The sequence below is a fragment of the Streptomyces sp. NPDC049837 genome (assembly GCF_040674455.1).
Taxonomy (GTDB): Bacteria; Actinomycetota; Actinomycetes; order Streptomycetales; family Streptomycetaceae; genus Streptomyces.
On the sequence record NZ_JBFAMP010000012.1, the window covers coordinates 167,197 to 224,867 of the forward strand.

General features: G+C 72.1%; 44 protein-coding genes and 1 other RNA gene (2 of these 45 only partly in view). 17 read left to right on the top strand and 28 right to left on the bottom strand.

All coding sequences use genetic code 11. The features are described from left to right. The 4 genes from AB0J57_RS28690 to AB0J57_RS28705 all read right to left on the bottom strand — a co-directional run. A protein-coding gene (locus AB0J57_RS28690; RefSeq protein WP_366131284.1) for an acyltransferase crosses the window boundary here: on the bottom strand, nucleotides 1-197 show its start. It extends 997 nt beyond the left edge of the window; 197 of the gene's 1,194 nt are visible here — the first part of the coding sequence; the start codon lies at nucleotides 195-197; its stop codon lies off the left edge, out of view. Between the two features lie 311 nt (nucleotides 198-508). Beyond that, entirely contained in the window at nucleotides 509-2,695 is a 2,187-nt protein-coding gene (locus tag AB0J57_RS28695) for a bifunctional polysaccharide deacetylase/glycosyltransferase family 2 protein (protein ID WP_366131227.1), read from the bottom strand. Then, a complete protein-coding gene (locus AB0J57_RS28700; RefSeq protein WP_366131228.1) occupies nucleotides 2,696-3,781 on the bottom strand; it encodes a hypothetical protein in 1,086 nt (361 codons plus the stop codon). 158 nt (nucleotides 3,782-3,939) lie between these two features. After that, entirely contained in the window at nucleotides 3,940-4,905 is a 966-nt protein-coding gene (locus AB0J57_RS28705; RefSeq protein WP_366131229.1) for a LysR family transcriptional regulator, read from the bottom strand. 84 nt (nucleotides 4,906-4,989) lie between these two features. Between AB0J57_RS28705 and AB0J57_RS28710 the strand changes: the two genes are divergently transcribed. Next, the gene (locus AB0J57_RS28710; protein ID WP_366131230.1) at nucleotides 4,990-6,318 is read left to right on the top strand and encodes an MFS transporter; all 1,329 of its coding nucleotides are present in this window, start codon (nucleotides 4,990-4,992) and stop codon (nucleotides 6,316-6,318) included. A 60-nt stretch (nucleotides 6,319-6,378) separates the two neighbouring features. On the opposite strand, the gene ssrA is transcribed toward AB0J57_RS28710, so the two are convergent. From ssrA to ftsE, 5 genes are all read right to left on the bottom strand, one after another. Continuing rightward, nucleotides 6,379-6,748: a transfer-messenger RNA gene (gene ssrA, locus AB0J57_RS28715) on the bottom strand. A gap of 190 nt (nucleotides 6,749-6,938) precedes the next feature. Next, nucleotides 6,939-7,418 (bottom strand): SsrA-binding protein SmpB, encoded by a 480-nt coding sequence (gene smpB, locus AB0J57_RS28720; RefSeq protein WP_366131231.1) that lies wholly within the window; start codon nucleotides 7,416-7,418, stop codon nucleotides 6,939-6,941. An 18-nt stretch (nucleotides 7,419-7,436) separates the two neighbouring features. Further along, complete coding sequence (locus AB0J57_RS28725; RefSeq protein WP_366131232.1) at nucleotides 7,437-8,624, bottom strand: S41 family peptidase; 1,188 nt, start codon at nucleotides 8,622-8,624, stop codon at nucleotides 7,437-7,439. A gap of 67 nt (nucleotides 8,625-8,691) precedes the next feature. Next, nucleotides 8,692-9,612, bottom strand: coding sequence for a permease-like cell division protein FtsX (gene ftsX / locus AB0J57_RS28730; RefSeq protein ID WP_366131233.1), 921 nt, complete (start codon nucleotides 9,610-9,612; stop codon nucleotides 8,692-8,694). A gap of 39 nt (nucleotides 9,613-9,651) precedes the next feature. Next, entirely contained in the window at nucleotides 9,652-10,341 is a 690-nt protein-coding gene (ftsE, locus tag AB0J57_RS28735) for a cell division ATP-binding protein FtsE (RefSeq protein WP_064072157.1), read from the bottom strand. Nucleotides 10,342-10,619: 278 nt separating this feature from the next. Here ftsE and AB0J57_RS28740 point away from each other — a divergent pair, with 278 nt between their 5' ends. Further along, on the top strand, nucleotides 10,620-10,811 hold the full coding sequence (locus AB0J57_RS28740; RefSeq protein WP_366131234.1) for a hypothetical protein: 192 nt from the start codon (nucleotides 10,620-10,622) through the stop codon (nucleotides 10,809-10,811). Nucleotides 10,812-10,898: 87 nt separating this feature from the next. On the opposite strand, the gene AB0J57_RS28745 is transcribed toward AB0J57_RS28740, so the two are convergent. The 4 genes from AB0J57_RS28745 to AB0J57_RS28760 all read right to left on the bottom strand — a co-directional run bounded on the left by AB0J57_RS28745 (nucleotide 10,899) and on the right by AB0J57_RS28760 (nucleotide 16,435). Further along, nucleotides 10,899-11,891 carry a hypothetical protein gene (locus tag AB0J57_RS28745; protein ID WP_366131235.1) on the bottom strand — a complete coding sequence of 331 codons (993 nt, stop codon included), beginning with the start codon at nucleotides 11,889-11,891 and terminating at the stop codon, nucleotides 10,899-10,901. Between the two features lie 370 nt (nucleotides 11,892-12,261). Next, on the bottom strand, nucleotides 12,262-13,368 hold the full coding sequence (gene prfB, locus AB0J57_RS28750) for a peptide chain release factor 2 (protein WP_366131236.1): 1,107 nt from the start codon (nucleotides 13,366-13,368) through the stop codon (nucleotides 12,262-12,264). Between the two features lie 49 nt (nucleotides 13,369-13,417). Further along, entirely contained in the window at nucleotides 13,418-14,653 is a 1,236-nt protein-coding gene (locus AB0J57_RS28755) for a serine/threonine-protein kinase (protein WP_366131237.1), read from the bottom strand. Nucleotides 14,654-14,779: 126 nt separating this feature from the next. Continuing rightward, nucleotides 14,780-16,435, bottom strand: coding sequence for a serine/threonine-protein kinase (locus AB0J57_RS28760; RefSeq protein ID WP_366131238.1), 1,656 nt, complete (start codon nucleotides 16,433-16,435; stop codon nucleotides 14,780-14,782). 442 nt (nucleotides 16,436-16,877) lie between these two features. On the opposite strand from AB0J57_RS28760, the gene AB0J57_RS28765 reads away from it, so the two are divergent. The 5 genes from AB0J57_RS28765 (at nucleotide 16,878) to AB0J57_RS28785 (ending at nucleotide 26,153) form a co-directional block, all read left to right on the top strand. Beyond that, nucleotides 16,878-20,072 carry an FtsK/SpoIIIE domain-containing protein gene (locus AB0J57_RS28765; RefSeq protein ID WP_366131239.1) on the top strand — a complete coding sequence of 1,065 codons (3,195 nt, stop codon included), beginning with the start codon at nucleotides 16,878-16,880 and terminating at the stop codon, nucleotides 20,070-20,072. 133 nt (nucleotides 20,073-20,205) lie between these two features. Then, nucleotides 20,206-21,609, top strand: a complete 1,404-nt coding sequence (locus AB0J57_RS28770; protein WP_366131240.1) for an ABC transporter substrate-binding protein — start codon at nucleotides 20,206-20,208, stop codon at nucleotides 21,607-21,609. Nucleotides 21,610-21,613: 4 nt separating this feature from the next. After that, entirely contained in the window at nucleotides 21,614-22,963 is a 1,350-nt protein-coding gene (locus tag AB0J57_RS28775; protein ID WP_366131241.1) for a sugar ABC transporter permease, read from the top strand. Further along, nucleotides 22,960-23,853, top strand: coding sequence for a carbohydrate ABC transporter permease (locus AB0J57_RS28780; RefSeq protein ID WP_366131242.1), 894 nt, complete (start codon nucleotides 22,960-22,962; stop codon nucleotides 23,851-23,853). Before AB0J57_RS28775 ends, AB0J57_RS28780 begins: the two co-directional genes overlap by 4 nt. Nucleotides 23,854-23,921: 68 nt before the next feature. After that, nucleotides 23,922-26,153 carry a bifunctional glycosyltransferase family 2 protein/CDP-glycerol:glycerophosphate glycerophosphotransferase gene (locus tag AB0J57_RS28785; protein WP_366131243.1) on the top strand — a complete coding sequence of 744 codons (2,232 nt, stop codon included), beginning with the start codon at nucleotides 23,922-23,924 and terminating at the stop codon, nucleotides 26,151-26,153. Here AB0J57_RS28785 and AB0J57_RS28790 read toward each other — a convergent pair. The 5 genes from AB0J57_RS28790 to AB0J57_RS28810 all read right to left on the bottom strand — a co-directional run bounded on the left by AB0J57_RS28790 (nucleotide 26,150) and on the right by AB0J57_RS28810 (nucleotide 33,270). Further along, nucleotides 26,150-27,793, bottom strand: coding sequence for a glycosyltransferase family 2 protein (locus AB0J57_RS28790; RefSeq protein ID WP_366131244.1), 1,644 nt, complete (start codon nucleotides 27,791-27,793; stop codon nucleotides 26,150-26,152). The two genes, AB0J57_RS28785 and AB0J57_RS28790, sit on opposite strands and share 4 nt — an antisense overlap. Beyond that, the gene (locus AB0J57_RS28795; protein WP_366131245.1) at nucleotides 27,790-30,015 is read right to left on the bottom strand and encodes a CDP-glycerol glycerophosphotransferase family protein; all 2,226 of its coding nucleotides are present in this window, start codon (nucleotides 30,013-30,015) and stop codon (nucleotides 27,790-27,792) included. The genes AB0J57_RS28790 and AB0J57_RS28795 overlap by 4 nt, the downstream gene beginning before the upstream one ends. A 65-nt stretch (nucleotides 30,016-30,080) precedes the next feature. Further along, nucleotides 30,081-30,455, bottom strand: coding sequence for a hypothetical protein (locus tag AB0J57_RS28800; protein ID WP_366131246.1), 375 nt, complete (start codon nucleotides 30,453-30,455; stop codon nucleotides 30,081-30,083). Nucleotides 30,456-30,465: 10 nt separating this feature from the next. Beyond that, the gene (locus AB0J57_RS28805) at nucleotides 30,466-32,010 is read right to left on the bottom strand and encodes a bifunctional glycosyltransferase/class I SAM-dependent methyltransferase (protein ID WP_366131247.1); all 1,545 of its coding nucleotides are present in this window, start codon (nucleotides 32,008-32,010) and stop codon (nucleotides 30,466-30,468) included. Nucleotides 32,011-32,043: 33 nt separating this feature from the next. Then, nucleotides 32,044-33,270 carry a glycosyltransferase 87 family protein gene (locus tag AB0J57_RS28810; RefSeq protein WP_366131248.1) on the bottom strand — a complete coding sequence of 409 codons (1,227 nt, stop codon included), beginning with the start codon at nucleotides 33,268-33,270 and terminating at the stop codon, nucleotides 32,044-32,046. Between the two features lie 226 nt (nucleotides 33,271-33,496). Between AB0J57_RS28810 and AB0J57_RS28815 the strand changes: the two genes are divergently transcribed. From AB0J57_RS28815 to rfbD, 3 genes are read left to right on the top strand one after another with little or no spacing between them, the layout of a single operon-like run. Further along, a complete protein-coding gene (locus AB0J57_RS28815) occupies nucleotides 33,497-34,567 on the top strand; it encodes a glucose-1-phosphate thymidylyltransferase (protein WP_366131249.1) in 1,071 nt (356 codons plus the stop codon). After that, nucleotides 34,564-35,553, top strand: coding sequence for a dTDP-glucose 4,6-dehydratase (rfbB, locus tag AB0J57_RS28820; RefSeq protein WP_366131250.1), 990 nt, complete (start codon nucleotides 34,564-34,566; stop codon nucleotides 35,551-35,553). The genes AB0J57_RS28815 and rfbB overlap by 4 nt, the downstream gene beginning before the upstream one ends. Beyond that, on the top strand, nucleotides 35,550-36,398 hold the full coding sequence (gene rfbD, locus AB0J57_RS28825) for a dTDP-4-dehydrorhamnose reductase (protein WP_366131251.1): 849 nt from the start codon (nucleotides 35,550-35,552) through the stop codon (nucleotides 36,396-36,398). The genes rfbB and rfbD overlap by 4 nt, the downstream gene beginning before the upstream one ends. 4 nt (nucleotides 36,399-36,402) lie before the next feature. On the opposite strand, the gene rfbC is transcribed toward rfbD, so the two are convergent. Both rfbC and AB0J57_RS28835 read right to left on the bottom strand, forming a co-directional pair. Further along, on the bottom strand, nucleotides 36,403-37,041 hold the full coding sequence (gene rfbC, locus AB0J57_RS28830; protein WP_366131252.1) for a dTDP-4-dehydrorhamnose 3,5-epimerase: 639 nt from the start codon (nucleotides 37,039-37,041) through the stop codon (nucleotides 36,403-36,405). Nucleotides 37,042-37,140: 99 nt separating this feature from the next. Continuing rightward, nucleotides 37,141-37,740, bottom strand: coding sequence for a TetR/AcrR family transcriptional regulator (locus AB0J57_RS28835; RefSeq protein WP_366131253.1), 600 nt, complete (start codon nucleotides 37,738-37,740; stop codon nucleotides 37,141-37,143). A gap of 136 nt (nucleotides 37,741-37,876) precedes the next feature. Between AB0J57_RS28835 and AB0J57_RS28840 the strand changes: the two genes are divergently transcribed. The 3 genes from AB0J57_RS28840 to AB0J57_RS28850 are packed head-to-tail and all read left to right on the top strand — an operon-like array spanning nucleotide 37,877 to nucleotide 40,819. Next, nucleotides 37,877-38,785 carry an ABC transporter permease gene (locus AB0J57_RS28840; protein WP_366131254.1) on the top strand — a complete coding sequence of 303 codons (909 nt, stop codon included), beginning with the start codon at nucleotides 37,877-37,879 and terminating at the stop codon, nucleotides 38,783-38,785. Next, a complete protein-coding gene (locus AB0J57_RS28845) occupies nucleotides 38,778-39,569 on the top strand; it encodes an ABC transporter ATP-binding protein (protein ID WP_366131255.1) in 792 nt (263 codons plus the stop codon). Before AB0J57_RS28840 ends, AB0J57_RS28845 begins: the two co-directional genes overlap by 8 nt. 26 nt (nucleotides 39,570-39,595) lie before the next feature. Further along, nucleotides 39,596-40,819 carry a glycosyltransferase family 87 protein gene (locus tag AB0J57_RS28850; protein ID WP_366131256.1) on the top strand — a complete coding sequence of 408 codons (1,224 nt, stop codon included), beginning with the start codon at nucleotides 39,596-39,598 and terminating at the stop codon, nucleotides 40,817-40,819. A 93-nt stretch (nucleotides 40,820-40,912) separates the two neighbouring features. Here AB0J57_RS28850 and AB0J57_RS28855 read toward each other — a convergent pair whose 3' ends face one another. Continuing rightward, nucleotides 40,913-45,862 carry an NAD-glutamate dehydrogenase gene (locus tag AB0J57_RS28855; RefSeq protein WP_366131257.1) on the bottom strand — a complete coding sequence of 1,650 codons (4,950 nt, stop codon included), beginning with the start codon at nucleotides 45,860-45,862 and terminating at the stop codon, nucleotides 40,913-40,915. 371 nt (nucleotides 45,863-46,233) lie between these two features. Here AB0J57_RS28855 and AB0J57_RS28860 point away from each other — a divergent pair, with 371 nt between their 5' ends. Continuing rightward, nucleotides 46,234-46,797, top strand: a complete 564-nt coding sequence (locus tag AB0J57_RS28860; protein ID WP_366131258.1) for a DJ-1/PfpI family protein — start codon at nucleotides 46,234-46,236, stop codon at nucleotides 46,795-46,797. 387 nt (nucleotides 46,798-47,184) lie between these two features. Here the strand turns inward: AB0J57_RS28860 and AB0J57_RS28865 are convergent, their stop codons facing one another. Further along, nucleotides 47,185-47,847, bottom strand: coding sequence for an HAD family hydrolase (locus AB0J57_RS28865; protein ID WP_366131259.1), 663 nt, complete (start codon nucleotides 47,845-47,847; stop codon nucleotides 47,185-47,187). A 58-nt stretch (nucleotides 47,848-47,905) separates the two neighbouring features. Beyond that, on the bottom strand, nucleotides 47,906-48,412 hold the full coding sequence (locus tag AB0J57_RS28870; protein ID WP_366131260.1) for a hypothetical protein: 507 nt from the start codon (nucleotides 48,410-48,412) through the stop codon (nucleotides 47,906-47,908). A gap of 276 nt (nucleotides 48,413-48,688) precedes the next feature. Between AB0J57_RS28870 and AB0J57_RS28875 the strand changes: the two genes are divergently transcribed. Then, on the top strand, nucleotides 48,689-49,150 hold the full coding sequence (locus tag AB0J57_RS28875) for an Rv3235 family protein (RefSeq protein ID WP_366131261.1): 462 nt from the start codon (nucleotides 48,689-48,691) through the stop codon (nucleotides 49,148-49,150). Between the two features lie 98 nt (nucleotides 49,151-49,248). On the opposite strand, the gene secA is transcribed toward AB0J57_RS28875, so the two are convergent. Next, the gene (gene secA / locus AB0J57_RS28880; protein ID WP_366131262.1) at nucleotides 49,249-52,071 is read right to left on the bottom strand and encodes a preprotein translocase subunit SecA; all 2,823 of its coding nucleotides are present in this window, start codon (nucleotides 52,069-52,071) and stop codon (nucleotides 49,249-49,251) included. 253 nt (nucleotides 52,072-52,324) lie between these two features. On the opposite strand from secA, the gene AB0J57_RS28885 reads away from it, so the two are divergent. Together AB0J57_RS28885 and AB0J57_RS28890 are read left to right on the top strand one after the other, a co-directional pair. Next, nucleotides 52,325-52,903 carry a GNAT family N-acetyltransferase gene (locus AB0J57_RS28885; protein ID WP_366131263.1) on the top strand — a complete coding sequence of 193 codons (579 nt, stop codon included), beginning with the start codon at nucleotides 52,325-52,327 and terminating at the stop codon, nucleotides 52,901-52,903. Nucleotides 52,904-52,933: 30 nt separating this feature from the next. Continuing rightward, nucleotides 52,934-54,106 carry a crosslink repair DNA glycosylase YcaQ family protein gene (locus AB0J57_RS28890; RefSeq protein ID WP_366131264.1) on the top strand — a complete coding sequence of 391 codons (1,173 nt, stop codon included), beginning with the start codon at nucleotides 52,934-52,936 and terminating at the stop codon, nucleotides 54,104-54,106. Here the strand turns inward: AB0J57_RS28890 and AB0J57_RS28895 are convergent. The 4 genes from AB0J57_RS28895 to AB0J57_RS28910 all read right to left on the bottom strand — a co-directional run. After that, nucleotides 54,099-54,872: a response regulator transcription factor gene (locus AB0J57_RS28895; protein ID WP_366131265.1), complete on the bottom strand. Its 774-nt coding sequence runs from the start codon at nucleotides 54,870-54,872 to the stop codon at nucleotides 54,099-54,101. The genes AB0J57_RS28890 and AB0J57_RS28895 overlap by 8 nt on opposite strands. A 190-nt stretch (nucleotides 54,873-55,062) precedes the next feature. Further along, complete coding sequence (raiA, locus tag AB0J57_RS28900) at nucleotides 55,063-55,800, bottom strand: ribosome-associated translation inhibitor RaiA (RefSeq protein ID WP_185923695.1); 738 nt, start codon at nucleotides 55,798-55,800, stop codon at nucleotides 55,063-55,065. Nucleotides 55,801-56,082: 282 nt separating this feature from the next. Continuing rightward, on the bottom strand, nucleotides 56,083-56,811 hold the full coding sequence (locus AB0J57_RS28905) for a ComF family protein (protein WP_366131266.1): 729 nt from the start codon (nucleotides 56,809-56,811) through the stop codon (nucleotides 56,083-56,085). Between the two features lie 96 nt (nucleotides 56,812-56,907). Further along, nucleotides 56,908-57,671, bottom strand: the 3' end of a protein-coding gene (locus AB0J57_RS28910; protein ID WP_366131267.1) for an LpqB family beta-propeller domain-containing protein. It continues 1,093 nt past the right edge of the window; 764 of the gene's 1,857 nt are visible here — the last part of the coding sequence; the start codon falls outside the window, past its right edge — the gene reads right to left on this strand; the stop codon is at nucleotides 56,908-56,910.

The window sequence follows — 57,671 nt, forward strand, 5'->3', positions numbered from 1 at the left end:
AGGTTGCCCGCGAGGGCGAACATGACGCCCATCGACGGGAAGACCAGCGGGAGCCACATCCAGCCGGTCAAGTGGTACAGGACGACCCGGAAGAGGGCGAGCGCCCGCAGCAGGTCGAAGTACCGGTCACGGCCGGGCGCCTTCGGCGCGGCTTCGGGGACGGGGACGGGCCCGGCGGCCGGCTCGGCCTCCGGCACGGGAGGAGCGGTCCCGGGCGCGGTGAGGGTCGCGGAGGCCGCCGGGTGAGCAGCCTCGTACGTCTCGTACGTCTGGTACGCCTCGTACGCCGGCTGCTGGGGCGCCGGGTAGGCCTGGCCGTGGGGGTGCGCGTACGGCTGGGCGAAGGGGTCCGGCTCCGTGCCGAAGGGCGCGAAGTAGTCCGGTTCCGGGGCGGTCGGCGGGTACGGCTGCGGGGCGTCGTCCGCCGTGGACCGCTCGTACGGCCAGGCGTCGTAACGGTCGTCATGGCCGCCACGGTCGTCGTAGGACCCGCCCGTGTAGTTGTCCGTCATCCGACCGGTCTCCGATCGTCACTGTGGGCGGCGCGCTGCGTGGGTATGGAGCCCGGCGCCTCCACGACTCCGGTGCGGCGCAGCTTCTGCCAGCGCAGGCGGCCGCCGGTGAGAGCGGTGATCCAGGACTGGAGCAGCACGACGTACATGAGCTGCCGGTAGAGGATCTGCTGGAGCGGCAGGGAGATGAGGTGGGTCATCTTCTCCTTGTCGAGCCGGAAGGCGTACGCCGCGCACACCGCCTGCACCAGCAGGACGCCCAGCCACGCCAGGATCGTCTTCTGCGTGGGGCCGAAGATCAGGCCGTACAGCAGGAAGACGTCGATCAGCGGCGCGAGCAGCGGTGTGATCACCATGAAGAGCGAGACCAGCGGCAGCCCGACGCGGCCGAAACGGCCGGAGGGGCCCCGGTCGAAGACGGCACCGCGGTGCTTCCAGATGGCCTGCATGGTGCCGTAGCTCCAGCGGTAGCGCTGGGACCACAGTTGCTGGACGGACTCGGGGGCCTCGGTCCAGGCGCGGGCGTTCTCCGCGTACACGACGTGCCAGCCGTCGCGGTGGATGGCCATGGTGATGTCGGTGTCCTCGGCGAGGGTGTCCTCGCTCATGCCGCCGACCCGGTCCAGCGCGGTACGGCGGAACGCGCCGACGGCTCCGGGGATGGTCGGCATGCAGCGCAGTACGTCGTACATGCGGCGGTCGAGGTTGAAGCCCATCACGTACTCGATGTGCTGCCAGGCGCCGATGAGGGTGTCGCGGTTGCCGACCTTGGCGTTGCCGGCCACCGCGCCGACGCGCGGGTCGCCGAAGGGCTGCACCAGATGACGGACCGTGGACGGCTCGAAGACCGTGTCGCCGTCCATCATCACGATGATGTCGTGGCTGGCGTGCGCGATGCCGTTGTTGAGGGCGGCGGGCTTGCCGGAGTTGACCTGCCGGACGACACGGACGTTGGGCAGCCACATCCGCTCGACGATGTCGGCGGTGCCGTCGGACGAGCCGTCGTCGATGACGATGACCTCGATCGGGTGGTCGCTCGCCATCAGCGACCGGACCGTGTTCTCGATGCACTCCTTCTCGTTGTACGCCGGGACCAGCACCGTGACGGGTTCGGTGACGGGCGCGCCCCAGCGGAAGCCGCGCCGGCGCACCTTGCGGGCGTGCGCGAAGGCCAGGACGAGCATCAGGCCGAAGCGCCCGATGACGAGGACACCGACGATGGCGAGGCCGCCCACCAGGACGACGGTGATGTTCTCGGAGATGCCCACGGCGTAGACGAACGCCTTGCCCTTCCACAGCTCCATGCCGCTCACCTCGGTGTGGGCACTGGGCGCCCCGAGGGCCTCGGTGAGCGTGGTGAAGTCGTACCCCTTGGCCTTCTGCTGCGGCAGGAAACGGCCGAGGGCTGCGACCGTCTGCTCCCGGTTGCCGCCGGAGTCGTGCATCAGCACGATCGCGCCCTTGCCGGGCTTCGGCGTGGCGTTCTTGATGATCTTGTCGACGCCCTGGCGCCGCCAGTCGTGGCTGTCGGTGTCGTTGAACGCCGCGATGTAGCCGCGGCTGCCGGCGTACTTGATCAGGTCCCAGTTCTTGTTGTCCAGGTGCCAGACGAAGTTCGAGTACGGCGCGCGGAAGAGGGAGGAGCGGACACCGGTGGCCCCCGCGAGCGCCATCTGGTTCTGGGAGAGCTCCCAGTCGATGCGCTCCTTGGACTGGAGGGAGAGATCGGGGTGGTTGAAGGTGTGCAGGCCCACCTCGTGGCCTTCCTCGACCATCCGCTCGACCAGGTCGGGATGGCGCGCGGTCATGGCGCCGGTGACGAAGAAGACCGCGCGGGCGTCATGCTTCTTCAACTGGTCGAGGACCTTGGGCGTCCACACCGGGTCCGGGCCGTCGTCGAAGGTCAGAACGATCTTGTCGTTCGGGACGTTCAGGCTGACCGGCTTGTCCGGGTCCCTCGCGTCGATGACCGGTCCGCCCTTGTGCATGGCGGAGGGCACCTGGTCGCGGGCCTCGAGGAGCCGGATCCGGTGATCGGGCCGGATCTCGTTGTGTACGTAGCCGCGCAGCATCAGCATCGCGAACAGCGCGACCAGGAAGAGCGACGGCAGCAGATAGCGCATGGGCAGCCTGCGCCGGACGGCACGCGCCTTCTTCGCGCGCCGTCTGCCTGACGTTGTCATTTACGGTGTGCCTTCCGCGGCCATCTGCTGGCCGCCGCTCTCTTCGACCGGCGGATCGGTCGGGTCTTCCGTCGGGGTCGTCGGGTCGTCCGTGGGACCGCCCTGCTCCGGCGTGGGGACCGGCGGCTGTGGGGTGGGGTCGCCCTTGGCGGGCCCGGGGGGCGGAGTCCTGTTCGCGCCCTTGTCCTCGGCCTCGTCCACGGAGCGGTCCGGACCGGTGCTGGGCGGGGTGGCGGGGTCGGCCGGGGTGCGCGGGTCCGCCGGGTCGGCCGGGGTGTCGTCCGCGGAGGCGGCGCCACTGGGCTGCGGGACGACCTCGCCGGTGGAGTGGGTGGGCGCCGGGGCGCTCGGAGCGCCGGGGGCGTCGGTGGCGCCGGGGCTGGTGGAGCTGGCGGGGACGACCGTGGTGGTGTCGGTCTTCTTCTCGCCGGCGGGCCCCGGTATGAGGAGCCAGGGAGCGCTGGAATTGCCGCCCGCTATGGCGACGACGAGCGTGATCGCGTACACCGCGCACGCGGTCGCGAGCACCCAGCCGATGCGGCGGAACTTCTTGCTGCGGCGGCCGCTCTCGTCGACGAACACCGGCCCGTCGGAGGGCTCCTGGCCCATCGGGACGGGCGCGGAGGCCTGTGCCTGCGCGGCAGCCGGTGCGGAGACCGTCACGGCCGGGAGCTCGGCGGTCTGGAACTCCAGGCCAAGACTGTCGGCGCGGTACGCGATGGTCTCGTCCTCGTGGGCGAGGCCGCCGGGCTGGTGGGCGTGGGCCCCGGCCGGGTATGCCTGGCCGTCCGCCGCGTACCCGGCGCCATCGGCGAGGTATCCGTGGCCGTCGGCCGCGTAGCCGGAGCCGGCGGGCTGGTAGGGCTGGCCGTCGGCCGCGTACCCGGGGTTGTCGGAATGGTGGGCGTGACCGTCGTCCGGGTAGCCGTGAGCGCCGGCCTGGTGGCCGTGACGCTCGGCCGGGATTCCGGCACCGTCGGCTCGATGCCCGAACGCGTTGAACTCGCCGAGGCTGTCGAGCTGGACGGTGCTGTCGAGTGGCTCATTCTGGTGCCCGTTCCAGGCACCTTCTCGCCAATTGTCCACTTTTGTACGCACATCCCCCACTGAATGGACCAAGGGTGCGCACACGGACTACCTGGGTACTCGCCACCGGACCGGGCCCCCACCCTGCCGGGGCGCCCCCACCACACTGCACCCGGACCATGAATGTAGCGCACGCTTATGACAAGAGTGCTTATGGTTCATTCATTTGGACACATGTGCAACAAATCACCCTCTGGCAGCCATGCTCCGGGCGGCATCTCCAGCCATCCTTCCGACTCGGCCATCTCGGCCGCCGCCGCGCGCAGCGCGTCGAGCCCCGGATGCTTCAGCCCCTTGCGCCACACCAGTGACACGGGCGACAGCGGTACGGGCCCGACGAGCGGCCGCATGACGCACCCGGGCATGGCCGGAAAGTCCACGGCGGCCAGAACTGGTGTACGCGTTTTGGCCATGACCCGGCGGAACTCCTCGAAGCCGATCGCCACCGGCGCCGGCGGCGCGACCTTGATGCCGCGCCCGGCGAAGAGCCGCTCGGCCAGGTCGGTCCACTCCCTGGTCGCGGGGTTGCCGGCGCCCGCGTACACGGACTCCCCGGCGAGCGCGTCCAGTTCCACCTCGGCCCGGCCGGCGAGGGGGTGCCCCTCCGGCAGCAGCACGGCCATCGGCTCGTACCGTACGGGCTGCGCCGACAGCCGGGCACGGACGGCGGGCGGCAACCCGGCGAACCGCCCGAAGGACACGTCGAGCCGCCCGGCGGCGATCTCGGTGGCCGCGCTCGTCAGTCCGCTCTGGTAGCGGGCCATCAGCTCGCACTGGGGCGCCAGTTCGCGGGCCCGCGCCAGCACCCGGCCGCTCGTCAGGCCATCGGTGTTGAGGTCCACCAGGAGCGGCCGCACCTCGTCGGCGAAGGCGGCGCCCAGCTCGTCGTACGCCGCCAGCACGGCGTGCGCGTACGGCAGCAGCCGCTCGCCCTCCATCGTGAGCGCCACCTGCCGGGTGGTGCGGGTGAACAGCTCGGCGCCCATCTCCCGCTCCAGGCGCCGGATGTCCCGGCTGAGCGCCTGCTGGGCGACGTACAGCCGGGCGGCGGCCCGGGTGAAGTGCAGTTCGTCGGCGACGGCCACGAAGGCGCGGAGGAGCCGTGGTTCGATGTCATGGGCCACCCGCCGGAATTTACAACACGGGCGCGTCAATGGGCTCCCACCAGGTGTTGGACCGGCGGTGGGCCGCGAGGCGAGGCTGAGCGCATGCCGCAAACGAAGAACGCTCCCCTGCTCGCCCTCACCCCCGAGTCCCCCATCCTCGCCCCGCGCTACGAAGCCCCGCGCCACGACGACCCGCGCTACGAAGCCCCGCGGCGGACGCCACTCCGGACGCCACGCCGGAAACCAAGACCCCTGGAGCGCTACGCCCGGCTCTTCGCGCTGCCCGGCACGCGCGCGTTCACCCTGGGCAACCTCATCGCCCGCCTGCCGATGGGGATGTTCAGCGTGAGCGCGGTCATCATGATCGCCGGGGCATACGGTTCCTACGCCCTCGCCGGTGCGGTCACCGCCACCGGGCTCGCCGCCACCGCCCTGGTGGCACCGTTCACGGCCCGGCTGGTCGACCGGTACGGGCAGGCCCGGGTCGCCGTGCCCGCCACCGTCGTCGCCGTACTCGGATCGCTCGCCCTGCTGTTGTGCGTGCACCACCACGCGCCCGCGTGGACGCTCTTCGCCGCCTACGCGGCCACCGCGACCACACCCAACACCGGCGGCATGTCCCGCGCCCGCTGGGCGCACCTGTACCGGGACGACCCCGCCGCCGTCCACACCGCGAACGCCTTCGAGCAGGCCGCCGACGAGCTGTGCTTCATGCTGGGCCCGGTGCTCGCCGCGTTCCTGTGCGCGGCCCTTTTCCCGGAGGCCGGCACGCTGACCGGCGCGGTGCTGCTGCTCACCGGGGTGCTGCTCTTCGCCGCGCAGCGCGCCACCGAGCCGCCCGTCACGCCCCGCGCCGGCGGGGCGCGCACCCCGCTCCGTACGCCCGGCATGCCCGCACTGCTGGCGGTGTTCCTGGCGACGGGCGCGGTGTTCGGGTCGATGGAGGTCGTCACGCTCGCCTTCGTGGACGGCCCGGCGGCCGGTGCCGTACTGGCGCTCCAGGCGGCGGGGTCGTGCGCGGCGGGCCTGGTGTACGGCTCGGTGCGGCCCGCGCGCCACGTGGGGCGCCGTCTGCTGGGGTGCCTCGCCGCGATGACCGCGCTGATGTCGCTGCCGCTGCTCGCGGCGGCCGGCACCGGCTCGCTGCTCGCGCTGGCGGGCGCGCTGCTGGCGGCGGGGATGGCGACCGCGCCGACCATGGTGACGGGTATGACGCTGGTCCAGCGTCTGACGCCCGCGGCGCAGCTCAACGAGGGCATGACCCTCGCCGTCACCGCCCTGCTCGGCGGTATAGCGGCCGGCTCGGCGACCGGCGGCTGGACGGTCGAGCACGCCGGGGCCTGGGCCGGGTACGCGGTGCCGGTCGCGGCGGCGGCCCTCGCCCTGGTCCTGGCAGTGGCGGGTACGACGAAGGCCCGGCCGTCGCGGTGACGGCCGGGCCTTCGCCCACATGGGATGACGGGTCCGGGGGGCAACCCCCGGAGGTACCGCTCGTGGAGATGGCGGGAATCGAACCCGCGTCCAACGGTGCAGAACCAGGGCTTCTCCGTGTGCAGTCCGCTGCGCTTTTCTCGGCCCCGGAGATCACGCGGACAAGTCTCCGACGGGCTCAGTCACTGTTTGATTTCCCTCTGCACCCCGTGACCGGGTTCAGAGGTTTAGTTCCCTAGCTGATGCCAGGATCCGGGTCGGGAACAGCCCCGGGCTGACACTTCGCAAGTCGCTACTTAGGCAGCGAGGGCGAAGGAATCGCGCTTGGAGTTGGCGATTATTGGTTGCGACATATGGTTTACGAGATCATTGCCGCTTCCTCGACACGCTTCCCCTGCTTCGACATCCGCTGTCGAAACCGATCATCCCCATGTTGATTTATCAATGCCCCCGGAGGGGCCGCGCCTCTGCCGTGAGAGGCAGGTGCCATCGTACGTGACCAACGTACGACGGTGCCAGCGTATTCCCGAGGCGTCCCCCGGGTGTCCCCTGAGGCGTCCCAGAACCGGGCACGCAGGTGTCGACGCCCGGCCGGGCCGGTGTGTTCCCGGCCCCGGACGTCACGCCCGCTGGCGGCGGCGGACCGCCGAGATGGCACGCTCGGCCTCGCGCCGGTCCTGCTTCTCGCGGAGCGTCTGACGCTTGTCGTACTCCTTCTTGCCCCTCGCGAGCGCGATCTCGACCTTGGCCCGGCCGTCCTTGAAGTACAGGGACAGGGGCACGATCGTGTGACCCGTCTCCTGGGACTTGGACTCCAGCTTGTCGATCTCGACCCGGTGCAGCAGCAGCTTCCGCTTCCGCCGTGCGCTGTGGTTGGTCCAGGTGCCCTGGCTGTACTCCGGTACGTGCACGTTGTGCAGCCATGCCTCATTGCCGTCGATCTGGACGAAACCGTCCACGAGAGAGGCCCGCCCCTGGCGCAGCGACTTCACCTCGGTGCCGGTCAGCACCAGACCGCACTCGTAGGTGTCCAGAATGTGGTAGTCGTGCCGCGCCTTCTTGTTCTGCGCGATCAGCTTGCGCCCTTTTTCCTTAGCCATAGTGCCGCCATTTTCGCACTACGAGCCGCCCCCGAGGCCACTCAATACTGTGCGGGCCCGTTCCTCGGCGCGATCGGGGGCCACCAGGTCCGGGGTGATGCCCCGGCCGTCGACGCTGTGCCCGGCGGGGGTGCGGTAGTGGCCGACGGTGAGCTCGGCGACCGACCCGTCGGGCAGGGGGCTCGGCATCTGGACCGACCCCTTGCCGAAGGTCCGGCTACCGACCGTGACCGCCCGGCCACGGTCCTTCAGGGCCCCGGCCAGGAGCTCGGCCGCGCTCATGGTGCCGCCGTCCACCAGCGCCACCAGGGGCCTGACGGTGTCGCCGCCCGGCTCGGCGTACAGCGCCTGTTCCCTGCCGTGGACGTCGTACGTGGCGACGAGGCCGCCGTCCAGGAACGCGGAGGCCACAGTGACCGCCTCGGTGACCAGGCCGCCGCTGTTGCCCCGCAGGTCCAGCAGGACGCCCGCGTCCGCCGGGGCGCCGCGGACCGCGTCCCGCACCCGCTGTCCGGCGCCCTTGGTGAACGCCGCGACCCTGATCCGCAAGGAGCCGTCGGCCAGCCGCTGCACGGTCACGTCCTCGGTGGCGAGCCTGGCCCGCCGCAGCGACTCGGTCCACGCGCGCGTGCCGCGCTGCACCCCGACGGCGACCACCGAGCCGGGCGGTGCGCCGTCCCCGCGCAGCAGGGCGACGACCTCGGCGGCGGAACGGCCGTCGACGGGGCGGCCGTCGACCGTGCGGATGCGGTCCCCGGCCTTCAGGCCGGCCCGGGCCGCCGGGCCGCCGCCCTGGACGCGGGCCACCTCGATGCGGCCGTCGGCGGCGCGCCGGGCGGAGAGGCCCACGCCCGTGTACCGGCCGTCCAGGGCCTGCTCGAACTCCTCGTACTCGCGCTGGTCGTAGACGGCGCCCCACCGGTCGCCGCTGCGGCTGACGACCTCCTTGGCCGCCTTGGCGCCGGACTTGCCGTCCGCCATGGCCTCGGCCGCCGCGCGGGCCAGCTCCCGCTGGTCGACCGGACCGCGTTCGGCGCCGGGGCTCGGCGCGGCCCGGGAGACGGTTCGGGTGCCCGGGTCCTCGCCGTCCTGGGGAAGGCAGTTGGTCACCGCGGCGGCGACGAGGACGGAGGCGAAGACGAATGTGAGGGCCGCCCCGCGGCTCCGGACGCCGCGGGGCCGGGTACAGAACTCGGGGCCCAGCATGGCGACCACTCTAGGACAAGCGAAAGGCGCCGTACGGTTGTTGACCGTACGGCGCCAGGGGCGATCGTCACACCTTCAGATACTTGCGCAGCGCGATGGCGGCCGCCAGCGAGGGCATCAGCAGGCCGATGACGACGACGAGCGGCAGCACGGTGACCACCGCGTCCCAGCCGATGAAGTTCACCAGCGGCATGCTCTCGGCGAGGTTGAGCCCCGCGTCGATCATGAAGTACCGGCCCACCAGCAGCATCACGCAGGCCACCACACCGCCCAGCAGGCCGGCGACGGCGGCCTCCATGATGAACGGCATCTGGATGTAGAAGCTCGACGCGCCGACCAGCCGCATGATGCCCGTCTCCCGGCGCCGGCTGAACGCCGACACCCGCACGGTGTTGACGATCAGCATCAGCGCGATGACGAGCATCAGCGCCATGACGCAGAGCGCGGCGACGTTCATGCCCCGCATCATCTGGAAGAGGTTCTCCAGCGTCTGGCGCTGGTCCTGCACCGAGTGCACACCCGGCCGCCCCGCGAACGCGGTGGCGACCACCTTGTACTTCTCCGGGTCCTTCAGCTTGACCCGGTACGACTCCTGCATCTGGTCCGGCGTGATGATGCTGGCGATGGCGGTGTCGCCGTACTGCTCCTTGTAGTGCTTGTACGCCTCGTCCGCCGTCTCGTGGTGGACCTTCTCGACGAGGTTGTCCAGCTTCTTGAGATCGGTCTCGATCTCCTTCTTCTGCTGGGCGGTGACCGCGCCCTTGTTGCACGTTCCGCCGGCCGCGGCGTCGTTCTTGTTGCAGAGGTAGATCGTGACGTTGACCTTGTCGTACCAGAAGTCCTTCATCACGCTGACCTGCTCGCGCATGAGCAGCGCACCGCCGAAGAGGGCGAGGGACAGAGCCACGGAGACGATGACGGCGAAGGTCATCGTGAGATTGCGACGGAGGCCGACACCGATCTCCGACAGTACGAACTGGGCGCGCATCGCGTGCGTTCAGCCTTTCCTTGCTAGTGCTGGTAGCCGCTAGTGCTGGTAGCCGTAGACGCCGCGCGCCTGGTCGCGTACGAGACGGCCCTTCTCCAGCTCGATGACCCGCTTGCGCATCTGGTCGACGATGTTCTGGTCGTGCGTCGCCATGATCACGGTGGTACCGGTGCGGTTGATCCGGTCCAGCAGCTTCATGATGCCGACGGAGGTCTGCGGGTCCAGGTTGCCGGTCGGCTCGTCGGCGATCAGCAGCATCGGGCGGTTGACGAACGCGCGCGCGATGGCGACCCGCTGCTGCTCACCGCCGGACAGCTCGCCGGGCATCCGGTCCTCCTTGCCGCCGAGGCCGACGAGGTCGAGGACCTGGGGGACGGCCTTGCGGATCTCGCCGCGCGGCTTGCCGATGACCTCCTGCGCGAACGCGACGTTCTGCGCGACGGTCTTGTTGGGCAGCAGGCGGAAGTCCTGGAAGACGGTGCCGAGCTGGCGGCGCATGTGCGGCACCTTCCAGTTGGACAGCCGGGCGAGGTCCTTGCCCAGGACGTGCACCGTGCCGTGGCTGGCGCGCTCCTCGCGCAGCACCAGCCGCAGGAAGGTGGACTTTCCGGAGCCGGAGGACCCCACCAGGAAGACGAACTCGCCCTTCTCGATCTCGAGGGAGACGTCCCTCAGTGCGGGGCGGTTCTGCTTCGGGTAGGTCTTGGAGACGTTGTCGAATCGGATCACGGGTGCACCACGGTCGGCAGGGAGTAGGTGTGCGTGACCATACGCGACTGTGGATGCCGCGTGCAGTCGCCGTCCTGCCTTGCGCCATTTGTCCGGGTGAGGTACAAGCCCGAACCGGGGGTAATCCGGCGGGGCGCGCCTAAACTCTCCGGAGCTGGCACAGTGGTAGGGGGAACGGATGCGTTTCCCTGAGCGTTGTGCGGAGAGAACTGTGTGCACAGTCCGCGTCAGTGCACGGTCCGCGTCTGCGGCTCCGCCGCGCGGGAGGAGGAGAGCGCATGACCTATGACCGATTGGTGTGCGCCAACTGCGCGGCCCCCGTCAGCGAGGGCCGGTGCCCCGTCTGCCGGGCGAACCGGGAGCGTCTCCAGCAGGAGGGACCCTTCGGCGGGCTGAACCCGGTGGCTCTGCTGACGCTGCTGGTCATCCTGGTCGCGGCGGTGGCCCTGCTGGCCCACCAGACCGCGTAAGGCTTCGCTGTACGCACGCTGTACGCACGGAAAGGGCCCGGGCGGCCATCATGGCCCGCCCGGGCCCTTCCGTCGCTCTACGGCACGTTACGCGGCCGTACGGCCACCGCCCACGAGACGCGGCAGCATCCGGAAGCCGATGCCACCGGCGATCATCGTCGCGGCGCCGATGAGCAGGAACGAGGTCTCGGCGGCGCCGGTCTCGGCGAGCTCCTCCTTGGCCTGGCCCTGCTCGACCGGCTTCGAGCCGGCGGAGTCGGTGTCGGTGTTGTCGGCGCACTCGGCACCGTCGAGGTCGACGGTGCAGGTGCCGGCGTCGTCGCCGCCGGTGGCGGACCCGGCGGAGCCGCCCTGGTCGCCGCCGGTGCTGCCACCGTTGGTGGAGCCGCCCTGGTCACCGCCGTTGCTGCCGCCGGTGGAGGTGGAGCCACCGGAGTTGCCGCCCGAGGTGCCGTTACCGCCGGAGTTCCCGCCGGAGTTGCCGTTACCGCCCGAGTTGCCGTTACCGCCCGAGTTGCCGTTGCCGCCGGAGTTGCCGCCGCCGGTGGTGGTGTCGCCGCCGCCGGTCACGGTGCCGCCGCCGGTGGCCGTGCCACCGCCCGTGGTCGTGTCGCCGCCACCGGTCACGGTGCCGCCGCCGGTGGCCGTGCCACCGCCCGTGGTCGTGTCGCCGCCGCCCGTCACGGTGCCGCCACCGGTCACCGTGCCGCCCGTGGTCGTGTCACCGCCACCGGTCACCGTGCCGCCGCCGGTGGTCGTGTCGCCGCCGCCCGTCACGGTGCCGCCACCGGTCACCGTGCCGCCCGTGGTCGTGTCACCGCCACCGGTGGCGGTGCCGCCACCCGCGGTCGTGCCACCGGCGATCTGGCCGACGGTGTCGTTGCCGCCGTCCGTGCCGTCGCCGATACCGAGGCCGGCCTCCAGGCCGTTCTCGTCCGCCTCCGCCCGGACGCCGATGCCGGCGACGTTGACGTCTATGCCGACCGCCGAGGCGGCGCCGGCCGCGGTCAGGGACGCTCCGGCCGCGATCACCGCGCCGGCTGCGATCCGCGCCACGCGGACCCGCGTCTTCTTGGTCATCTGCCTGCTACCCCCAGTAGCTGATTCGTCAGTGGAGCAGCGCTCGGGGCAGCGGACGCTGGGGGTCCTGCTCAGTTGCCCCCGATCACACGCGCCCCAGTCATGCGCATGCCGCGCGTCAGCTTTCCCAGTTTTCGCACAAGCGTCAAGGCGGTTGCGCGTGCGATGCCCGGAATGATCACACTTGCCTGGCCTGCAACGATGCAACTGTGACGTAAACGGCGAACACCGGCCCGCCATAGGCCGGTTTCCTTGTCGACAAAGCGAGGTGACGGCCAACAGGCCGCTTGCGCCAGCGAATTGGGGCCGCGTACGCGAACGGCGCCGGACCACCCGCTCGACGGGCTGTCCGGCGCCGGAACGCGAACCGCTACTTCTCCTGCTGCTTCCGCCAGCGAATGCCCGCTTCCAGGAAGCCGTCGATCTCGCCGTCCAGGACCGACTGCGGGTTGCCGACCTCGAACTCCGTACGCAGGTCCTTGACCATCTGGTACGGGTGCAGGACGTACGAACGCATCTGGTTGCCCCAGGAGTTGCCGCCGTCGCCCTTGAGGGCGTCCATCTTGGCCTGCTCCTCCTGGCGGCGGCGCTCAAGGAGCTTCGCCTGGAGGACGTTCATCGCACTCGCCTTGTTCTGGATCTGCGAGCGCTCGTTCTGGCAGGAGACCACGATGCCGGTCGGGATGTGCGTGATGCGCACGGCCGAGTCGGTGGTGTTGACGCCCTGGCCGCCGGGGCCGGAGGCGCGGTAGACGTCGATGCGCAGCTCGGACTCGTCGATCTCGACGTGGTCGGACTGCTCGACGACCGGCAGCACCTCGACGCCCGCGAAGGACGTCTGGCGGCGGCCCTGGTTGTCGAACGGGGAGATGCGGACCAGGCGGTGCGTGCCCTGCTCCACCGAGAGCGTGCCGTAGGCGTACGGGGCCTTGACGACGAAGGTGGTCGACTTGATGCCGGCCTCTTCGGCGTACGACGTCTCGTAGACCTCCGTCGAGTACCCGTGCCGCTCGGCCCAGCGCAGGTACATGCGCTGGAGGCGCTCGGCGAAGTCGGAGGCGTCGACGCCGCCGGCCTCCGCGCGGATGTTCACCAGCGCCTCGCGCTCGTCGTACTCGCCGGACAGGAGGGTGCGGACCTCCATCTCGTCGAGCGCCTTGCGGACGGAGACGAGCTCCGCCTCGGCCTCGGCGAGGGTGTCCGGGTCGTCCATCTCCTCGGCGAGCTCGAAGAGGACGGCGAGGTCGTCGATGCGACTGCGCAGCGCCTCGGTCTTGCGCACCTCGGCCTGGAGGTGCGAAAGCTTGCTCGTGATCTTCTGCGCCGCCTCCGGGTCGTCCCACAGGGACGGGGCCGCGGCCTGCTCCTCGAGCACGGCGATGTCTGCCCTCATCCTGTCGAGGTCCAGGACGGCCTCGATCGACCCCATGGTCGAGGAGAGGGACTTCAGCTCTTCGGATACATCGACGACTGCCACGACACCAGCGTAACGGCTGCGTGCGACACCCCGGGCCCCCAGGCGGGCCCTAGGGCTGTGACGGGGCCGACTGCTTGGAGTCCTGGGGCGGGGCGCCCGGGTCGTCGTCGCTGGTCGCCACGTAACCGCCGACCCCCGCGGCGGTGACGAGGGCGAGGGCGGCGATACCGAGGGTGAGGCGGCGCTTGCGGACGGTTCCGGACTTGTGGCGGGCGGAGCCGGGGCGGCGTCCGCCGGCCGGGCGGGGGGCACGGGCGGTGCCGTGGGGGCCGCCGGAGAGCTCGTCGGGGGCCGGGACGCGCATCGAGGTGTGGGTGTCCCGGTTGGAGTCGGTGGACGAGCCGGGTACCAGCGGGACGGCGGCCCGGCGCGGGGCGTTCGGGATCGTCGGGTAGGGGTCGTCCTGGTACGGCTCCGGGGCGGGCTCGGCGTCCGGCTCGTCGACGTCGAGCGGCGGCATGCCCGCGACGAGCGGGAGGAGGTCGTGCAGCCGGGCGGCGAGCTCGGAGGCGCGCAGCCGGGAGGCGGGGGCCTTGGCGAGGCACTGGACGATGAGCTGCCACAGCTCGTCCGGGATGCCGGGCAGCGGGACGACGGTCTCGGTGACGTGGCGGCGCAGTACGGCGCCGGGGTGGCCGCCGCCGAACGGCGTGAAGCCCGCCAGCAGCTCGTACAGCACCGTCGCCAGGGCGTAGATGTCGACCGCCGCGCGGGGCGGGAGGCCCTCGACGATCTCGGGGGCCACGTAGTCGGGGGTGCCGATGACGCGGGTGGACTTGGTGCGGCCCGGGGTGTCGATCAGCTTGGCGACGCCGAAGTCGGTGAGGAGGGCGGGGTGGGCGCCGCCGGGGCCGAGCGGGCCCTCCATGTCGAGCAGGATGTTCTCCGGCTTGACGTCACGGTGGACGATCCCGGCGGCGTGCGCGGCGGCGAGGCCCTCGGCGACGTCCGCGACGATCGAGACGGCCGCCGCGGGGGCGAGACGGCGCTCGCGGTCCAGTCGGGTGCGCAGGTCGGTGCCGCGCACCAGGTCCATGACGAGCGCGAGGTCGTTGCCGTCGACGACCAGGTCGCGGACGGCCACCACGCGCGCGTGGTCCAGCCCGAGCAGGGCGGTGCGCTCCTGGACGAAGCGTCCGACGAGCTCCTGGTCGGAGGCCAGGTCCTCGCGCAACAGCTTGATGGCGACGGGGCCCTCCGGGCCCTCGCCGAGCCACACCGTTCCGGCACTTCCCCGCCCCAGGATCTGGTGGGCCGTGTACCGGCTGCCGATTTTCCGTGCCAAGACTGCTCCCTCAGCGGCTGGCGTTCCCGACCAAGTTACGCGGGCGCGGGCGCCGGTATTCACCTCCGAGGGGAAATCACCCCTCGGAAGTCGACAAATCGGCAGGGTTGCTGCCCGGAGGCCGGGTCACTGCCCGGAGGGTGTGCCGGTGCCGCCGGAGGTGCCGGTGCTGTCGCCGATCTCCGAGATCCACCTGGACACCGTCGACACGCCGTCGCTGATGGCCTGCCAGTAGCTCTTGCCCTCGGCGATCCAGTCCTGGAGCGGGGTCAGCTCCCAGATGAGCCAGCCCGCCACGACGAACAGCACGATCGTGAACAGGCAGCCCTTGAGACAGCCGAGGCCCGGGATGCGCATCGGGTTGGCGCTGCGCTGCCGGGGCGGGCGCGGCTCGCGCGGCGGGCGCGGGGCGGGCTGCTGGGGCTGCTGCGGCGGGTGCGGCTGGTGGCGCTGCGGCGGGTACTGCTGCTGCGGGGGCGGCGGCGGCGCGTACTGCTGACGCTGCGGCGGGCGCTGCTGCGGCCTCTGCTGCTGGTGCTGCGGCGGGTACTGCTGCTGGTGCTGCGGGGGCTGCTGGCGCTGCGGGCGGCGGCGCAGGGGGTCCTGGCTCGGGTCGAGGTACTGGACCTGGGTCTGCTCGTTGCGGTCCCGGGCGGCGCGCAGTTGGGTCTGCCACGGGTGCGGCTCCTCCGGCTGCGGCGGGCCGTCGGGGCGCGGGGGTACGGGCGGCATGACCGCGGTCGGGTCGGCCGCGCCCGCGCTGTTGGTGGGCATCACGCTGGTGGCGGCGTTGGGGTCGTACTGGCCCGCGTTGCTGGGCAGCACCTGTGTCGGGTCCGCCGCGCCCGGAGTCTCGGGGACCTGCGCCGGTGCCGGGTCGGGGGCGAGCAGGGCGCCGACGCCCTCGGCGGCCTCGATCTGGGCGGGCGTGGCGTGGACGCCGATGCCGGCGGCGACGGTACGCAAGGCCCGGGCGAGGTTCTCGGCGCTGGGGCGGCGGTCCGGGTCCTTGCTGAGGCAGCGCTCTATGACGGTCCACAGGGGGCCCGGGACGGTCGAGGGGCGGCGCGGCTCCTCGCTGAGGTGGCGGTGCAGCACCTCCAGCGCGGTGCCGCCGGCGAACGGCGGGCGGCCGGTGACCAGCTCGTACAGCAGGATGCCCGCGCCGTAGATGTCCACGGCGGACGTCTGCGGCCGGCCCTCGGCGGACTCGGGCGCGACGTACGCGGGCGTGCCGACGAATTCGTGCGTACGGGTGAGGCCGGGGCTGTCCGCGAGGCGCGCGATGCCGAAGTCGGTGAGCATCGGGTGCATCTGGCCGTCCCGCTCGGCGAGCAGCACGTTGGCGGGCTTCAGGTCGCGGTGGACGACGCCGTCGGCGTGGCTGGCGGCGAGCGCGTCGGCGATCTGGGCGGTGAGGAGGGAAGCGGCCACCGGGCTGAGGGGGCCGTTCTCCCGGATGTAGCGGTGCAGGTCCGGGCCGTCGACCAGGTCCATGACCAGGGCGAGGAGGTCGCCCTCGACGACGAGGTCGCGGGTCCGCACGATGTTGGGGTGGGTGAGGCGGAGCAGGACGGAGCGTTCCCGGAGGAACCGCATCACCACGTCCGCGTCGTTCGCGAGCTCCTCCTTGAGGACCTTGATCGCGACGGTCTCGCCGGGCTGGCCCGGTACGGCCGCCTCGGCGCCCGCGGTCTCCCGCTGGCGGGCTCGCCAGACGGTGCCCGTGGCGCCGCGTCCGAGCGGCTCCTCGAGCAGGTACTTGCTGCCTACCGGCCGCACGTCATGCGCTCCCTGGATCGTGGTCCTTGCCTGGCCCGTGCCTCCCTCTCGGGCCCGCCCGGGTGTCCGACCCACTGTAGTGCCGGAGAGCGGCACACCGGCGGGTCGTCTTCCGGTCCCGTTCGACCCTGCAAGACGCTTTCGAACGGGACACGGTTGCCAGGGTGACACGACCTGCGCCGGTCCACATGATCCCAAGCCGTACGCAAGCAGGCGTTTTCCTGATCGGGTGCGAACGATCAAGATCATTTCTGCCCGGGTCGGCGACGGGCTGTCAGTGGCAGGTGGGAGGATGCCTCCAGCACGGCCCATCGCGGGGTCGGGAGCCTCGTGGTCCGTGCCGACCTGACCGGACGACGCGTCCGTGGCGGGTGGGGGGCGAGCGAGACCGGCCATCCCCTCCCCTGCCGGGCGCGCCGCGCAGAAGGGACCGCTGACGGCGATGCAGATCCGGCTGACCGTCCTCGCGGCGCCGCCCGGCGGCCAGGCCGCCGGGCGAGCCTGTGACGTGCTTGTCACCGCCCCGGCCGGGACCGCGCTGGCCGCCGTCGCGGGCGGGCTGGCGGCCGCCGTGTCGGGCGCCGACTCCTCGGGCGCCGTCGTGCTGTACGCGGGCGGGGAGCGGCTGGACGTCCAGCGCCGTGTCCTGGGCGAGCCGCCGCTGGTGGACGGCGCGGTGCTCTCGCTCCAGGTGCCCGGGGAGGACCGGGCGCCGCTGGACGGCGGGGCCGCGCGGCTGCACGTGGTGGCCGGGCCGGACGCGGGCGGGGTCCACCTGCTGCACGCCGGCCAGATCCGGATCGGCCGCTCCGCCGACGCCGACGTCCCCCTCGACGACCCGGACGTGTCCCGGCTGCACGCCGCGGTCACCGTCACCGAGAGCGGCCGGGTCACGGTCGCGGACCTGGGTTCCACGAACGGCACCACCCTGGACGGCGCCGAGGTCGGCACCCGTCCGGTCCGCCTGGCGCCGGGCGCGCTGCTGCGGCTGGGCGAGTCGTCGCTGCGGCTGACGGCGGGCCCGCCCACGGCGGACGGCGCCCCGCTGCCGACCGCCCCCGACGGCGAGGGCCACCTCCGCGTGTCCCGCGCGGGCGCGGCGCCCTCCCGGGCGGAGGACGGCCCGGCGGGCGGCACCCCCGGGGGCGGCGCACCGGCGGGCGGCGCACCGGCGGGCGGGGCCCATCACCCACGGCTGCCGCGCCAAAGTGCCGGACCGCCCGCCCCCCGCGAGACACCCACGGGCCCGGACGGCGCCGGCCCGGCGGTTACGCACGCCCCCGACGGCGCCCCACCTACCGCCACGCCGCCCACCGCCGCCGCACCCACCGGAAGCTCGCCGCTCGGCGGCGTGCCCCACCAGGGCGGCAGCGCCCGGCAGGCCACCCCACCGCGCGGCACCCCCGTGGGCGCCGCCCCGGGCGCACGTCCGGGCACCCCCGCCGGAGAGCCACCCGCCGAAGAGGCACCCGCCCCACCCGCCCGCAAGCGGGGCATAGGCGCATGGGCGCGGCGGTTCGCGGGCGGCGGGCGGGGCGACGAGGCGGCGCACGCGCCGGAGGGGCCCGTCCCGGCGGCGCTCGCGGGCGGGGCCGTCCAGGAGACGTGGCCCGACCCGGCGGCCGTGCTGCTCACCGCGCTCGGCCCGGGACCGCGCCTGTGGGAGCGGGGCCCCGGCCACCCGGAGGCGCTGGTCGTGCGGCTCGGCACCACCGACCGGGCCGACCTGGCCGCCGTGCCCGTCACGGTGGGGCTGCGCGAGGCCGGTTCGCTCGGGCTCGCCGGGCCCCGGGCGCGGCTGCTGGGCCTGGCCCGCTCCGTCGTGGCACAGCTCGCCGCGCTCCACGCGCCCGCCGGCCTGGAGATCGTGCTGATCAGCGGCGCGGGCCGCGGCCGCGAGTGGAGCTGGCTCGGCTGGCTGCCGCATGTGCGCCCGGGCCACGGCCAGGACTGCCGGCTGCTCCTCGCGTACGACCGGGAGCAGGCGGCCGCCCGGGCCGCCGAGCTCACCCGGCGGCTGGACGACGGGCCGCTCGGCCCCGGTTGGGCGAGCGCCGACCGCAAGGCCGTCGCCCGGGCCGCCGAGGAGCACGACGCGGCGTACGGCACGCGCACGGTCGTGATCGTCGACGGCGATCCGGGCTCCGCCGCGCTGCGTGAGACGACCGCCCGGCTCGCCTCGGCGGGCGCGGCGGCCGGCATCCACCTCGTCTGCCTGGCCGAGACCCCGGCCGCCTCACCGCTGTCGCCGGTCGCGGCGACGTACGAGACGGCGTGCGCCGCGTCCCTGGCGTTCCGCGAGTGCGGGGCCGTCGCGCTGCTGTCGGGGGACGTGGCGACCGCGCTGCGCCTGATGCGTACGGCCGGAGGGCAGCCCGCCGGTCATGGCACCGTCGGCACGGTCGACGCGGTCTCGGCCGCCTGGGCCGAGCGGTTCGCACGGGCCCTCGCCCCGCTGCGGGCGGACCGCGCCGAGGGAACCGAAGCCGGGGTCGCGGTGGGAACAGCGCCCCGCGCCGCCTCCGTACCGCTGCCCCCGTCGTCCCGGCTGCTGGACGAGCTGGGGCTGGCCCGGGCCACGCCCGCGTCCCTGATGGCCCGCTGGGCCTCGGCCCCGGACGGCACCGCCGTGCTGGGCACCGGCCCGCGCGGGCCCCTGGCCGTGGACCTCACCGCGGAGGGTCCCCACCTGCTGGTCGAGGGTCCGGCGGGCAGCGGCCGCACCGAGCTGCTGCGTACCGTCGCCGCGTCCCTGGCCGCCGCGTCCCGCCCCGACCGGCTGGGCCTGCTGCTCGTCGACGGCGCGGGCGGCGGGCGAGGCGAAGGGCTCGCGCCCTGCACGGAGCTGCCGCACGCCACCGAGCACCTGGTGGCCTCCGACCCGGTGCGGATGCGGGAGTTCGCCCAGGCGCTCGGGGCGGAGCTGAAGCGCCGCGCGGAGCTGCTGGGCCGCAAGGAGTTCACCGAGTGGCACACCCAGCGGGAGGTCGCCGACCGCATGGTCGGGCAGCGCCCGCCCGCCCCCGGCGACCTCGACACCCCGCCCTCCGGCACGCTGCGGCTGCGCCCGGCCGCCCGTACCGCCGAGGACGAGGTCCCGCCGCCGCTGCCGCGCCTGGTCGTCCTGGTCGACGACTACGACGCGCTCGTCGCGCCCGCGCTGGGCAGCCCGGGCCGCCCCGCGGCCGGTTCGGTGGTGCGGGCGCTGGAGGCCGTGGCCCGGGACGGCCACCGGCTGGGCGTGCACCTGGTGGCGGCGTCCGCCCGCCCGGACCGCACGGCCGACACGGAGCTGGCCCGCGCGGCGCGGCTGCGCGTGGTGCTGGACGCCCCGCCCGCCTCCCCAGGGCCGGACGTCCCGGCGCCGGGGCGCGGCCGGCTGGGGCACCCGGATGGCCGGGTGACGCCGTTCCAGGGCGGCCGGGTCACCGGGCGGATCCCCCGTACGGCGACGCAGCGGCCCACGGTGGTGCCGCTGGAGTGGGAACGGATGGGCGACCCGCCGGCCCGTCGCCCGGTGCGGGAGCTGGGCAACGGCCCGACGGACCTGGCGCTGCTGGCCAGCGCGCTGGAGCGGGCGGCCCGCTCGGTCGAGGCGACGCCGCTGCCCCCGCTCACCACGCCCCAGCACCAGTAAGAGGGCGCTGACGGGACGTCACGACCGGATCACGATCCCCGAGTTGACACGGAAGGCGGTATTGCGACCCCCGTACGCCCGGCGTAGACCTGACGGACGGGACGCGTACGCGCACGGAAGAGACGGGGCAGTGATGCGCACAACTCTTCGGACACGCAGGACACGCTGGACACGCACGACTCGCAAGGCGCCCAGGGCCGCCGCCGCGCTGGCGGCCGCCTGCGCGCTCGCCCTCGCCGGCTGCGGCGACGGTGACGGCGGCGGGGGCGGCTCCGAGCCGGACAAGGACACCAAGACCGGTGGGGCGACCGTTCAGTTGCCCAAGCTGAACGGCCAGAAGGTCCAGGTCGTGGCGGTGTGGACGGGCCCGGAGCAGGAGGCGTTCACCAAGGTCCTCGACGAGTTCGAGAAGCGCACCGGGGCGGAGGTCGCCTACGTACCGACGCAGGACGCGATGCTGAACTACATCGGTACGAAGATCGCGGGCGGTGCCCCGCCGGACGTCGCGATGCTCCAGCAGGTCGGCGCGCTCCACCAGGCCGTGGAGCGCAAATGGGCCAAGCCGGCCGGCGCCGGGGCCAAGGCGCAGTTGGCCAAGAACTACTCCAAGGGCTGGCAGGACCTCGGGGCGGTGAACGGCACCCAGTACGGCGTGTACTTCAAGGCCGCCAACAAGTCGCTGATCTGGTACAACACCGCCGTCTTCGAGAACGCGGGCGTGTCGGAGCCGAAGACCTGGAAGGAGCTGCTCGGCACGGCGGAGACGATCTCGGCGTCCGGGGTGACGCCCTTCTCGGTCGGCGGCGCGGACGGCTGGACGCTGACGGACTGGTTCGAGAACGTCTACCTCTCGCAGGCGGGGCCGGAGAAGTACGACCAACTGGCCAAGCACGAGATCAAGTGGACCGACCCGTCCGTGAAACAGGCCCTGACCACCCTCGCCGAGCTGTTCGGCAAGCCGAACCTGATCGCGGGCGGCGCGGCGGGCGCCCTCCAGACGGAGTTCCCGGCGTCCGTCACGCAGACGTTCACCGGCGGCGACCAGCCGAAGGCCGGGATGGTCTTCGAGGGCGACTTCGTCTCGATCAACATCGCCCAGACCGAGGCGAAGATCGGCGAGGACGCGAAGGTGTTCCCGTTCCCGGCGGTGGGGTCCGAGGCGCCCGTGGTGACCGGCGGCGACGTGGCGGTCGCGCTGACCGACAAGCCCGCCACCCAGGCACTGCTGACGTTCCTGGCGTCCCCGGACGCCGCGAGCATCTGGGCGGGCCAGGGCGGGTTCATCTCGCCCAACAAGTCGATGGACCCGGCGGCGTACCCGAACGACGTCCAGCGCGGCATCGGCAAGGCGCTGATCGCGGCGGGCGACGACTTCCGGTTCGACATGTCGGACCAGATGCCGCAGTCGTTCGGCGGGACGCCCGGCAAGGGCGAGTGGAAGGCGCTCCAGGACTTCCTGAAGAACCCGAAGGACATCGCGGGTACGCAGGCGAGGCTGGAGGCCGACGCGGCCAAGGCGTTCAAGGGCCAGAGCTGACGCCATGGCGGCGCCGACAGCGGGGGGCGCGGCGAGCACGTCGCCGGTGCCCCCGGGTTCGCGCAAGAGCGTCACCGGCACCCGCAAGCTCGTCGCGGCCGGCTTCCTGCTGCCCGCGCTGGTGCTGCTGGGCGCGCTCGTGGTCTACCCGATCGGGTACTCGGTCTACCGGTCCTTCTTCGACCAGGCCGGCAGCGGCTTCGCCGGGCTGGACAACTACGTCGAGATCTTCACCGACGACACGATCCTCACGGCCGTCAAGAACAACGCCGTCTGGGTCGTGGTCGCGCCGACCGTCGCCACCGCCCTCGGCCTGATCTTCGCGGTCCTGACGGAGCGGGTGCGGTGGGGTACGGCGTTCAAGCTGATCGTCTTCATGCCGATGGCGATCTCGATGCTGGCCGCCGGGATCATCTTCCGGCTGGTGTACGAGCAGGACCCGGACCGTGGCGTCGCCAACGCCGTCTGGGTGGGCGTGCACGACACGTTCGCCGAGACGGCCGGCTACCCCAAGGCGCGCCCGCTGGGCGTCCACCCGCTGAAGGCGGCGGGCGGCGGGGCGTTCATCACCAAGGAGCCGGTACGGGCGGGAACGCCCGCCAGGCTGCCGCTGATCGGCGTGGCGCCCCCGGACATGCCGGGTGACGCCCAGCCGGCGAAGGCGCCGGAGCCGTCCGGCGACGGGGTGTCGGGCACGGCGTGGCTGGACTTCACCCGGGGCGGTGGCGGCACGTCCAACACCATCGACGCCAAGGAGCTGGGCCTGAAGGGCCTGAAGGTGGAGGCGGTCAAGGACGGCCGGGTCGTCGCCACGGCGACGGCGGCCGCCGACGGCACGTTCTCCCTGCCCAAGGAGGCGGACGGCGCGTATCTGAAGCTGCCGGAGAGCAATTTCCGGGAGCGGTACAACGGCGTGGACTGGCTCGGCCCGTCCCTGGTCACCCCGGCCATCATCGGCAGTTACCTCTGGATGTGGGCGGGCTTCGCGATGGTGCTGATCGCCGCCGGCCTGGCGAGCCTGCCGCGCGAGCTGCTGGAGGCCGCCCGGGTGGACGGCGCCAACGAGTGGCAGGTCTTCCGCCGCGTCACGGTCCCGCTGCTGGCGCCGGTCCTCGCGGTGGTCCTGGTCACCCTGATGATCAACGTCCTGAAGATCTTCGACCTGGTGTTCATCATCGCGCCCGGCTCGGTGCAGGACGACGCGAACGTGCTGGCGCTCCAGCTCTACCGCTCGTCGTTCGGCACGGACGCGCACCTCGGCGTGGGCAGCGCCATCTCCGTACTGCTGCTGTTGCTGGTGATCCCGGTGATGTTCTTCAACATCCGGCGCATCCGGAAGGAGACCCGGCGATGAGCGGCACCCAGGGCACCCTCAGCGGCACGAACCGGCCGAAGGCGTCGGTGGCCGCGCGGATCGCCGCGCGGACCGGTGGCGGGGTCATGCGGGTCTTCCTCGTCCTCGTCGCGCTGTTCTGGCTGATGCCGACGGTGGGGCTGCTGCTGTCCTCGCTGCGCGACCCGGCCGACATGAACGCGAGTGGCTGGTGGACGGTGTTCACCGCGCCCGCCCAGCTCACCGCCACCAACTACGCGAACATCCTGGAGAACGACACCATCACCGGTTCGCTGCTCTCCACGGTCCTGATCACCGTGCCGGCGACCGTCCTCGTCGTCGTGATCGGCTCGCTCGCCGGGTACGCCTTCGCGTGGATGGAGTTCCCGGGCCGGGACTGGTGGTTCCTGGTCGTGGTCGGGCTGCTGGTGGTGCCCGTGCAGGTGGCGCTCGTACCCGTGTCGAAGCTGTTCGGCGCGGTCGGGATCTTCGAGACGACGCTGGGCGTCGTGCTGTTCCACGTGGCGTTCGGCCTGCCGTTCGCGATCTTCCTGCTGCGCAACTTCTTCGCGGAGATCCCGCGCGAGCTGCTGGAGGCCGCCCGGCTGGACGGGGCGGGCGAGATCCGGCTGTTCACGCGGGTGGTCATGCCGCTCGGCGGCCCGGCCATCGCCTCGCTCGGCATCTTCCAGTTCCTGTGGGTGTGGAACGACATGCTGGTCGCGCTGATCTTCGCGGACTCGGAGTCGCCGCCGATCACGGTCGCCCTCCAGCAGCAGGTGCGGCAGTTCGGCAACAACGTGGACATCCTGGCGCCCGGCGCGTTCGTGTCGATGGTGATACCCCTGGCCGTCTTCTTCGCCTTCCAGCGGCAGTTCGTCTCCGGTGTGATGGCGGGTGCGGTCAAATGAGGTACGTGGCCGTCCCCCGTATGCCACGGCGGGCGTAACCCGGTCGGTTCATCCGACGTTCCCGGGCCATGCCCCGGTTCAGCGTCATCGTCCCCGCGTACAAGGTCCAGGCCTATCTGCACGAGTGCCTGGAGTCGGTGCTCTCCCAGTCCTTCGAGGACCTGGAGCTGATCGCCGTGGACGACTGTTCGCCCGACGGTTGCGGGGCGGTCATCGACGAGTTCGCCGCCCGCGACCGCCGGGTCGTCGCCGTGCACCTGCCCGAGAACGCCGGGCTGGGGCCCGCCCGCAACGCGGGGCTCGCCCGGGCGAGCGGCGACTACATCGTCTTCCTGGACGGCGACGACACCTTCGTACCGGGCGCCCTCCAGGCCATCGCCGACCGCCTGAAGGAGACCGGCTCGCCCGATCTCCTGGTGTACGACTACGCCCGCGTCTACTGGTCGGGGGAGACGGTGCGCCACGAGTTCCGCAGCCACCTCTCCGAGGCCGGCCCGGCGCCCTTCCCGCTGACCGAGCGGCCGGGGCTGCTGAAGGTCCTGATGGTGGTGTGGAACAAGGCGTACAAGCGGGAGTTCGTCGAGCGGGAGGGGTTCACCTTCCCGCCCGGCTTCTACGAGGACACCCCGTGGACGTACCCGGCGCTGATGGCCGCCGGGTCGATCGCGACGCTCGACCGGGTCTGCGTCCACTACCGCCAGCGCCGCACCGGCTCGATCCTGCGGACCACCAGCCTGAGCCACTTCGACCTGTTCGAGCAGTACGAGCGGGTCTTCGCGTTCATCGACGCCCGCCCCGAGCTGGCGCGCTGGCGGCCGGTGCTGTTCCGGCGCATGGCGGACCACTTCACGTCCGTGTTCTCGGCCCGGGGCCGCCTCCCGCGCGGCTCGCGCGCCGACTTCTTCCGCCGCGCCCGCCGCCACTACCGCCGCTTCCGCACGCGCGGCGCCACGCCCAAGTTCACCACGCGGCTGCGCCACGCCCTGGTCCGGCTCGGCAGCCACCGCACGTACCGCGCCATCACGGCCGCCCGCGCGCAACTGAAGCGGACCGGGCGGTACGCCTCCTCCGGCACCCGGGCCCTGCGCGGCGCGCTGCTCCAGCTCCACTACCGCGTCCAGCTCTGCCTGCCGCTGCGCGAGGACCGGGCGGTGTTCGCCGCCTACTGGAACCGCGGCTACGCGTGCGGCCCGGCCGCCATCGAGGAGCGGGTGCGTGAGCTGGCCCCGCACGTGCGCACGGCCTGGGTGTGCGGGCCCGAGCACTTCCACACCGTGCCGCCCGCGACGCGCAGACTGCGCCCGGGGTCGGCCGCGTACTGGACGGCGCTGGCCCGCTCCAAGTACCTGGTGAACAACGTCAACTTCGACCGGCGGCTGGTCAAGCGGCGCGGCCAGCTCCTGATCCAGACCCAGCACGGCACACCGCTCAAGCACATGGGCCTGGACCTCCAGTACAGGCCGGCGGCCGCGCGGGACATGGACTTCGCGCAGTTGCTGCGCAACATCGACAAGTGGGACGCCGTGGTGTCCGCCAACCGCCACTCCAGCCTGGTGTGGGAGCGGGTCTACCCGGCCGCCTACCGCACGCTGGAGTTCGGCTCGCCGCGCAACGACGTCTTCCACCGGACCACAGCCGCCGAGGTCGCCCGGCTCCGCGAGTCGCTGCGCATCCCCGAGGGCCACACCGCGATCCTCTACGCCCCCACGCACCGCGACTACGTGCGCCCGCAGCCGCCGCTGGTGGACCTGGAGCGGCTGCTGCGGGCGCTCGGCCCCCGGTACGTGGTCCTCGCCCGCCCGCACCCCACGCACGGCGCGCCCTTCGCCGCGACGGGCAGCCCCCGGGTCATCGACGTGTCGGAGCACCAGTCCGTCGAGCAGCTCTGCCTCGCGTCCGACGCGCTGCTGACGGACTATTCGTCGCTGATGTTCGACTACGCGGTGCTCGACCGGCCGATCGTCGTGCACACCGAGGACTGGGCGGCGTACCAAGCGGCCCGTGGCACCTACTTCGACGTGCGGGCCTTCCCGCCAGGCGCGGTGGCCCGCACGCAGGACGAGCTGATCGACATCTTCGCCTCCGGCCACTGGCGCGGCTCGCGCTCCGCGCAGTTGCGGGCCGCGTTCCGGGCGCGCTTCTGCCCGTACGACGACGGGTACGCGGCCGAGCGGGTGGTGCGGCACCTGTTCCTGGGCGAGGACCCGGGGGCCCTGCCGCCGGTCGTCCCGCTGGAGGAGCGCCGCCCGGCCCCGTCGCTGGGCGGGGCGGGGGCGGTCCTGTTCCCGGCGCCGCGTTAGCGGGAGCCGATCAGCGCCTTGGCGGCCCGGCGCACGGGTCCCCGCTGCACCACGGGGCCGAGCAGCTTGCCCGCCACTCCCCCGGGCCGCCAGCGGAGCTGCAACCGTCCCGCCTCCCGCCCCTCCGGTTCGACCGTGACGCGGTGGCGCCCCGCCCCGGGCACCTCGAAGGGCGCGAAGTCCAGGGGCGCGAGCAGCACCCCGGTGTTGCCGGTGCGCCCGTCGGTGACCTCCAGCACGGGGTGCCGCACGCCACGGAAGCCGTGGACGGGCAGCGAGGCGGCGGCCACGTCGAGCCGTACGGCGCCCTCGAAGACGCCCCGCCCCGCCGGGTCCATGCGCAGCGGCACGGTCAGCCGCCGCCCGCCGGGTGAGACGTGCAGGCGGGCCGGCAGCGGGGCGAGCGGGAGGCGCCGCCCCGGGTCGTAGGTGCGCAACCGCAGCTCGACGGCGCCGTCCTCGCCGCGCCGCACGCGGGTGATCTCGTGCCGGAACCGGGCGGAGCCGAAGGGGCAGCCTTCCAGGTCCAGTTCCGTCAGGTCGAGGTCGGCCCGCCCGGCCGGTGTCCGGGGCGGCACGCTCCCCCAGTACGTACGCCCGTCGCCGTCCGTCACCGTGCGGCGGGGGCCGACGCCCTGGCCCAGCCCCCGGGCGGCGAGCCGGGCCTCCTCGTACCGGCCCTCGCGCAGCAGCCCCACCACGACCCGCTCGTCGCGCCGCATGCGCCCGAAGGCGGCGGCGGACAGTCCCTCCAGGTAGGGGAGCACCTCGGCCGCGAACTCCTCGACCCATGCCGGTTCCCGGTAGGGCAGGTCACCGGCGTACAGGCGGAGGTCGTGGGAGAGGAACTTGTGGTCCTTCTCCTCCCGTACCGCCGCCGACACCCCGTGCCCGGCCAGGAAGTCGTCGATCAGCCGGGCGACGGTGACCCGGTCGCGGACGTTGGAGATCAGGTGGCGCCGGTTGGAGATGGTCGCGGCTTCCGAGGGGGCGTAGGGGGCGATGTACCAGCGGTAGACCGGTTCGGTGATGACGGTGAAGGCGCGGGCGAGGGTGTAGGCGCGGGCGGAGAAGAGCTGGTCCTCGTAGTGGACGTCCTCGGGGAAGCGGAGGGCGTGCCGGTCCAGGAACTCCTTGCGGTACATCTTGTTGGTCGACAGCGGCTCGAACAGCAGCCGTGGCTCGTCCTCGATACCCCGGACCGTGCGGCGCCGGGCGAACAGGTGCGCCATCCAGGGGGAGACGTCCCCCGTGTCGGTGCGCACCCGTTCGACCGCGCCCATCGCGAAGTCGACGTCCGCCTCGGCGTGTGCGGCGAGCAGCAGTTCACAGGCGCGCGGCGGGAGTTCGTCGTCGCTGTCGAGGAACATCAGGTAGGGCGCGCGGGCGGTCTCCAGGGCGCGGTTGCGGGGTGCGCCGCAGCCGCCGCTGTTGCGCTCCAGCCTCACGACCCGGATGCGGTCGTCCCGCTCGGCCAGCTCCGCCGCGACCTGCGGGGTGGCGTCGGTGGAGTGGTCGTCGCTGATGACGATCTCGATGTCCCGGTGGGTCTGGGCGCGTACGGAGGCGACGGCGCGCGGCAGCCGCTCGGCGTCGTTGTGGACGATGACGGTGACGGTCACGTCGGGGAAGGCGTTCATGGCCGCGTGGCCTCCTCGGGCGTGGGGGCGGGGGTGCGCCGCTCCAGTGGCAGGACCGGCGGCAGGCTCTCCTCGCCCTCGCCGAGGAAGACGCGGCGTACGACCCGCTCGGCGGCGCGCCCGTCGTCGTACTCGCAGAAGCGCAGCCGGAAGTCGTGGCGCTGTTTCGCGGCCGCCTCGTCGCACCAGGTGCCGTCGCGGAGGATGCCGGTGAGCTCGTCCTGGCTGCGGGTGACGTGGCCGGGCGGCTCGGCGGTGATGTCGAAGTAGACGCCGCGTGTGGCGGTGTACGTCTCCCAGTCGTCCGTGTGCAGCACGATGGGGCGGTCGAGGTTGGCGTAGTCGAACATGATCGACGAGTAATCGGTGATCAGCGCGTCGGAGGCGAGGGCGAGTTCCTCGACGGGGTCGTAGCCGGTGACGTCGAGAACGCGGTCGTGGCGTACCGGCGCGGGCAGCCGGTCGTGGAAGTAGTGGCCGCGCACCAGCAGGACGGTGTCGTCGCCGAGGTCGTCGGCGAGCCGGGGCAGGTCGAGGCGGGGGGCCCAGCGGCTGCGGGTCTGGTAGTCGCGGTGGGTGGGGGCGTACAGCAGGGCGCGGTGGCCGGGCTCGATGCCGAGCTTGGCGCGGGCGGTGCGGACGTCGGCGGCGGTGGCGCGGTAGTGGATGTCGTTGCGGGGATAGCCGTAGTCGAGGGACCGGTATCCGGCGGGGTAGGCGCGCTGCCAGGTCTCGGTGGAGTGGCTGTTGGCGGACAGGCTGTAGTCCCAGCGGTCGACGCGTTCCAGCAGGGCTTCGAGGTTGAGGCCCTGGGCGGCGGCGGGGTGGTCGCGCTGGTCGACGCCCATGCGCTTGAGCGGGGTGCCGTGGTGCGTCTGGAGGTGGATGGTGCCGGGTCGTTTGACGACGCTGTTGGGGAAGTTGACGTTGTTGACGAGGTACTTGGCGCGGGCGAGGACGTCCCAGTAGCGGGGCGTGCCGGGGACGACGTGGTCGGTGCCGGGCGGCAGCAGCGGGACGCGGTCGGGGTCGGCGATCCAGACCTGGCGGATGTCGGGGGCCAGTTCGGCGAGTTCGGCGGCGATGGCGGCGGGGTTGCAGTGGACGCCGCGCCCCCAGTACGCGGAGAAGACGGCGAGGTCCTCGTCGATGCTCCGGCGCAGCCTGCGGCGGTAGCGGTGGCGGGCGCGGGCGGCGGACACCTTCTCGGCGCGGGTGGCGGCGCCGGCCTGGGCGGCGCGGCGCTTGTCGTTGGCGATGCGCAGCAGCCGGTAGGCGAGGTGGGCGCCGTGGCCGAGGAGCGCGTGGCGTACGCCGTCGAGGCCGCCGGGCCGCTGGTGGCCCTCGGGGCGGAAGCGGGCGGTGTGGCGGGCGGCGCGCCGGAAGTACTCGGTGAGGAGGGCGGGCGGCAGTTCGTCGCGCCGGGCGAGGGTGGTCAGGTAGTCGCCGACCATCAGGTCGTAGAGCCGGGCGCGGAGGGCGGTGGGCGCGGCCGCGGCGTGCGCGAGCTGGTGGAGGCGTTCGTACTGGCCGAAGGCGGCGAAGTGCTGCTCGGGTCCGGCGGCGCGCCGCTGGCTGGGGCGGTCCTTGTGGCGGATCAGGCCGACGGCGGTGGTGGCGGTGATCCGCCGGGCGAGGAGGAGGACGGCGTACGAGAGGTACAGCTCGTCGTGGCCTTCGGTGCCGATCAGCTCGGGGTGTTCGGCCAGCAGCCGGGCGCTGATGAGGCGGTTGCCGAGGAGCGGCGCGGTGTCGAGGAGCGCGGGGCGGGCGGCGAGGGTGGTGGGGCCGGCAGCGGCGGCGAGGAGGTCGGTGGAGCCGCTGGGCACGGTGTCGTCCCACCAGTGGGCGTGGTGGTGGTCGAAGAGCAGGACGTCCGGTGGGGCCGGGAGGGCGCGGAGGCGGGCGGTGAGGGTGGCCGCCGCGCCGTCGGGCAGCCGGTCGGTGGCGGGGTGCAGGAACTGGAGGTGGTCCCCGGTCGCGGCGTGGGCCGCGGCGGCCCGGGCGGTGGCGGCCGGGGCGCCGGGGGCGACGGGCACGACGGTGACGCGCGGGTCGCGCAGCTCGTGGTGGGCGGCGAGCGCCCGCGCGGGGCCGTCGGTGCCGGGGACGGTGACGACGATGTCGAGGTCGGGCGGGGTCTGGGCGGTGACGCTGTCCAGGCAGGCGCGCAGCCGGCCGAGCGGGGCGGGGCCGGAGACGATGACGCTGAGTGTGGGCATGGGCGGGCGGTCCTTCTGGAGCTTGCAGAGGTGGATCAGTTCCGTGGGCGGCAGTTCCGTTGGCGTCAGTTCCGTTGGCCGAGGAAGACCGTCACCAGGCCGATCACCACCAGCAGCGAGCCGGCCCAGGTCCACACCGAGGTCCGCTCGTGCAGCAGCGTGGAGCCGGCCAGCACGATCAGCAGATAGCCGAGGGCGTTGAAGGGGTACGCGATCGACAGCGGAACCCGGGCGAGGGTGGACATCCAGGCGACGGCGGAGATCGCGAAGACGGTGAGGCCCAGCACCACCCAGGGGGTGGTCGCGGCGCGCACGGCCAGGGAGCCGCCGGCCTTCTCGGCGGCGGTGGCGGCGGCCTTCATGCCGTGCTTGAGCATGATCTGGCCGGCCGCCGAGGAGAACACCGCGAACAGCAGCAGCATCAGGCTGGGCAGGGTCAACGTCCGCCTCTTAGACGCCGAGGCGGTGGGTGGGCGTGTCCACGGGGACGAACTGACGGTTGAGGATGTCCTGGACATCGATGTGCTCCCCAGCGATGATCGTCCGCGCCGCATGCGGGGTGAGCAGTGCGACGTACTGGTAGCCGAAGAGGGTGGGCCGCAGCCGGGTCAGCACCTTCGACACGGCGCCGAGCACCCGGGAGACCGGTCCGCCGCCGAGCACGGACCAGAAGGGCGCGCCGGTGGCGCCGATGGACAGCACGTCGTACCCGGCGGCGCGCACGGTGCGGCGGAGGCTGGCGCGGCTGAAGAACCTCAGGTGCGTCTCGTCGAGGATGCCGCGCCGGTCGTAGTCGAAGATGCCGAGCGCGACGCGCAGCCGTGAGTACCAGTGGCCGAAGTTCGGCACGGACAGCAGGACGTGTCCGTCGGGGCGGAGCACGCCGCGCAGTTGGGCGAGGAGGTGTTCGGGGCGGGAGAGGTGTTCGACGACGTCCCCGGCGACGACGTAGTCGTACCCCTCGCCGATGCCTTCCGGCAGGCCCTCCTCCAGGTCGGCGAGGAAGAAGCCGCCGGAGCACTTCTCGCGCACGCCGTCGACCTCGACGCGGTCGATGCCGGTGACCGTGTGGCCGAGGGCTTCGAGGCGCTCGGCGAACGCGCCCCCGGAGCAGCCGACGTCGAGGACGCGGCCGGGCGGCAGGTCGCGCATCCGGTCCAGGATGACGGCGTGGGAGGAGCCGTCGCCCTCCTTGAAGGCGTACTCGACGGGCTTGGGGATCCACCCGCACGTCCCGAACCCCTTCTTGGCCAGCCGGTATTCGAGGACGTCCTTGACGACGTCCTTGGCGTAGCGCATGCCGTTGACGTAGCAGATCTCGTCGCCGTAGTAGGTGGGGATGGGGATCTCGCGGATGCGCATCCCGGCGTCGGCCATCTGCACGATGATCTGGGTGTCGAAGTCGAAGGCGTCGGTGTTGCGCTCGATGGGGAGGCGCCGCAGAGCGTCCACGCTGTAGGCGCGGTAGCCGGAGTGGAACTCGGTCAGCTCCGATCCGAGCAGTCTGTTCTCCAGCCGGGTCAGGACGCGGTTGCCGAGCCATTTGTAGAGCGGCATGCCGCCCCGGAGGGCGTCGCGGGGCCGCATCATCCGGGACCCGAACACGGCGTCGCACTCGCCGCGTTCGAGGGGCTCGACCATCCGGGGCAGCAGCTCGGGGGCGTACTGCCCGTCGCCGTGCAGCAGGACGACGATGTCGAGCCCCCGTTCGGCGGCGAGCGCGTACCCGGCCTTCTGGTTGCCTCCGTACCCGAGGTTCTTGGTGTGCCGCATGACGACGGTCGGCGGCATCCCGTCGAGCTGGGACCAGCGGCAGCCGGCGGTGAAGGTCGCGTCATGACTGGCGTCGTCGAGGATCAGGATCTCGGCGATCCTCGGCCGGAAGTCGGCGGGGATGCGGTCGAGGGTCTTCTCCAGCGTCGTTTCCGCGTTGTACGCCACCACCAGGATGCCGATCCTGGGGCTGGTCGCGCTGCTGCTGTGGCCTTCCGTCACGGGCTTCTCCACTCTCGCGGGGGGTCGGGCAGGTCAGTCGGTGGCGGGTGCCGGGGCGGGCCGGGCCGTGGGGAGCGCCGTCGCGGGGGCGGGCCGGCGTCCCGTGGCGACCGCGCGGTGGATGGCCGAGGCGACGCAGAGGGCCAGCACCGCCCAGCCCAGGGCGCCGAAGGCCATCTCCGTGTCCGTCCAGTGCACCGGCCGCTGGCCGGAGTAGACCGAGGCGGCGACGGCTCCGACGACGGTGCCGTACGCCACGCCCTGCCACAGGCCGACGACGAACAGCCCGGCCGCCGGCCACGCCAGGTACTGGACGCCCGACGCCGTGCTCAGCAAAAGCAGCAGCCCGAGCGTGGTGGCGACGGCGAGCGGCGCGTCGGCCGGGCGCCGCCAGACCAGCCAGACGCCCACGGCCATGATCGCGGCGACGATCAGGAAGTGGCCGTCGCCGCGCAGCAGCGTGACGTACGGCTCGGGCACGCCCGCCCAGCGGGCGAAGCGGACGATGCCCCAGAAGCTGAAGTTGCCGCCCGCGTACTCCAGGACGTTCGCCTTCAGCCCGCCCGGTACGGCCGCCACGACCGGCCCCCACACGGTGAGGAACAGCGCGGCGAACCCGGCCGTGAACCGCAGCAGCACGGGGCGGCCCCCGGCGCGCCAGGCGGTGGCGAAGAGCAGCGGCACGGCGACGACCGGGATGAGCTTGACGCTGAAGCACAGCACCGCCGCGAGTCCGGCGGCCACCGGCCTGCCCCGGTCGACCAGCAGGTACGCGGCGGCGAACGCGAACATCACGGCGACCGAGTCGGTGTTGCCGTGGTAGCCGGACGTGGCCACGAGCACCGGGCACAGCGCCGCGCCGACCGCGCACCACACCGCCGTACGCAGCCGGGTGGCCCGGCGCCGCACGATGGCGAACACCAGCAGCACGGTGACGAAGTCGGCGAGACACGCCGGGAAGCGGATCAGGGGCCGCCACGGCACGCCCTGCTGGGCCAGCCACTCCAGCCCCAGCAGCATCCAGCTCGCCAGCGGCGGGTGGTTGTAGACCGGCAGCCACGGCATCTGCTCGGCGTAGATCCGTACCGGGTCCGTCCGGGCGATGGCCCGTGCGAAACCCCAGAAGAACCGCACGTCGGCCGGGCCCCGGGTGTTAGCCGCGAGCGCCACTTTCGACACGAACGCGACCGCCGCGACGGCGATGACGGCGATCCGGGCTTTCCGTACATCCCAGGACAGGGACGACATTCGGACGTTCATGGTTGTCGAACGTAGCAATACCGACCACACCACGCGAAGCACCTATTAACACACTTAAGCCGCAATGCAGTTCATCGCGGGGGTGCTGAGTGGGCGTTATCGCGCCGGGGCGGTTTCGCCGAATCACACGTATGGCCCACGGAGGCACGTAATTCGTGGCGCTCAACTCTCGTTCACAACCTGCACCTTGTCCCCGTCAGCCGAGGCAGACAGGCAGGCCAGTGAAGTGAAAGCACTCGTCCTCTCGGGGGGCGCCGGTACCCGGCTGCGCCCCATTACGCACACGTCCGCCAAACAGCTCGTCCCCGTGGCCAACAAACCGGTGCTCTTCTACGGGCTCGAATCGATCGCCGCCGCCGGAATCCGCGAGGTCGGCATCATCGTCGCCCCCGACACCGCCGAGGAGATCCGGGCGGCCGTCGGCGACGGCTCGCGCTTCGGCCTCGTCGTCACCTACATCCCGCAGCACGCCCCGCTGGGCCTCGCCCACGCCGTGCTCATCGCCCGGGAGTTCCTCGGGGACGACGACTTCGTCATGTACCTGGGGGACAACTTCATCGTCGGCGGGATCACCGACCTGGTGGAGGAGTTCCGCGCCACCCGGCCCGCCGCGCAGATCCTGCTGACCAAGGTGCCCGACCCGCGCGCCTTCGGGGTCGCCGAGCTCGACGTCGACGGACGGGTGGCCAAGCTGGAGGAGAAGCCCGCCCACCCCCGCAGCGACCTGGCGCTCGTCGGGGTCTACCTCTTCACCCGCGCCGTGCACGAGGCGGTGCGCTCCATCGAGCCGTCCGCGCGGGGCGAGCTGGAGATCACCGACGCCATCCAGTGGCTCATCGACGAGCACCGCACCGTCAAGTCGACCGTCGTCTCCGGCTATTGGAAGGACACCGGCAACGTGGCGGACATGCTGGAGGTGAACCGGTCCGTCCTGGAGCTCCTCACCCCGCACAACGAGGGGTCCGTCGACGACGCCACCGAGATCATCGGCCGCGTCCGCATCGGCGGCGGCGCCACCGTGCGCGGGTCGCGGATCGTCGGCCCGGTGATCATCGGCGCGGGCACGGTCGTGGAGAACTCCTACATCGGGCCGTCCACGTCCATCGCGGAGAACTGCCGGGTCACGGACAGCGAGATCGAGTACTCCATCGTGCTCAGCGGCTCGTCGCTGCACGGCGTGGGGCGTGTCGAGGCGTCCCTCATCGGCCGTAACGTCGAGATCACCCCCGCCCCGCCCATCCCGGCCGCCCACCGACTGGTGCTCGGCGATCACAGCAAGGTGCAGATCTCCGCATGAACACCGCCACCCGTGTCCTGGTGACCGGCGGAGCCGGCTTCATCGGCTCCCACTACGTCCGTACGCTGCTGGGCCCCTCCGGGCCCGGCGGCACGAAGGTCACCGTCCTCGACAAGCTGACCTACGCGGGCAACCCCGCGAACCTGGACCCGGTGCGCGACCACCCCGGCTTCGTCTTCGTGCGCGGCGACATCTGCGACCCGGTCCTGGTCGACAAGCTGGTCTCCGAGCACGACCAGATCGTGAACTTCGCCGCCGAGTCGCACGTCGACCGGTCGATCCTCGGCGCCGACGCCTTCGTACGCACCAATGTGCTGGGCACCCAGACGCTGCTGGACGCGGCTCTGCGGAACCGTATCTCCACCGTCGTCCAGATCTCCACGGACGAGGTGTACGGGTCGATCGACACGGGCTCGTGGACCGAGGAGGAGCCGCTGCGGCCCACCTCCCCGTACGCCGCGACCAAGGCGTCCGCCGACCTGATCGCCCTGTCGTACCACCGCACCCACGGCCTGGACGTGCGGGTGACGCGCTGCTCCAACAACTACGGGCACCACCACTTCCCGGAGAAGGTGATCCCCCTGTTCATCACCCGGCTCCTGGAGGGCGGCCGGGTCCCGCTCTACGGGGACGGCTCGCACGTACGGGACTGGCTGCACATCGACGACCACGTGCGCGCCGTGGAACTGGTCCGCACCCGGGGCCGGGCGGGCGAGGTCTACAACATCGGCGGCGGTACGGAGCTGTCCAACCGCGAACTGGCCGCCCTGCTCCTGGAGGCCTGCGGGGCCGACTGGTCACGGGTCGACCACGTCGAGGACCGCAAGGGCCACGACCGGCGCTACTCGGTGGACTGGACGAAGATCCGCGACGAACTGGGCTACCGGCCGGGCAAGGACTTCGCGACCGGGCTGGCGGAGACCGTCGCCTGGTACGAGCGGAACCGTTCCTGGTGGCGGCCCCTGCTGGACCGGGCGGCGCTGTGACCTGGGTGGTGACCGGCGCGGGCGGGATGCTCGGGCGGGACGTGCTGCGGTGTGCGGGGGACGACACGATCGGCCTGACGCGACGGGACCTGGACGTGACGGACCGGGAGGCGGTCCTCGCCGCGCTGCGGGCGCTGCGCCCCTCCGTGGTCGTCAACTGCGCCGCCTGGACGGCGGTGGACGACGCCGAGTCCCGCGAACCGGACGCCCTGGCGGTCAACGGGACGGCGGTGCGGCACCTGGCCGAGGCGTGCGCCCTCGTCGGCTGCGCCCTGGTGCACGTCTCCACCGACTACGTTTTCGACGGCCACGCGCGCGTGCCGTACGCCGAGGGAGCGGTGCCCGGGCCGCGCACGGCGTACGGGCGCACCAAGCTTGCCGGGGAGCGGGCCGTCCTGGAGCTCCTGCCCGAGCGCGGGTACGTGGTGCGGACGGCGTGGCTGTACGGCGCGGGCGGCGCCAACTTCGTCCGGACGATGATCCGGCTGGAGGCGTCCCGGCCGCAGGTGGACGTCGTGGACGACCAGCGCGGCCAGCCGACCTGGAGCGCCGACGTGGCCGGGCGGATCGTCCGGCTCGTGGGCGCGCCCCCGGGCGTCTACCACGCCACCAACAGCGGGGACGGCACCTGGTACGACCTCGCCCGCGAGACGTTCCGCCTGCTGGGCGCCGACCCCGGGCGCGTCCGGCCCACCACGAGCGCCGCCTTCCCCCGCCCGGCGCCGCGCCCCGCGTACAGCGTGCTGGGCCACGCGCGCTGGCGGGAGGCGGACCTGCCGCCGCTGCGCGACTGGCGGGAGGCGCTGACGGAGGGGTTCGGCGCGCTGGTGGCGGCCTGCCGGTAGCCGGTCAGCGGCGGGTCGCCGGGACGCGCGGCCCGGTCGTGCCGGGCGCCCCGGCGCGGAGCGCTTCGTACCACTGGGCGCACGCCTCGTAGGACGGCAGCAGGCCCGCGCGTTCGGCTTCGGCGAGCGTGGGGGCGGCGGCATCCTTCTCGGAGAGTACGGGGGTGAGGCCGGCCGGCCAGTCGATGGCGAGGTCCGGGTCGAGCGGGTGGACGCCGTGCTCGTGGGCGGGGGCGTAGCCGCGTGAGCAGAGGTAGACGACGGTGGCGTCGTCGGTGAGGGCCATGAACGCGTGGCCGAGCCCTTCGGCGAGGTGGACCGCCCGGTGCCCCTGGTCGTCGAGCCGGACGGCCTCCCAGGCCCGGTAGGTGGGCGAGCCGGTGCGGAGGTCGACGATGACGTCCAGGACGGCGCCGCGTACGCAGGTGACGTACTTGGCCTGGCCCGGCGGTACGTCGGCGAAGTGCACACCCCGCAGGGTGCCCCGCGCGGAGACCGAGCAGTTCGCCTGGGCGAGCCCGAACCCGTACCCGGCCGCCTCGTGCAGTTCCGGCGCCCTGAACCACTCGTGGAAGCTGCCGCGGTTGTCCCGAAAGACCCGCGGCTCCATGACCCAGGCGCCTTCGATGCTCGTCTCACGCACGCGTGACCCACCGTCCTTTCGTGTCGGTGGGTTCAACCGCGCGGCGCCCCGGGCGTCACCGAAGGCACCGCCGAGCGGGTGACCGTGAGGCGTTGAGCGTCACGCCTTGAGCGCCGCGACCGCCGACGCCGCCAGGTCGTCGAGGTAGCCCTCCGGGAGCGGTGTGCGGACCACGACCAGGCGCCAGTAGAGCGGGCCGATGATCAGGTCGAGGGCGCGGTCGGGGTCGGCGCCCTCGGGCAGTTCGCCGCGTGCGACCGCGTCGCGGACGACCAGGGCGGCCACGCCCTGCTGGCCGTCCAGCAGGGCCGCCTTGATCGCGTCGGCGATCTCGGGGTGGCGGGCGGCCTCGACCAGGAGGTCCGGGATGACCTGGGAGGCGACCGGGTGGCGCAGCGCGTGCGCGGCGACCTCCAGCAGGGCGCGGACGTCCCCGTACAGCGAGCCGGTGGCGGGGGCCGGGAGTCCCTGGGCGGCGAACGCGGTCAGCAGGTCGAGGACGAGCGACAGCTTGGACTTCCAGCGCCGGTAGACGGCGGTCTTGCCGACGCCCGCGCGCCGGGCGATGCCCTCGATGGACATACGGGCGAACCCGACGGCCGCCAGTTCCTCGAAGACGGCGGCCCGGATCGCTTCGGTGACGTCCTCCCGGAGGACGGCGGCTCCGGCGGGCTGCCGGCGGGGCGGCGGTGTGCTCATGCCCGGGATCATAGCGCCGGCCCCCACGTCACGACGGGACGGTTGCGTTCCGACGTCTCATCGCCCTACTCTCCCCGTAGCGACGAAACGGGTCCGTTCCGTCGCTCATCCACCCCGCGCCGAGGGAGACCGCCCTGTGAGTACGCAGACACTCGCGCCACCACCGACGGAGGAGCACGAGGACCTCCGCGCGCTCGCCCTCCGGCACGGGCTCACCGTCAGCGGCGCACGGCCCTCCCTGCCCGAGTACGCCCGGCAGCTCTGGTCGAGACGGCACTTCATCACCGCCTTCGCGACCGCCAAGCTGACCGCGCAGTACAGCCAGGCCCGGCTCGGCCAGGTGTGGCAGGTGATGACCCCGCTGCTCAACGCGGCGGTCTACTACTTCATCTTCGGCGTGCTGATGAACACCCGGGACGGCGTGCCCGACTTCGTGCCGTTCCTGGTCACCGGCGTGTTCATCTGGACCTTCACGTCCAGCTCGATCATGACGGGCACGCGCGCGATCAGCGGCAACATCGGCCTCGTACGGGCCCTGCACTTCCCGCGCGCCAGCCTCCCCGTCGCGCTGGCGCTGCAACAGCTCCAGCAGCTCGTCTTCTCGCTGTGCGCGCTGGTCGTCATCCTGTTCTGCTTCGGCGTCACGCCCGGCTGGTCCTGGCTGCTGGCGGTTCCGGCGCTGTTCCTCCAGTCGCTGTTCAACACGGGCGTGTCGCTGGTCATGGCGCGGCTCGCGGCCCGTACGCCCGACATCGCGCAGCTCATGCCGTTCCTGCTGCGGACGTGGATGTACGTGTCCGGCGTGATGTGGAGCGTCGAGCACGTCCTGGCGAACAACCACCTGCCGCACGCCGTGCTGCTGGCCCTGGAGTGCAACCCGGCCGCCGTGTACATCGACCTGGTGCGCTTCGCGCTCATCGACAGCTTCACCTCGGACCAGCTCCCGCCGCACGTCTGGGCCGTGGCGACCGGCTGGGCCCTGCTGGCCGCCGCGGGCGGGTTCATCTGGTTCTGGAAGGCGGAGGAGACGTACGGCCGTGGCTGACACACGTGGTACCGAAGAGCGGGTCCCGACCGTCGTCGCGGACGGCGTGCACATCACGTACACCGTCCAGGGCGCCGGCCGGGCCGGCAAGGGCAGTGCGACGGCCGCACTCGGCCGGATCCTGTCCCGGACGAAGAGGGCGCCCGGCACCCGGACGGTCCACGCCGTCAAGGGCGTCAGCTTCGCCGCCTACAAGGGCGAGGCGGTCGGGCTGATCGGCTCCAACGGGTCGGGCAAGTCCACCCTGCTGAAGGCGGTCGCGGGCCTGCTGCCCACGAGCGAGGGCCGCATCTACACGCACGGACAGCCGTCCCTCCTGGGGGTGAACGCCGCCCTGATGGGCGACCTGACCGGCGAGCGCAACGTCATCCTCGGCGGGCTCGCAATGGGCATGTCGCGCGAGGAGATCCAGGAGCGGTACCAGGACATCGTCGACTTCTCGGGGATCAACGAGAAGGGCGACTTCATCTCGCTGCCGATGCGTACGTACTCCTCCGGCATGGGCGCCCGGCTGCGGTTCTCCATCGCCGCCGCCAAGTCCCACGACGTGCTGCTGATCGACGAGGCGCTGGCCACCGGCGACGCGAGGTTCCAGCGGCGCAGCCAGGAGCGCATCAGCGAGCTGCGGAAGCAGGCCGGGACGGTGTTCCTGGTCAGCCACAGCAACTCGACGATCCGGCAGACGTGCGACCGGGCGATCTGGCTGGAGGCCGGACGGATGCTGATGGACGGCCCGGCGGGGGACGTTGTTGATGCGTATGAGGCACACACCAGGAAGAAATAGGGCATAGCGGGCTACAGTGCGCACCGATGACCATTTATCGGATCAGCGCACGCCGCACGCCCCTCTTCACGGACCGGTCCTCAGCGCTCCCGCTGGCCGCCGTGTGGGCCTTCACGCGCGCCGGGATGCTCGTGCTGCTGTGGCGCGACAGCCTCGGCATCGGTGGGATCGGCCGCGAGGTCTACCTGCTGTACCGGCACTGGTACCAGCAGCTCTCGCAGGGCACGTTCCCGCCCGACGACGTCACCTGGCAGTACCCGCCCGGCGCCGGGCTGGTGTTCCTGGCCCCGGGCCATGTGCCGGAACTGACGTACTACCAGGCATTCGTCGCCCTGACGCTGCTCGCCGACGCCCTCGTCACCTTCGCGCTCGCGCGGGCCGGGACCAGCGGGGCCTGGCTGTGGGTGGCCGGCCTGCCGCTGCTGCTGCACCTGCCCCTGGCGCGGTACGACGTCCAGGTCACCGCCGTCGCGGTGCTCGGTCTGCTGGCCCTGCGCGGCGGACACGCCCGGCTGGGCGGCACCCTGGCGGGGCTCGGGGCCATGGTGAAGGTGTGGCCCCTGCTCACCCTGCTGGGCACGCCGCGCGGGCACCTGACGCGCCGGGCGTGGACGGCGGCGCTGGTGGCGGCGGGCGCGCTGTTCACCGTCCTCGCGCTCGGGTTCTCGCACACCCTGGACTTCGCCCGCCAGCAGGGCAGCCGGGGCGTGCAGATCGAGTCGGTCGGCGGCACCGCGCTGTCGTTGGCGAAGCTGTTCGGGTGGTGGCCCGGCGAGGTCCGCTACCGGTACGGGGCCTTCGAGCTGGCCGGGCCGTACGCCTCCAGCGTGGCCCACTTCGCGCTGGTTCTCACCGCGCTCGCCTTCTGCTGGCTGCTGCTGTGGCGGGTGCGGTCGTGGGAGTGGAGCGTGGCGACCCCGGTGGACGCCGCGCTCACCGCCGTGCTGCTGTTCACCGTGACCAGCCGGGTGATCAGCCCCCAGTACATGGTGTGGCTGCTGGGGCTGGGCGCGGTCTGCCTGACGTGCCGGGAGACCAGCCAGCGGACGGTGGCGCTGCTGCTGGTGCCGGCGGCGGCGCTCAGCGCGCTGGCGTACCCCGTGCTGTACGAGGACGTCATCGCCGTCACGCCGGTCGGCTGCGCGGTGGTGGCGCTGCGCAACGGGCTGCTCGTGGCGGCCGCGCTGCTGTCGTGCCGGCGGCTGTGGGCGGCGACGGTGCCGGGGCCGCCCTCGCTCAAGGGGCTGTGAAGACCGCTCAGGGGGCTGTGGGACCGCTCAAGGGGCTGTGGGACGCGGGGGCGCCCCGCCGGTGACCGGTGGGGCGCCCCCGCGCAAGGGCCGTCAGCTATGCGTGCGCAGCAGCGTCCGCATCGTCCGCATGGCGACCGACAGGTTCGCCAGGTCGAAGGCGTCCGAGCCCTGGATCTCCTCCAGCGTCGTGCGCGCCCGGCCGAGGATCGCGGCGTTCCGCTGCTCCCAGGCCTTGAACCGCTCCTCGGGCGTCGAGGTGCCGTTCCCGGCCGACAGCACGTCGGCGGTGAGCGCGGCGTGCGCGGCGTACAGGTCCTCGCGGATGGAGGCGCGGGCCATCGACTGCCAGCGGTCGGCACGCGGCAGCTCGATGATCCGGTCCATGAGCTGGGTGATCGAGAGCCGGTCGGCCAGGTCGTAGTACACCTCGGCGACCGCCATCGGGTCCTTGCCCGTCCGGTCCGCGATCGCGACGATGTCGAGCGTCGGGAAGGCGGAGGAGAAGCCGGCCACCCGCAGCGCCAGCTCGTCCGGGACGCCCGCCCCGGTGAGCTCGGCCACGATCGACTCGTACCACTCCAGGTCGGCGCCGCGCAGCATCTGCGGGAGCTTCGCCCACACCTGCTCCACGCGCTCGGCGAAGAACTCGACGGTCTCGGCGAGCAGCACCGGCTGCGGCCGGTTGCCCAGCAGCCAGCGCGTACCGCGCTCGACCAGGCGCCGCGAGTGCAGCCGGATACGGGTCTGCACGTCGGCCGCGACCTTGTTGTCGAGCGCCTCGACGGCGTCCCACACCTCGCTCAGCCCGAAGATCGCACGCGCGGCGGTCTGGGCCCGGACGATCTCCTCGATCGACGCGCCGGTCTCCTCCCGCAGCCGGTGCAGGAAGGTCGAGCCACCGGTGTTGACGGTGTCGTTGACCAGCACCGTCGTGATGATCTCGCGGCGCAGCGCGTGGGCGTCGATCTGCTCCGGGAACTCCTCGCGCAGTTGGGACGGGAAGTACGCGTGCAGCAGTTGGCGCAGGTACGGGTCGTCCGGCAGGTCCGTCCTGATCAGCTCGTCCGCCACCGTGATCTTGGTGTAGGCGAGCAGGACGGCCAGCTCGGGCTGGGTGAGCCCCTTGCCTGCGTTGAGCAGCTCGCGGATCTGGCGGTCGTTGGGCAGGAACTCCAGCGCCCGGTCCAGCCGGCCCTCGCGGCCCAGGCGGCGCATGAAGCGCTGGTGGGCGTGGAGGAGGGACGGGGACTGCTTGACGGCGTTGGCGAGGGCCACGTTCTGCGCGTAGTTGTTGCGCAGCACCAGCGCGCCGACCTCGTCGGTCATCTCGGCGAGGATCTTGTTGCGCTGCTTGACGGTCATGTCGCCGTCCGCGACCAGGCCGTTGAGCAGGATCTTGATGTTCACCTCGTGGTCGGAGGTGTCCACGCCCGCGCTGTTGTCGATGGCGTCGGTGTTGACCTTGCCGCCCTCGCCCTCGGGACCACCCTTCCGGGCGAACTCGATCCGGCCGAGCTGGGTCAGGCCCAGGTTGCCGCCCTCGCCGACGACCTTGACCCGCAGGTCCTCGCCGTTGACGCGGATGGCGTCGTTGGCCTTGTCGCCGACGTCGGCGTGCGACTCGGTGGCGGCCTTGACGTACGTACCGATGCCGCCGTTCCACAGCAGGTCCACCGGCGCCTTGAGGATCGCCTGCATCAGCTCGGCGGGGGTCAGCTTGGTGACCGTCCCCTCGATGCCGAGGGCCGCGCGCATGTGCGCGTTGACCGGGATCGACTTGGCCGTACGCGGGTGGATGCCGCCGCCCGGGGACAGCAGCTCCTTGTTGTAGTCGGCCCAGGAGCTGCGCGGCAGCTCGAACAGGCGGCGCCGCTCGGCGTAGGAGACGGCCGCGTCCGGGTTCGGGTCGATGAAGATATGCCGGTGGTCGAAGGCGGCGACCAGCCGGATGTGCTCGCTGAGCAGCATGCCGTTGCCGAACACGTCACCCGACATGTCGCCGACGCCGACGACCGTGAAGTCCTGGGTCTGGGTGTCGTGGCCCAGCTCCCGGAAGTGCCGCTTGACCGACTCCCACGCGCCACGGGCGGTGATGCCCATGCCCTTGTGGTCGTAACCGGCCGAGCCACCGGACGCGAACGCGTCCCCCAGCCAGAAGCCGTACGCGACCGCGACCTCGTTGGCGATGTCGGAGAAGGTCGCCGTGCCCTTGTCGGCGGCGACGACGAGGTACGTGTCGTCCTCGTCGTGCCGGACGACGTCGGCCGGCGGCACGACCTCGCCCGCGACCATGTTGTCGGTGATGTCGAGCAGCGCCGAGATGAACGTCTTGTAGCTGGCGATGCCCTCCGCGAGCCAGGCGTCACGGTCGAGCGCCGGGTCCGGGAGCTGCTTGGCGACGAACCCGCCCTTGGCGCCGACCGGCACGATGACGGTGTTCTTCACCATCTGCGCCTTGACCAGGCCGAGGATCTCGGTACGGAAGTCCTCGCGCCGGTCCGACCAGCGCAGACCGCCTCGGGCGACCTTGCCGAAGCGGAGGTGGACGCCCTCGACACGCGGCGAGTACACCCAGATCTCGAACGCCGGGCGGGGTGCCGGCAGGTCGGGGATGGCCTGCGGGTCGAACTTCATCGACACGTAGTCGTGCGGCTGCCCGTCGCCCTTCTTCTGGAAGAAGTTGGTGCGCAGCGTGGCCTTGATGACGGTGAGGAACGAGCGGAGGATGCGGTCCTCGTCCAGGCTCGCGACCTGGTCCAGGGCCCCGTCCAGCTCCTCCAGCAGCCCGTCGATCAGCTCCGTGCCGGCCCGCTGCCGCTCCGGCGACATCCGCGCCTCGAAGAGGGAGACCAGCAGCCGGGTGGTGTGGACGTTGTGCCGGAGGGTGTCCTCCATGTAGTCCTGGCTGAACGTCGAGCCCGCCTGGCGCATGTACTTGGCGTACGCGCGCAGCACCATCGCCTGGCGCCAGCCCAGGCCCGCGCTCAGCACGAGCGCGTTGAACCCGTCGTTCTCGGCACGGCCGGTCCAGGTCGCGGCGAACGCCTCCTGGAACCGCTCACGGGCGTCGTCGGCGAGGTAGTCGCCGTTGCCCGAGCCGTGCGGCATGCGCATGCCGAAGTCGTAGATCCACGCCTGGGTACGGTCGGCGCAGCGCAGCTCGTACGGGCGCTCGTCGACGACCTCGACGCCGAGCCGGTTGAGGACCGGCAGGACGGCGGAGAGGGAGATCTGGTCGCCCGTCTTGTAGATCTTGAAGCGGCGCTCGCCGGGGCCCGCGCCGACCGGCTCGTACAGGGAGAGCGCGAAGTCCTTCTCGCCCCGGACCAACTGCTCCAGGTGGGCCAGGTCGGCGACGGCGGCACGCGGCGTGTGGTCGGCCTTGTACCCCTCGGGGAAGGAGTTGCCGTACCTGCGCAGCAGCTCGGCGGCGCGCTCCTCGCCCATCTCGGCGTTGAGCGCCTCGGCGAAGCCGTCCTCCCAGGAGCGGGCGGCCTCCACCAGCCGGGCCTCGATGCGCTCGGTGTCGGCGTCGGTGAGCGGGGTCAGCTCGGTGCCCTGCGGGACGCGGACGACGAAGTGCAGCCGGGAGAGGATCGACTCGGTGTTCCAGGCGGTGAAGTCGACGCTGGTGCCGCCGAGCTCCTCCTTCAGGATGTCGATGATCCGCAGCCGGACGGTGGTGTTGAAGCGGTCGCGCGGCAGGTAGACGAGCGCGGAGTAGTAGCGCCCGTACTCGTCCTGGCGGAGGTAGAGCCGCAGCTTGCGGCGCTCCTGGAGGTACAGCACGCTCGTCGCGATCGACTTGAGCTGGTCGACCGGCGTCTGGAACAGCTCGTCGCGCGGGTACGTCTCCAGGATCTGGAGCAGGTCGCGGCCGTCGTGGCTGTTGGGCGAGAAGCCGGCCTGGTCGAGGACCTCGGCGACCTTGCGGCGGATGACCGGCACGCGGCGCACGGACTCGGTGTACGCGGCCGACGAGAACAGGCCCAGGAAGCGCCGCTCACCGACGACGTTCCCGTCCTTGTCGAACTTCTTCACCCCGACGTAGTCGAGGTAGGACGGCCGGTGCACGGTGGCGCGGCTGTTGGCCTTGGTGAGGATGAGCAGCTTGTGCTCGCGGGCCTTGGCGCGGGCGTCGCGCGGCAGCCGGTTGAAGGAGGGCGAGACGGGGTGGGCCTCGTCCTTGCTGTGGTGCGGGTCGGAGCGGAGGATGCCAAGACCGGTGCCGGGCACGGCGGACAGCGCGTCGTCGCTGGTCAGCTCGTACTCGCGGTAGCCGAGGAAGGTGAAGTGGTCGTCGGCGAGCCAGCGCAGCAGCTCGCGGGCCTCCTCGACCTCGGACTCACGCAGGTCGCCGGGGATGGGCTCGCGGGGCAGGTCCTCGGAGATGCGCAGCGCGGCGTCGCGCATCTTCTCCCAGTCCTCGACCGTCTCGCGGACGTCGGACAGGACGCGCAGCAGGTCGGCGGTGATCTGCTTGAGGTCGGCCCGGTCGGTCTCGCGGTCGATCTCGACGTGGATCCACGACTCGGTGAGCGCGTCGTGCAGGTCCCTGCGGTCCCCGCCGTCGGGCAGCACCTCGATGAGCTTGCCGGTCACGTCACGGCGGACCATCACCTGCGGGTGGATGACGACGTGGATGCCGCGGCCCTGCCGGGACAGCTCGTTGGTGACGGAGTCCACGAGGAACGGCATGTCGTCCGTCACGACCTCGACGACGGAGTGGCTGCACGTCCAGCCGTTCTCCTCGACGGTCGGCGTGTGCACGCGGACGTTGGCCGTGCCCTGGGGGCGGTTCTCGGCCAGCCGGTAGTGCGAAAGGGCCGCGCCGAAGACGTCGACCGGGTCCCGGTCCGTGAGGTCCTCGGGGGCGGTGTGCAGGTAGTAGCGCTGGAGGTACTCGAGAACGATGTCCTGGTCCGGACGTTCCCCGCTCTCGGCCCCAGTCTGGAGTTGCCCCCCGACCGGGCTGTTCTCAGCTACCCGGGCGGCCCGTTCGAGCAGCTCGGCCTTGGCTTCGTCCAGCTTGGTCTGCATGTCCTCTGGCTCCTGTCGCGCGCCGTTGCGTGACGTAGGTGAAAGAAGTGACACAACGCCACGACGCGGGGTATCCGGTCTGAGGCGACGTTATGCCGCGATGAGAGATGTCCGGGCCGTTATTGGCCAATTTTGGCGACCGGGCCGGATGGGATGGGTCAGCGATCGCCCGGGCACGGTGGCACTCCGGGCGCTGGCCGGGGGCTCCGCTGCCCCCATGGCATATCGCGCTGATCACGGGTCCAGGCTATCGCTCCTGACCCCCGGCCCGTCATGAGCCGTATGTGTACAAAACCCGGCCCGGAAGTTTGACACTCTGGACAGCGACACGTGTCCTTCTGGCAAACCCCTCCCAGCAGAGGCAGGCAGTGATGACCGTGAAGATCCTGATCGTCACCGGCGACGCGGCGGAATCCCTGGAGGTTTTGTACCCGTACCAGCGACTGCGCGAGGAGGGGTACGAGGTCCACATCGCCGCCCCCGCCCGCAAGCGGCTCCGGTTCGTCGTCCACGACTTCGAGCCGGGCTACGACACGTACACCGAGAAGCCCGGCTACACCTGGCCCGCCGACCTGGCGTTCTCGGAGGTCGAGCCCAGCCAGTACGCCGCCGTGGTCATCCCGGGCGGCCGGGCGCCCGAGTACCTCCGCAACGACCCGGAGCTCCGCAAGATCCTCAAGTCCTTCTTCGACGCCGACAAGCCGGTCGCCCAGATCTGCCACGGCCCGCTCCTGACCGCCGCGGTCGGCGCCCTGGACGGCCGCCACGTGACGGCCTACCCGGCCCTGGAGCTCGACATGCAGGCCGCCGGCGCCACCTTCCAGGACACGGAAGCCGTCGTCGACGGCACCCTCGTCTCCTCCCGCGCGTGGCCGGACCACCCCACCTGGATGCGCGAGTTCCTCAAACTCCTCCGCACCACGTCCCCCGCGTAGCCCTCACCACCGCCAGGGCGCCCCACCCGCAGGCACACGGGGTGGGGCCCACGCCCAACCACCCGCCAACGGCCCCGGCCCGACTCCCCCACCCGCACGGGCGGTGCGGTGGGAACCCCCGGCCGGGCGCACCCACTCAGGCCCGCACCGCCACCGGCACGCACGCCACACCCGCCCCGACTGCCGCCCGCAGCCGCCGACGGCGCTGCACCCCCGCGAGAGGACCCGCACCGACTCCCCCACCCGCACGGGCGGTGCGGGTGGGAACCCCAGCCCGGCCGCCAGGCCGGGCGCACCCCCCACGACCCGCACCCGCGGGCGCACCCACCGCAAAGACCACCCCGCGAAGACCCCGCACACGCCGCCCCGCCCCCGCCCGGCCAAGGGCTACGCCACCAGCTCCTCCGCCACCGCCACCGCCTCTTCCAGCGAGTCCACGACCGGCGCCCCCGTCGCCTCCAGGCTGGCCCGGCTGTGCGAGCCGCCCGTGTACAGCACCGCCCGCGCGCCCACGTGCGCCGCCGCCACCGCGTCGTCCGCCGCGTCCCCGATCACGACGATCCGCTCGGGCGCCACGCCCTCCAGCGCCACCAGGTGCCGCACCATGTGCTCCGCCTTGCCGGCCGTCGAGTCACCTATCCGCCCGTCCACCCGGACGAACCGCTCCTCGATGCCGTGCCGCCGCACGATCGGCACCAGCAGCTCGTGCGGCGCCAGCGACAGCAGCGACTGCGTGAGCCCCGCCGCCTGCCGCGCCGCCAGCAGCTCGGCCGCACCGTCCGCGAGCCCGCACACCTCGGCCCGCACCCAGTAGTGCCGGTGGAACGCCTCGTCCATCACGAGCCACTCCGCCTCGGTCGGCAGCCGCCCCATCAGCCGCTCGTAGAACAGCGGAACGGGCACGCAGTACAGCTCGCGGTACCGCGCGAGGGTGATCGGCTCCAGGCCTATCTCCTCGAACGCGGCGTTCGTCGCCCCGATGACCGCGTCGATGTCATCGAGCAGCGTGCCGTTCCAGTCCCACACCAGGTGCGTGTCGCGCTTCCCCATGCCCAAAAGGTACCGGCCCGGTCTGACAACCGGCCCTCACCGGCCACAGGCCCACCGCTCAGCCGATCAACCCGGGAATCTCCTGCACCCCGAACCACAGCAGCTCATGGTCCTCCGCCCCGTCCACCACGAACTGCGCGTCGTCGTCCCCGTGATCCGCCGCGCCCAGCGCCTCCGCCGCAGCCGCCACGTCGGCCTCGGCGTCGTCGGCGTCCGCGTGCACCGCCGCCGCCTTGGCCAGCGGCACCGCCCGCGCGATCCGCACCTCGCCCACCGACGACGGATCGAGCGCACCGTCGGGGTCGGCGGTCGCCGCCCCGTCGGGTACGTCGACGGCCACGACGACCCTGCGCCGAGCCGCGGACGGATCGGCGGCCAGCATCCGCAACGACGCGGCGGCGGCCCGGCTCAGCGCGGCGTACTCCAGCTCCTCGATGTCGTCGGAGACGTACCACTCGCGCAGCCCCGGCGTCACCGCGTACGCGGTCAGGGGGCCGGGGCCCAGCTCGCCCGCCTTGTGCGCCTGTGCGAGACCGGGGAGGGTCAGGGGGACGTAGACGCGCATGGCAGGCCGCTTTCGTAGTCGGGAGACGCCCTCAGGATACGTGCGGAGTCCCCCTTCGGGCCCGGCGACCGCCGGGCCGCTCCGTCCACCCGGCGCCCCGCCGCCATCGGCAACCCCGCACGCCGGAGCCCCCGCCGCCACCCGGATAGGTGATCCGCCCCCGACTTCGCCGCCCGCTTCCGTACCGATTGCGGCCACCCTCCCCGCCCCCGTAAAAGATCACCACCGCAAAGTTACCGCCCGGTAGAGAACCGGGCCCCACGCACGGGGGCGATCATGAGCACCACCGCAACCAGGACGACGTCCGGCCCGGCCCGCCGCCGGAATCAGCGCGGCCCCGGCACGGTCCGCCCCGGCTCACCCCGCCCGGCCGCCGGTGATCCCGGGACACGTACCACCACTCCCGGCAGCCGGCCGCTCCCGCCCCACATCCTCTTCGCCGAGCGGCTGCTCGCCGTCCTCAGCGGTGAGCGCCCCGTCCACTGGATGCTCGGCCAGACCGTCGGGGAGGCATACGACCAGTTGGTCAGGCTCGCGCCCACCACCCCCCTCCGGGCCCGTGGCGCGCGCCCCGTCATCCGCCGCTGCGGCGGCTTCCCGCTGCGCCCGGGCGTGGTCGAGGCGTACGCGAGCGTCGCGGCGGGCGAGCAGGTCCGCGCGATGGCGTTCCGCCTGGAGCAGGGCCCCGACCGCAAGTGGCGCTGCGCCGCCATCGAACTCGGCGGCGAGCGCCACTGACGGCGCCACTGACGGCGCCACTGACGGGACGGAAACGGGGCCGGGCACGCGACACCCGTCGCGCACCCGGCCCCGAAAACAGCCCTTGAACCGCAGGGCTACTTCTTGCGGCGACGCCCGCCCTTCTGGGCCTTGCGCCGCTCCGCACGCGTCATGCCGTCCGCCGCGGACCGGGCGGCACCCTCACCGTTCTCGAAGTCGCCCTCGATGATGTCGCCCTCGCCGTCGACCTTCGGCGCCGAGAAGTGCAGCCGGTCCGGCCGCTTCGGGGCCTCCAGGCCCTTGGCGCGGATCTCGGGCCGCCCGGCACCCGCCTGCGCCGGTACGGCGTCCTCCTTGGCCAGGGACGTCTTCGCGGCGGCGTCCTGCACCGGGACCTCCTCGACCTGCTGCTCGACCTGGACCTCCAGGTTGAACAGGTAGCCGACGGACTCCTCCTTGATGCCCTCCATCATCGCGGTGAACATGTCGAAGCCCTCACGCTGGTACTCGACCAGCGGGTCCTTCTGCGCCATCGCGCGGAGGCCGATGCCCTCCTGGAGGTAGTCCATCTCGTAGAGGTGCTCGCGCCACTTGCGGTCCAGCACCGAGAGCACCACGCGCCGCTCCAGCTCACGCATGATCTCCGAGCCGAGCTGCTTCTCCCGCGCGTCGTACTGCTCGTGGATGTCCTCCTTGACGGACTCCGCGATGAACTCGGCGGTGATGCCGGCCCGGTCGCCGGCCGCCTCCTCCAGCTCCTCGATGGTGACCTTGCACGGGTAGAGCTGCTTGAAGGCGCCCCACAGCCGCTCCAGGTCCCACTCCTCCGCGAAGCCTTCGACGGTCTCCGCCTCGATGTACGCGTCGATGGTGTCGTCCATGAAGTGGCGGATCTGCTCGTGCAGGTCCTCGCCCTCCAGGACGCGGCGGCGCTCGCCGTAGATGACCTCACGCTGCCGGTTGAGCACCTCGTCGTACTTCAGGACGTTCTTGCGCGTCTCGAAGTTCTGCTGCTCGACCTGAGACTGCGCGGACGCGATCGCGCGCGTGACCATCTTGTTCTCGATCGGCACGTCGTCGGGAACGTTGGCCATCGACATCACGCGCTCGACCATCTGCGCCTTGAACAGCCGCATCAGGTCGTCACCGAGCGACAGGTAGAAGCGGGACTCGCCGGGGTCGCCCTGACGGCCGGAACGACCACGGAGCTGGTTGTCGATACGCCGCGACTCGTGCCGCTCGGTGCCCAGCACGTACAGCCCGCCGAGCGCCTTGACCTCCTCGAACTCGGCCTTGACGGCGAGCTCGGCCTTCTCCAGCGCGGCGGGCAGGGCCGCGGCCCACTCCTCCACGTGCTCGACCGGGTCGAGCCCGCGCTGGCGCAGCTCGGCCTCGGCGAGGTCGTCGGGGTTGCCGCCGAGCTTGATGTCGGTACCGCGGCCGGCCATGTTGGTGGCGACGGTGACGGCGCCCTTGCGGCCCGCCTGGGCGACGATCTGCGCCTCACGGTCGTGCTGCTTGGCGTTGAGCACCTCGTGCGGGATGCCGCGCTTGGAGAGCTGCTGCGACAGGTACTCGGACTTCTCGACCGACGTCGTACCGACGAGGATCGGCTGGCCCTTCTTGTGCTTCTCCTCGATGTCGTCGACGACCGCGGCGAACTTGGCGACCTCGGTGCGGTAGATCAGGTCCGACTGGTCCTTGCGGATCATCGGCTTGTTCGTCGGGATCGGGACGACGCCCAGCTTGTAGATCTGGTGGAACTCGGCGGCCTCGGTCATGGCCGTACCGGTCATACCGGACAGCTTGTCGTAGAGGCGGAAGAAGTTCTGGAGGGTGATCGTGGCGAGGGTCTGGTTCTCGTCCTTGATGTCCACCCCTTCCTTCGCCTCGATCGCCTGGTGCATGCCCTCGTTGTAGCGGCGGCCGGCGAGGATACGGCCGGTGTGCTCGTCGACGATCATGACTTCGCCGTCGATGACGACGTAGTCCTTGTCCTTCTTGAACAGTTCCTTGGCCTTGATGGCGTTGTTCAGGTACCCGACGAGCGGGGTGTTCACCGACTCGTAGAGGTTGTCGATGCCCAGCCAGTCCTCGACCTTGGCGACGCCGGACTCGTGGATGCCGACGGTGCGCTTCTTCTCGTCGACCTCGTAGTCACCGGTCTCCTCGATGCCCTTGAGGGGGTTCCCGGGCTCGCCCCTCTTGAGGCGGGTGACCAGCTTGGCGAAGTCGCCGTACCACTTGGTGGCCTGGTCGGCCGGGCCGGAGATGATCAGCGGCGTACGGGCCTCGTCGACCAGGATCGAGTCGACCTCGTCGACACAGGCGAAGTTGTGGCCGCGCTGGACGAGCTCGTCCTTGGACCACGCCATGTTGTCGCGGAGGTAGTCGAAGCCGAACTCGTTGTTCGTGCCGTACGTGATGTCGCAGTTGTACATCTCACGGCGCTGCGACGGCGACATGTTCGCGAGGATGCAGCCGACCGACAGGCCCAGGAACTTGTGAACCCGGCCCATCATCTCGGAGTCGCGCTCGGCCAGGTAGTCGTTGACCGTGATCAGGTGCACGCCCTTGCCGGACAGCGCGTTCAGGTACGCGGGCAGCGTGCCGACGAGGGTCTTGCCCTCACCGGTCTTCATCTCGGCCACGTAACCGAGGTGCAGCGCGGCGCCGCCCATGAGCTGGACGTCGTAGTGGCGCTGGCCGAGCACGCGCTTGGCGGCCTCGCGGACCGTCGCGAAGGCCTCGGGCATCAGGTCGTCGAGGCTCTCACCATCGGCGTACCGCTGCTTGTACTCCTCGGTGAGCGCCCGCAACTCGGCGTCGGAGAGGTTGACGAAGTCCTCTTCGATGGAGTTGACCTGGTCCGCGATGCGGTGCAGTTTGCGCAGGATCTTGCCTTCGCCTGCACGCATGAGCTTGTTGAAGACGGACACTGAGGTTGGTCTCCTTGCCGGTCGGGCCTGGCACTGGGTCTTGTCATGGACACTGGCACGGGCACGGCAGGTGGGCCCCACCGCAACGGCCATCGTAAGCGAGGACGCCACCGCGCCGGGAGGTCCGCGCCCACCTGGGCCGACCGCCGCGCCGACATGCCGCCCGCAAGGAGAACGCGCGGGGCGCTCCGAAGGTGCCGCTGAACCCGAAAAGTGTTCGCCCCGTCCGCCGGCGCCCCGCGAGAATCCCGCCATGGACCCCGTCACCCTCACCACCGACCGCCTGCTGCTGCGCCCGTTCGCCGTCGAGGACGCGGACGCCGTGTACACGGCCTGCCAGGACCCCGATATCCAGCGCTGGACGACCCTCCCTTCCCCGTACGAGAGGCATCACGCCGAGGAATTCCTCAGGACCGTGCCCGACGGCTGGCGCACCGGCTACGACTTCGATTTCGCGGTCCTGACCCGTGAGGGCGGCACGCTCGTGGGCGCCGTCGGTGTGCGCGGGCACTCGGGCGTGTGGGAGATCGGCTTCTGGACGGCCAAGGAGCACCGCGGCAGCGGCTACGCCACGGAGGCCGTCGTGGCCCTGGCCAGGTGGACCCTCACGACGACGGGGTGCTGGCGTCTGCTGTGGCGCGCCGAGGTCGGCAACACGGGATCGCGCGCCGTCGCCGAAAAAGCCGGCTTCACGATCGAGGGCACCCAGCGCGCGGGCCTCCTGAACAAGGGCACCGTCCGCGATGCGTGGGTCGGCTCGCTCCTCCCGTCGGACCTCGGCCTGCCGAGCACCGTGCCCTACCTCCCGGCCCCGTCCCGGCCGACGGCCTGACTGTCAGTGCCGCCCTCTATCGTGCCGAGCATGACCACGATGCCGAGCCCGACCGCCGAACTCTCCGCCGACGAGGCCCGTCGTATCGCGCTGCGCGCCCAGGGCTTCCTTGGGGCGCCGGACCGCCGCGCCGGGGTGCGCGGCGTACTGCGCCGGCTCGGCGCCGTCCAGCTCGACACGATCTCGGTGCTGGCCCGCTCCCACGAGCTGATTCCGTACGCACGGCTCGGCGCGGTCGGCCGCAAGACCGTCGACGCGGCGTACTGGACCCAGACGCACGCCTTCGAGTACTGGTCGCACGCGGCGTGCATCCTGCCCATCGAGGAGTGGCCGCACTTCGCCTTCCGCCGCCGCGCCTACCGCAAGCGCCCGCAGTGGCACCACGACCTCCCGGACGGCGCCTACGACGCGGTGATCAAGCAGTTGCGCGCCGAGGGCCCGCTGACCGCCACGGAGCTGGGCGGCGCGAAGAACGGCGGCGAGTGGTGGGACTGGTCCGCGTCGAAGGTCGCCGTCGAGCGGGCCCTGATGTACGGGGAGGTGGTGTGCACCGAGCGGCGCGGCTGGAAGCGGGTGTACGACCTGGCCGAGCGCGCCGTCCCCGACGACCTGCTGCACGACGAGCTGGACGACACCGAGTGTCTGCGCCGGCTGGTGCGGCTGGCCGGACAGGCGCTGGGCGTGGGCACGCGCGCGGACATCGCCGACTACCACCGGCTCAAGGGTGAGCAGTTCGACGCGGTGGTCGCCGACTCGGGGCTGGTGCCGGTGCGGGTGCAGGGCTGGGACAAGCCCGCCTGGGCGGACCCGGAGGCGCTGGCGAGCGTGCCTCGCGGCCGCCACCGTACGACCCTGCTGTCGCCGTTCGACTCACTGATCTGGGAGCGGGCGCGCACGGAACGGATCTTCGGCTTCACCCACCGCCTGGAGGCGTACGTCCCCAAGCAGAAGCGGATACACGGCTACTTCGCGATGCCGCTGCTCGCTGGCGGGCGACTGGTGGGCCGGGTGGATCCCGCCCGCGAGGGGACGACCCTGGTGGCCAAGCAGGTGTCGCTGGCCTCCCCCAAGGCCGTGGCCCCGATGGCCGAGGCGCTGCGGGAGGCCGCCGAGTGGGTGGGCTGCGACGCCGTACGGATCGAGCGCGTCGACCGCCCGGAGCTCGCCCCCGAGCTGGTCTCGGCCCTGGCCCGGCTCACCTGATCTCGAGGATCTTCTCTCGCATCGCGTAGACCACCGCTTCCATCCTGGAGTGCAGTTGGAGCTTCTCCAGGATGTTGCGCACGTGGTTCTTCACGGTGTTCTCGGAGATGAACAACTCCTTGGCGATGTCCCGGTTGTTCATGCCCGTGGCGACCAGCTTCAGGACCTCCAGCTCGCGGTCGGTCAGCCGGGGCGCCGGGACGAGCCGGCGCTCGTCGGTGCGCTGGATCATCGACTTGAACTCGGTGAGCAGCTTGGACGCCATGGACGGGCTGATCTGCGACTGGCCGTCCGCGACCGCGCGGATGGCGGTGGCGACCTCGTCGGTGGAGATCTCCTTGAGGAGGTAACCGGTCGCGCCCGCCTTGATCGCGTCGTAGAGGTCGGCCTCCTCGTCGCTGATCGTCAGCATGATGATCTTGGCGCTGGGAGCCACCTCCTTGATGGAGGTGCAGGCCTCGATACCGCCCCGCTTGGGCATGCGGACGTCCATCAGCACGATGTCCGGCAGCAGGTCGGCGGCCTTGTCGACGGCTTCCGCGCCGTCGCCCGCCTCGCCCACCACCTGGATGTCCTCCTCCTGCGCGAGGACGATCTCCAGGCCTCGACGGAAGAGGGCGTGGTCGTCCACGACCAGGACCCTGATGGGCTCCTTGCGGGACGCGCCGCCGTCCGTGTCGCTGCCGGCGCCGCTCCCGCACCCCGCTCCGCCCACCGGGGCGTCGGAGCCGCCCGGGTGGTGCACCGGGCCGAAGCTGTCCGCCATCGTTCCTCCCCCTGCAGGCCTGCCTGACGTTCATGTGCGGTACGCCAACCTCGGCCCCGGGGGCATCGGTTGGCGTGCCCCGCCATGATTTCATGCCCGGACGGCGAAGCGGTGATCCTGTGGTCGCACGGTGGTGCCCCTGGGGGCGCACACGGCGCTCCAGGGGCACCACCGGGTGCTTCAGGTGCCGTCAGCCACCGAGGGCGCCACCCGCACCGCCTGCCTCGGAGCCGGCCAGCGGGTCGCTCTCCAGGTGGATGACGCCGTAGTCATAGGCGTGTCGTCGGTAGACGACGCTGGGCTGCTTGGTCTCGGAGTCGACGAACAGGTAGAAGTCGTGCCCGACGAGCTCCATCTCGTAGAGAGCCTGGTCGAGCGACATCGGGGCGGCCGTGTGGGTCTTCTCGCGGACCACCAGAGGTCCTTCGCCCCGCACTTCCAGCGAGCCCATCCGCTTCGTGGGAACGGACTCGCGCTCCTCCACCGCCACGGCGCCGTTCCCGTTCAGGCGGGCCACGCCCGGAACGGCGTCGGCGACCTCCGCGGCCGAAAGACGGCCGTTGCCACGGCGGGTGTGGCGCTTGTCGTGCTGCTTGCGCAGCCGCGCCTCGAGCTTGCCCGTCGCGAGGTCAAGGGCTGCGTAGGGGTCGCCTGCCGCCGCCTCCGCCCGGATCACCGGCCCCCGGGAGTGGAGGGTGATTTCCACGCGGTCGGACCGGTCTGCCTGCCGCGGGTTGTGTTCCTTGGACACCTCGACGTCGAGGCTGATCACCTTGGCGTCGAGCTTCTGGATCTTCTCCAGCTTCAGCTTCTCGGCCACGTGCTTGCGGAACCGCTCGGGCACCTCGGTCTTGCGGCCTTTGACGACGATGTCCACGCAGAACTCCGTTCCCGGATCGCTCCTGCCGGCCCACCGGCCGGCGAGCATCTCCCTCTTGCACCAGACCCCGGTGAGTACCGGAGCCTCGGACTTGGCGACTCGACCTCCTCCTCCCCCGTCGGCAAGATCCCCACCCCACCACCTTGGATGTCCTGACCGTCCCCCGGAAACTGGCCGGAAGCACGGCAGTGCATTCGGTGAAGCGCGGCTTTCGCCATTCCTCACACCCGAACATAGCTCGCTCGGACGGATGTCGGCACCCGCTATCCGCACGAACCTCCGATCAGGTGTTTTTACCCTCTCAGTACCTGCAACGTTGCAAGTTCCCCGTCAGTTCCGGTTTATTTCGAACGACATCGGCGGGGCGGCCACAACCGCGGCGCTCACCTGTACGGATCCCGGGAATTGCGGCTCAGAACCGGCACGCAGTGCCCGTGCGGCCTCGACCAGCGAAGCCCCGGTGGTCATGAGATCGTCGACCAGGACGGGCCGGCCGGCCGCGAGCAACCGTCCCCCACCGGCCGCCACCTCCAGGGCGCCCGCCAGGTTCGCCAGCCGCTCCCGCGCGCCCAGACCGGTCTGGTCCGCCACCGCCCGCCGCTGCCGCAGTACCGGCAGAACGCGCGCGGCCCGTCCCGTACGGCGCAGCTCGGCCGCCGCCGCCAGTGCGAGCCGCCGCACCGCGTCGTGGCCACGCGCCCGCACCACGCGCCGCGCGGATGGCACCGGCACCAGGAGCAGCGGCCCGCCGCCCGAGCCCCCAGAAGCCGCCACAGAGGCCCTCACGGCCCCCGCCAGCGCGACGCCCAGCGGCCGGGCCAGCCCCAGCGCCCCGCGCTCCTTGTGCCCGAGCAGCACCGCCCGTACCGCGTCCGCGTACGGCGCCGCGGCACACACCACCGGCAGCCCCACCGGCTCCGGCACCGGCCGCACCCGCCGCCCGCCCGTGCCGCACAGGGCACCCGCGCACGCCTCACACAGCGCCGTACGGGGCCGGCCGCACCCCCCGCAGGCGACCGGCAGCACCAACCCGACGATCTCCGGCCACCACCAGCGCATACCCCACGGTCCCAGCCGCCCGGCCGGGCATCCACCCCTGTGGAAAACCCACGCACTCACGCACGGCCCCGGGCCACCCCGCCGGTCGCGGTCGCGTCAGCCCGGGTAGACGGGGGACGTACCCTTTTCGACCATCGGCTGCCAGTTCGCGCCCGCCCGCAGCCGCACGATGCCGTCATCGGCGGACGCCGCCACCAGCGGGGAGCGCTCGTCGTTCGCCGCCGCGACGACCTTCACCTGGTTCAGTCCCGGAATCGCGGCCGCCGATGTGGAGCCGTCCGTCTGGATGTAGCGCACCTGCTGCACCCCGCCGGCCAGCTTGCCCAGCACGACCAGCCGGCTCTGCCCCGCCCACGACACCGACCTCACCGACTCCATCCGGGGGGCGATGGCCTGGAGGTCCACGACCTGGACGGTCTCCTTCGCGTCGGAGCCCTGCCTCTCGACCCGCCCGATGTGCAGGGTCGTCTTGCCGTCCTTGGTCAGCAGCAGCGCCATGCGCACCCCGTCCTCGGACACCCGCAGCGCCTCGATCCGCCATCCGTCGGCGAGCCAGGGAGCGGTGACCGGCACGGGCTCCGCGGAGCCGTCCGGCACGTACAGCAGCCGCGGGTTCGCCGGGTCGCGGTCGGCGACCCACAGGCCGCCCCGGCCGTCGAAGCTGGGCGCGGACAGCCGGTCCTCCCGCCTGGGACCGTTGCTGCGCACCAGCGGCTGCGGCAGCTCCACGTCCGCGTCCGAGACCACGGAGGCCACCCGCAGGTGACGGTCCTCGTCCGAGACGGCGGCCGCCCGGCGCTCGTCGCGGGCGACGGCGACCTTGCTCACCCTCACCGCCCCGTTCCCGAACGGCCCCTGCA

Bases quoted from the DNA above. Each gene is read 5' to 3' on its own strand.
- AB0J57_RS28810 (WP_366131248.1), bottom strand. From the start codon at position 33,270: ATGAACGTCCGAATGTCGTCCCTGTCCTGGGATGTACGGAAAGCCCGG.
- AB0J57_RS28885 (WP_366131263.1), top strand. From the start codon at position 52,325: ATGGACCCCGTCACCCTCACCACCGACCGCCTGCTGCTGCGCCCGTTC.
- AB0J57_RS28860 (WP_366131258.1), top strand. From the start codon at position 46,234: ATGACCGTGAAGATCCTGATCGTCACCGGCGACGCGGCGGAATCCCTG.
- AB0J57_RS28890 (WP_366131264.1), top strand. From the start codon at position 52,934: ATGACCACGATGCCGAGCCCGACCGCCGAACTCTCCGCCGACGAGGCC.
- AB0J57_RS28695 (WP_366131227.1), bottom strand. From the start codon at position 2,695: ATGACAACGTCAGGCAGACGGCGCGCGAAGAAGGCGCGTGCCGTCCGG.
- AB0J57_RS28870 (WP_366131260.1), bottom strand. From the start codon at position 48,412: ATGCGCGTCTACGTCCCCCTGACCCTCCCCGGTCTCGCACAGGCGCAC.
- AB0J57_RS28795 (WP_366131245.1), bottom strand. From the start codon at position 30,015: ATGCCCACACTCAGCGTCATCGTCTCCGGCCCCGCCCCGCTCGGCCGG.
- AB0J57_RS28765 (WP_366131239.1), top strand. From the start codon at position 16,878: ATGCAGATCCGGCTGACCGTCCTCGCGGCGCCGCCCGGCGGCCAGGCC.
- raiA (WP_185923695.1), bottom strand. From the start codon at position 55,800: ATGCTCGCCGGCCGGTGGGCCGGCAGGAGCGATCCGGGAACGGAGTTC.
- AB0J57_RS28770 (WP_366131240.1), top strand. From the start codon at position 20,206: ATGCGCACAACTCTTCGGACACGCAGGACACGCTGGACACGCACGACT.
- AB0J57_RS28710 (WP_366131230.1), top strand. From the start codon at position 4,990: ATGCCGCAAACGAAGAACGCTCCCCTGCTCGCCCTCACCCCCGAGTCC.
- AB0J57_RS28785 (WP_366131243.1), top strand. From the start codon at position 23,922: ATGCCCCGGTTCAGCGTCATCGTCCCCGCGTACAAGGTCCAGGCCTAT.
- AB0J57_RS28790 (WP_366131244.1), bottom strand. From the start codon at position 27,793: ATGAACGCCTTCCCCGACGTGACCGTCACCGTCATCGTCCACAACGAC.
- AB0J57_RS28725 (WP_366131232.1), bottom strand. From the start codon at position 8,624: ATGCTGGGCCCCGAGTTCTGTACCCGGCCCCGCGGCGTCCGGAGCCGC.
- AB0J57_RS28875 (WP_366131261.1), top strand. From the start codon at position 48,689: ATGAGCACCACCGCAACCAGGACGACGTCCGGCCCGGCCCGCCGCCGG.
- AB0J57_RS28775 (WP_366131241.1), top strand. From the start codon at position 21,614: ATGGCGGCGCCGACAGCGGGGGGCGCGGCGAGCACGTCGCCGGTGCCC.
- ftsX (WP_366131233.1), bottom strand. From the start codon at position 9,612: ATGCGCGCCCAGTTCGTACTGTCGGAGATCGGTGTCGGCCTCCGTCGC.
- smpB (WP_366131231.1), bottom strand. From the start codon at position 7,418: ATGGCTAAGGAAAAAGGGCGCAAGCTGATCGCGCAGAACAAGAAGGCG.
- AB0J57_RS28745 (WP_366131235.1), bottom strand. From the start codon at position 11,891: ATGACCAAGAAGACGCGGGTCCGCGTGGCGCGGATCGCAGCCGGCGCG.
- rfbB (WP_366131250.1), top strand. From the start codon at position 34,564: ATGAACACCGCCACCCGTGTCCTGGTGACCGGCGGAGCCGGCTTCATC.
- AB0J57_RS28780 (WP_366131242.1), top strand. From the start codon at position 22,960: ATGAGCGGCACCCAGGGCACCCTCAGCGGCACGAACCGGCCGAAGGCG.
- AB0J57_RS28905 (WP_366131266.1), bottom strand. From the start codon at position 56,811: ATGCGCTGGTGGTGGCCGGAGATCGTCGGGTTGGTGCTGCCGGTCGCC.
- AB0J57_RS28740 (WP_366131234.1), top strand. From the start codon at position 10,620: ATGACCTATGACCGATTGGTGTGCGCCAACTGCGCGGCCCCCGTCAGC.
- AB0J57_RS28850 (WP_366131256.1), top strand. From the start codon at position 39,596: ATGACCATTTATCGGATCAGCGCACGCCGCACGCCCCTCTTCACGGAC.
- AB0J57_RS28865 (WP_366131259.1), bottom strand. From the start codon at position 47,847: ATGGGGAAGCGCGACACGCACCTGGTGTGGGACTGGAACGGCACGCTG.
- AB0J57_RS28835 (WP_366131253.1), bottom strand. From the start codon at position 37,740: ATGAGCACACCGCCGCCCCGCCGGCAGCCCGCCGGAGCCGCCGTCCTC.
- AB0J57_RS28895 (WP_366131265.1), bottom strand. From the start codon at position 54,872: ATGGCGGACAGCTTCGGCCCGGTGCACCACCCGGGCGGCTCCGACGCC.
- AB0J57_RS28855 (WP_366131257.1), bottom strand. From the start codon at position 45,862: ATGCAGACCAAGCTGGACGAAGCCAAGGCCGAGCTGCTCGAACGGGCC.